Genomic DNA, 57342 nt, shown 5'->3' with positions numbered 1-57342 from the left:
CACCGCCGCACCATGTCGATCCGCTTCTGCAACTGCGTAGCAGTAGCCTGCGCCACCGCCGGGCCGCCGCACGTTCGCCGCAGCTCGCCGTGGATCGTGCCGTGTGGCTTGCCGGTCTTGTGGTGCCAGGCGCCGACCAGCCCCTGCAGCTCCTTGCGAAGCTCCAGCAGCTGCTTGCGCGTCATCACCGGACGTTCCTCGGCCCCGACGATCGCTTCGGCCTGCGAGCGCAGCAGCGCCTTCTTGCGTGCGCTGCTGAGGTGCATCTGCTGCCGCTTGGCCAGCAGAACCTTGATGTGCTCGGGATCCAGCAGGCCCGGCAGCCCCAGGTACTCCGCCTCTTCGCGCGAGCCGGGGTCGGCTGGGAGCCCGAACTCCGCGCCGTCGTACAGGACCCGGTCAAACTCGGCTTCGGAGTTCAGCGCTTGGAAGGTGAAGAGCTCCTCTTCGTAGCCCTGCTCCTTCTCGGTGCGGTTGGCCTCCGCGAGCAGCGCCTCCTCCTCGCCCCACACGTCCTCGGTCGTGGTGGCCTGGGTCGGCTTGTCCAGTGCGTGGTCCCGCTGCTTCTCCATCTCGTTCGCGAACTCAAGCAGCATCGGGATCGAGGGCACGAACACCGATGCCGTCTCGCCGTGCCGGCGGGCCCGCACGAAGCGGCCGACGGCCTGTGCGAAGAACAGCGGCGTGGAGATGCCGGTGGCGTACACGCCGACCGCCAGGCGCGGGACGTCCACGCCCTCGGACACCATGCGGACCGCGACCATCCAGCGGTCGTCGTTCTCTGAGAACTCGGTGATGTTCTTCGACGAGTCGGGGTCGTCCGAGACCACGACGGTCGGCCGCTGCCCGGTGATGTCCTTGAGGATGTCCGCGTAGGCCCGCGCCGCGCCCTGGTCGGTGGCGATGACCAGGCCGCCGGCGTCCGGGATCGCGCGGCGCACCTCGCGCAGCCGGCGGTCGGCCGCGCGCAGCACCTGCGGCATCCAGTCGCCGGCCGGGTCCAGCGCGGTGCGCCAGGCCTGCTTGACGGCGTCGTTCGTCATCGGCTCGTTGAGCTGCATGGCGATCTCGTCGCCGGCCTTGGTGCGCCAGCGCATGCGACCGGCGTAGGACATGAACACCACCGGCCGCACGACGCCGTCGGTGAGCGCCTCGCCGTAGCCGTACGAGTAGTCCGCGATGCTGCGGCGGATGCCCTCGTTGTCCGGGGCGTAGGTGACGAACGGGATCGGGTTCGTGTCCGAGCGGAAGGGTGTACCCGTCAAGGCCAGGCGCCGGGTCGCGGGCTCGAAGGCCTCGTACGCCGCCTCGCCCCACGACTTCGAGTCGCCGGCGTGGTGGATCTCGTCCAGGATCACCAGGGTCCTGCGACCCTCGACGCGGTTCCGGTGCAGCATCGGGTGCGCGGCCACGCCGGCGTAGGTCACCGCGATGCCCTGGTAGTCCCGCGAGGTGCCGCCGGTCACGCCGCTGTAGTTGGGGTCGATCTTTATCCCGACCCGGTGCGCCGCCTCAGCCCACTGCGTCTTCAGGTGCTCGGTCGGCGCCACGATCGTGATGGTGTTCACCACGTGCCGGTCCAGCAGCTCCGTGGCGATGCGCAGCGCGAACGTGGTCTTGCCGGCGCCGGGGGTCGCGACCGCCAGGAAGTCCCGCGGCTCGCGCGCCATGTACTGGTCCAGCGCCGCCTGCTGCCAGGCCCGCAGCCGCCCCGCGGTGCCGCGCGCGGCCCGGTCGGGGTAGGACGGCGATAGATGGGAGGCCGCCGAGATACTCACGGTTCCTCCTCGTGTTCCACCCGCTTGTTGTGCCTTCTCACGCCTTCGAACGCGCGGTCCGTGAGGACCGACCCCCGAGATTACCTCACCCGAGAACCCACCACGCCCGATCGGGTCGCAACGGCAGTCGAAGCGGTGACCCGGCCTGCGGATCCCCGACGGCGTCCCGGATCGCGGCCAGCACCGCGGCCGGGGTCGCCATCACCGACAGGTCGCCGACCGGTTTCATGCCGCCCAGCGGCGGCGCGGCGACCGGCAGGCCGTCCGGGCCGATCTCTTCCTTCGCTTCCTCCGCGGTCTCCAGGAGGGCGGCGACCACGACCTCCGGGGCGTCCATCGTCGAGGGTTCGCCCCAGCCGAACGGGAGGTCCGAGCCCTCGGACAGCACGAAGCCGGCGCCGGCCACGGCTCCGGAGGCGACCCGGTGCACGGCCCGGTCCATGACCGCGACCCGGCCCGCGTCCTGCGCGATCGCCACCTGGATCACATTCACCAAGCCGAGTTCGGTGTCCACGTCCACCACCGCGCGCACCGCGCCGACCGCGACGCTGGCGGCGTCCGAGGTGCCTGTCAGGGCTGGCATGGTCACCATGCGGAACTCGCCGTCGCCGCGCACCACGCGGCCGGACTGGAGGCACTGCCGGTAGGCGTCGTCGAGGGGGAGGTGGAAGACGTCGTCGTGCGAGACCAGGTAGCCGTCGATGACCTTCAGCAGCCCGCCGTCGATGCCGATCTGCTCGGCCAGCGACCGGAAGAGTTTGGCACGGGCCTGCTTCGCCGCCGCCTCGACCGCGCTGCCGTGCACCCATGCCGGATGCGTGACCGCCGACGACGACGGCAGCGTACCGGGGTCCTCAGGCGCCCGGACCGCGACCCGCTCCGGCGAGATGCCCAGGGTGCGCTCGACCGTGACCCGGATCAGGTCGTGCAGACCCGAGCCGGTCTCCACGGCCGAGCAGGCCACGGTCGCGGCCGGGCCGTCCGGGGTCATCGAGACCAGCACGACGGCGGTCGCGTACTCCCCCAGCTGCGTCGGGTTCGACAGGTCGGCCATGCCGAGCGCGACGCCGACCCCGCGCCGGATCCGGGTCAGCTCCCCGGTCCGCCCGACGGTTCCCGGGTATTCGCGGATGTCCGGTCCCGGCGGGAAGTTCGGCATCGGGGTGTCGAGGATCTCGTGCAGGCAGTCCGGGATCGGCACCGGGGCCGCGGCCGGTTTACCCAGCGGGTCGCTCGCGTCCGGAACCAGGTCGCCGGGACGCAGCAGATTGCGAAGCCGGACCTCCAGGCCGCCCAGCCCGACCGCCGAACCCGCGGCGTCCATCTGCGCCTCGTACGCGGCGCACGTCAAGGCCCCGCCGCCGCCGCGCACCCGGCCGGTCGGCGGGTTGTTCGTGCGGACCACGCGGCCGGTGACCCGGACGTTCGGCACCCGGTAGGGCCCGACCGCCAGTCGGCAGGCCTCCTCCAGGATGTCGATCGTGGTGGAGGCGTAGGCGCCGCCGTCGAGCAGGATGTCGGCCTCGACCGCGACCAGGATCCCGTCGTCGCCGACCACGTGCCGGTAGCGCAACTGCGCCGCCGGGCGTCCCGGATGCGCCGGGGCGTCGCGCGGGACGACCGCCTTCACCGGCCGGCCGGTGGCCATCGCCAACAGCGCCGCCTGCACCTGCAGGCCCACATCCTCGCGGTGGGTGTCGGCGCCGCCGACCCGGGTCGGGATGACGTGCACCTTCTCCACCGGCAGGCCCAGGCACTGCGCGACCACCTCGCGGTCGCCGCGCGGGGAGACGGTCGCGACGTAGATCTCGATCCCGCGCTCGCCGTTGGGCACCGCGATCACCACGGCCGGAGCCGCGGGCCGGGAGGCGACGCCGTCGAAGACGTACTCGCCCTCGACGATCTTCCGCCCGGCGGACTCGGCGCTCGCCGGATCGGCCAGCGTCGCCGGATCGGTGCCGAAGGCCAGAGTGGTGGTGTGCAGGACGTTGCCGTCCGGGTGGATCGGCGGCGCCGTCGAGGACTGATCCGGGTCGTGCAGGGGCCGCAGCGGGTCCCAGATCACGCGCACCCGCTCGGCGGCGGCGCGCGCCAGCGCCGGATGCTCGGCGGCCACTACGGCCACCGGCTCGCCGATGTACCGGGCCACGTCGGCGGCCAGCACCGGTTGGTCGATGGAGCGCGGGCCGTGGAAGTTGTAGCCGGGCAGGTCGGCGGCGGAGAGCACGGCGTGCACGCCGGCGATGGCGCGCGCCGGCCGCATGTCCAGGCCGCGGATCGCGGCGCTGGCGTGCGGGGAGCGGGTGACGCCCATCCACAGCATGCCCTCGGCCCGCAGGTCGGCGGGGAACTTGGGCTCGGTCACGAGGCTGCGTCCTCCGGCTCGGCGGCGGCGTCCGCGATCCCGGCTTCCTTGGCCCGGGCGACCGCCTCGATCCAGCGACCGGATTCGGCGCAGCGGCAGACCAGTCCGGCCAGCGCCTCCCGGACCGCCGCGGGGCCGGGATCGGCCATGCGGCGCAACAGATCGGTGATGGCGACGGTGAGCGCGGGGGCGCAGAACCCGCAGGGGCTGGCGCCAGAGGCCGCGACCGCCTCGCGGGCGGCCTCGAAGGCGGCGTCCTGGGGTGTGCGCACGTCCCGGTCCGCCGCGGCGACCGCGGGCACCAGGCAGGCCGCCGCCAGGCGGCCGTCGAGCGTGACCAGACAGGACCCGCATTCGCCGACCCCGCAGCCGTCGCGCGGCTCGTCGAGGTCAAGGCGCTCGCGCAACACCGCCAGCAGCGAGTCGCCGATCCACACCTGCGGCACCGGATATTCGTGCCCGTCGACGCGCAGCGTCAGGCCCACGGCCGGCCATTCCACCGCCGACTCGCTCACCTGTGGCTCACTGGTCCATCCCCTTCGCCCGGCGGTGCCGGCGGACGCCGGCGGCCCAACACGTCCCACTGTCCTACTGAACTACCGGCTACCGGTCCTGGTTCCGCGCCTGCTCAGCACGCTCGACCCGCTGCTTGGCGCGTTGGAAGTCGGCCCGCTTCTGCAATTCGCGGACCTGGTCCAGCCAGCCCAGCGGCGGCAGCGCGCGCAGCAGCGCCCGGCGGGCGCAGATCTCCACGGCCTTCCGACGATACGGGTCGCCGCCCCCGCCGAGCGTGCCGCCCCCGTCGCCGTAGACGAGCGAGTCGGCGACCAGGCGCCCGAAGGTCTCGTAGACGGTCGGGTCGGCGATCGCGCCGGCCTCCCAGTCCACCTGCTCGGCCAGCCAGCGGTCGGCGTGGTCGGCGCGCAGCAGGGTCGGCAGCCCGCCGCGGCCGGTGCCGGAGGGCAGCGCGGCCAACGCCATCGCGCCGACGACGCAGGTCGCGCTGCGCCGTGCCGGATCCACGGCCAGCATGATCGACAGGATCGACCGCGAGATGCCGCCGCGGACCCCGATCTTCATGAAGCCCTGCATGCCCTCGACGACCGGCACCCGCGCGCCGACGACGAGTTCGCCGGGGGTGAGCTGCGGGACGCCGTCGCGGTCGTAGAAGTCGGACACGGAGACCGTGCGCACGCCGTCGGCGGAGGCCACCAGCACGGACGCGCCGAGCGCGGCGAGCACCACCGGCAGGTCCGCCGAGGCCGGGCCGACCACCAGGTTGCCGCCGAGGGTGGCGGCGGCGCGGACGTGCGGCGCGCCGATCGTCCGCGCGGCCTGGTTCAGCGCCGGGACCTGCTGGCGCAGATCGCGCTGCTGCATCTCGGCCAGCGTCAGACCGGCGTGCAGCAGCACCTCGCCGGGCCCGGTCGACCAGCCGCGCAGTTCGGCGCAGCGGTGCAGGGTGAGGACCGCGCCGGGGTGGCGGCGGCCCTCGGTGATCTCCGGCATGGCGACGGTGCCGCCGGCGATGATCACGGCGTCCGGGTACTCGGCCAGGACCTGCACGGCTTCGACCACGCTCTGCGGGCCGAACAGGGAGCGCGGGGCCGCTACCGGGGAGCCGGCCAGGCCGGGGCCGACAGCGGGCAGCGGCTGATCGGCTCCCGGGTCCGGCACCGGACCGTCTGCGGGCACTCCCGCAGCGGCTGAGACGCCCGCGCCAGCTGAACCTGCCCCGGCCGAAGCGACCGAAGGGCCCGAAGCAGCCGAAGCACCTGAAGTACCCGAACCGTCGAACCAGCTCGCCTCCGACGCCTTGGCCGCGCCGCCTATCTCGCCGTCATCCTCGTCAGTCTCGTACGCGCCCAGCTCGAAGCCGGGCCGCTCGCCCTCGCCGCCGAAGACCAGCGCACCCTCCGGGCTCCCGGCGGCACGCACCGGCAGCGCATGACCGCCGGCCGGCACCGCACCGCCCGCATCGCCCCCGAATCCCCCGTCGCCGGACGGCCCGAAACCGTCCGGCCTCAGCATCCCGGTCAGCTCGTCCCGCCGTCCCCGTCGCCGTCACCGCCGCCGGGCTCCAGGCCCTCGAAGATCTCCTTGCACTCCGGGCACACGGGGAACCGGCTCGGGTCCCGCGAGGGCACCCATACCTTCCCGCACAGCGCCACCAGCGGCGTCCCGAAGACGGACGCCTCCATGATCTTGTCCCGCTCGGCGTAGTGCGCGAAGCGCTCCTCATCACCGGGCTCGTAGCGGTAGTCGGACTCGACGCGTTCCTCGACGATCGTCGAGCCGCCGGTGTCCGTGTCCGGTTCGAAAGTCGGCGTGCTCATGCTCTTGAGTCTATGCCGCGCCGCCCCCCGGCGAGCAGCGTTGCGGCGCGACGCGGCACTGGATCGTTACCTGCAGGTCACGGGGGCTAGCCGTGCAGGTAAACGATCCCCAGTTCGTTGAGCTGCCAGAGCTGGTCCGCGGCGCCCGAATACGGCTGGAGCTCGACCACCGGATTCCCGGAGCCGTCGGTCGAGCCGCCGACCGTGGCGACCAGGTTCTGGTTCTGCGCCGACGACACGGCGTAGTAGCCGCCGCCCTCCGGCTTGAAGAACCAGTGCTGGTTCGCGTTGCCGTTGCAGCCCCACTGCTCCAGCTTCACCCCGGCCGCGGCCTGCCCGCCGGTGGCGTCCAGGCACATGTTCCGGTTGCCGCTGAAGTCGACCTCGTAGGAGCCGTCGGACTTGATCTCGGTGACGAAGGACTGGTTCAGCCCGCCGGTGGCCGCGTAGGTGATCAACGGCCGGCCGTTGGTCGAGTCGCCGTCGGAGCCGCCGCCGGAGAAGTCCCAGACGTTCCCGCTCACCTTGCTGGTCAGCTGGAACCACCCGCCGTCGTCGACCTGGTCCATCCAGGGCCGGCCGGGATTCAGCGGCCGGATCGTGGTGCCGTCCTGCTGGTCCAGCGTGCAGTACGACTCAGCGTTCGCCGACGCGTAGAACTCGCCGAGGCACGCGCCCTCGCCCCGGTAGCCGGCGACCCGCAGGTGGTAGGACTGCCGAATCTCGTCCATGCAGATCAGGCCGCCGAACAGGACCTTCTGGTCGCAGCCGTTGCGGGTCATCTCCGAGGTGTCGATGACGTCGCCGTTGGTGTACTCGTACGGCGAGGACGTGAACTCCGCGCAGACCTCGTGGCCGTAGCTGACGCGCCGCTGGTCCAGGTACCGCACGCCGGGCACCTGCTCGGCGGCGTGCCGCAGCGCGTCGGAGAACAGCGGCACCACCAGGTTGTGGCCCCAGGCCAGGTCCTCGGTGGCGGCCGGGCAGCCGTTGGAGACCTTGCTGACGTAATTGTCGACGCCCGAGCGCAGGTCCGGGGTGATCGGCGTGAAGTAGGACTGGAAGACGAGCTGGTAGTCCGAGTCCGCGTAGCCGGCGTTACGCATGGTCTGTCGGACGTCCTCGATCGCCGCGATCACCTTCGGCTGCACGGCCGCGGCCCGCCGCTGGATCTCGGCGGTGCCGATGGTGTCCCGGCAGCCCTGCGACTGCGGGATCGGGAAGTACTGGTTGAGGCAGGACTCCATGATCCCGGTGAAGTCGAAGTCGTCGTTCGCGCCGATGGTCAGCACGACCATCTTCACGCTGTTCGTCTTCGCGATGGCCGTCAGCTGGGTGTCCTGCTTCGGCTCGCCGTAGTCGCCGCCGCCGCTGCCGGTGACCGCGGAGTACTGCGGGAGCGAGGCGACGTCCCCGGTCTGCGCGCCGGAGCAGGCGACGTCGAAGGGGGTGAGGCCGGACAGCCCGGTGTCGAAGATCTCGGACTTGGTGCTGCGGTGGCAGTAGTCGCTGGGGCCGTCGGTGCCGGCGACGTAGTCGTCGCCGGTGTCGGTCCCGGCGCCTTCGCCGGAGATAGCGCTGTCGCCCATCGCGACGACGGCCGCAGGGCCCGCGTGGGTGGTGGCTTGCGCCGTCCCGCTCCAGGCGGACACCAGCGCGCCGGCGAGCGCGGTGGCCGCGAACAGGGCGATGAGAGGTCTGCGCCGTGTTCTGTTCACAGGTACTCCTAGCAGGTGAGGGGGTGCTACGGAGGTGGAACATGACGATTCCTCAAATATGACTTACCTGCGGGTAGCTAACAAGGGGCATCGACCGCGCGCCGCGCGCCGCCCGAGGATGGGGGCTACCAACCGGTCACAATGGTGCGAACCGTTATGAATGGACTGATGCTGTGACCGAGAACCCGAATACCCAGCCGGACCCGAACACCGGCCAGCCCCCTGGTGGTTCGGCCGACCGGCCCACGGCGCCGGCGCCGGCTGGGTCCGGGGCTGCCAAGCCCGCCGAGACCGCCGGCGCCGCGAAGCCTGCCGAGTCCGTCGAGGCCGCGATGAGCCAGGCGACGGCGCGCGCCGCCGACCAGCCCGACCAGCCCGGCCGACCTAGCCAGCCCGGCGAGGCCACCGCCCAGCCCGGCGCCGAAGCTCCGGCGACGCAGGACCCGGCGACCGGCGCCTTCGCCGAGGACACCTGGGTCTCCCCCACCGACGGAGAACCCGAGTTCGCCGAACCCGCCGACCCGAACGCGCCGAACACCGGCATCGCGGCGACCTTCCTGCCCGGCATCGACGCCGCCTCGGTCCTGGCGCTGCTCGTCGCGGCCCTGGCCGCCGGCGCCTACCTGCTGGTCAACCCGCTGGTCCAGGCCCACGACGCGGCCCGCACCTGGTCGGACTTCAAGAACAACGTCCCGCGCACCAAGCAGGACCCGTTCGGCGTGCAGCGCGACTGGGTCTCCTACCAGTCGTGGGCGCACATCATCCTGGGCCTGCTCGCGGTGCTGCTGGCGCTGCTGGTCCTGGGCCTGTGGACGCGGAAGAACAAGCTGCGGTCGCGCTCGTTCGCGCAGGCGGCGCTGGTGCTGGGGCTGGCGGTCGTGCTGTACGGCATCCTGCTCAAGACCGGCGCGGTCGGCTCGGAGATCCCGAGCATGAAGGACATCAGCTCGGGGCTGAGCTCCACGCAATAGCGCTCGCGGCGCGATTCACAGCCAGTCGTCAGCCCGGCGCCGCGTCCCGTGCGCGGCTCCGGGCCGTCCGGAGCCGTATCAGACATTTGACACCGCCGGCCGATACCGCTAGTTCAGATCAGGGTCCTCGGTCCAGTTCGCGACCATCGCGATGGTCCCGCCCTGGCGGCGCAGCACCCGGCGCCACAGGTCCTCCGGCTCGGTGGTGAACACGTCGGCCAGCTCCGGCTCGACCACGTACCAGGCCCGCTGCGCCAGCTCGCCGGCCAGCTGCCCCGGGCCCCAGCCGGCGTACCCGGCGAAGATCCGCAGCGCGGTCAGGTCCGGGGCCAGCACCTCGGGGGGCGCGTCCAGGTCCACCAGGCCCAGGCGGCCGGAGAACTGGCGCCAGCCCAGCGGCTCCTCGCCCGGCACCGCCGCCTCCGGACGCACGCAGGCGATGCCCAGCGCCGAGTCCAGCGCGACCGGGCCGCCCAGGAACACCGTCGGGGGCTCGGCCGCCAGCGGCGCCCAGGTCTCCAGCACGTCCTCGACGTCCAGGCTCCCGGGCCGGTTGAGGACGACGCCCAGGGTGCCGTCGTCGTCGTGGTCGACGACCAGCACCACCGTGCGGTCGAAGTTGGGGTCGACCAGGACCGTGGTGGCGACCAGCAGTTTGCCGGTCAGCCGTTCCAGCGGCACTCTGCCGCCGTCCTGCTCCCCCGCGTCGCGCCCTGCGTCCGTCATGGCACACATGATCCCGCACCCGGACCCCCGCTGGCGCCTTTTGCCCCAAGGCCCGCGCGTCCGCGACCGCCTCTTGACGCTCTGTTGACCTTCCGCCACCCGGCGGGACGGCGATCGGCGACCCTCAGCGTTCGAATCAGTACGTCCTGTTGCCCACACAGGGCTTCCGGGCGAGGACGGCGCTCGCACCAACTGCGATCTTCGCGAGCTTCGACCGCATGCGCCCCGTGTTCGAGTACCCTGGACCAGCCGCCGACCCGTCCCGCTCTGCGTTGCCCCACGCGAGCGGTCCGATGCACACACCTGTGGAGAACCATGGCCCCGAGCACCGCCTCCGACGTCCTGACAGTGCACGGCGGTGCCGCCCTGTCCGGTGAGGTCCAGGTCCGTGGCGCGAAAAACCTGGTCCCCAAAGCGATGGTGGCCGCGCTGCTCGGACACGGTAAATCGGTGCTGCACAACGTGCCGTCGATCTCGGACGTGCGGATCGTCACGGGCCTGCTGGAGGCGCACGGCGTCTCGGTGACCCGCGGCGCCAGCCCCGACACGCTGATCCTGGACCCGGCCTCGGTCGAGCGCGCCAGCGACGCCGCGGTCGAGGCGCACGCCGGCACCAGCCGGATCCCGGTGCTGCTGTGCGGGCCGCTGCTGCACCGCCTGGGCCGCGCCTTCATCCCGGACCTGGGCGGCTGCAAGATCGGTGACCGGCCGATCGACTTCCACCTGGACGCGCTGCGGGCCTTCGGCGCCGTGGTCGAGAAGCGCCCCGAGGGACTGCTGATCTCGGCGCCCGAGCGGCTGCGCGGCACGCACATCCGGCTGCCGTACCCCAGCGTCGGCGCCACCGAGCAGGTGCTGCTGACCGCGGTGCTGGCCGAGGGCGTGACAGAACTCTCCAACGCGGCCACCGAGCCGGAGATCGTGGACCTGATCGCGGTGCTGCAGAAGATGGGCGCCATGATCTCGGTCCACAACGATCGCGTGATCCGCATCATCGGCGTGGACCAGCTCGACGGCTTCACGCACCGCGCCATCCCGGACCGCTTGGAGACGGCGTCGTGGGCCTGCGCGGCCCTGGCCACCGGCGGCGACATCCGCGTGGTCGGCGCCACCCAGGGCGAGATGATGACGTTCCTGAACGTCTTCCGCCGCATAGGGGGAGACTTCGAGGTCGACGACACCCCCGGCGAGCCCTCGATCCGCTTCTGGCACTCCGGCGGCCAGATGCGCGCCCTGGCGCTGGAGACGGACGTCCACCCGGGCCTGTCCACCGACTGGCAGCAGCCGCTGGTGGTGGCGCTGACGCAGGCCCAGGGCCTGTCGATCATCCACGAGACGGTCTACGAGCAGCGGCTGGGCTTCACCGAGGCGCTGAACCGCATGGGCGCCCAGATCCAGCTGTACCGGGAATGCCTCGGCGGCAGCAAGTGCCGCTTCGGCCAGCGCAACTTCATGCACTCCGCGGTCATTTCCGGCCCCACGAAACTGCACGGCGCCGAGCTGACCATCCCCGACCTGCGCGCCGGCTTCAGCTACCTGATCGCCGCGCTGGCCGCCCAGGGCACGTCCACGGTGCACGGCATCAGCCTGATCCACCGCGGCTACGAGGACTTCGAGGCGAAGCTCTCGGCGCTGGGCGCGGACGTGGAGATGGGGATTCCGGCCTGATCGGGATTCCTCCGAATTCCAGGCACGGGACGGAATTCCGGGTGCACAACCACTTACCACCCCCGATACTGATGCAGCCGAAGAACGTATCGGCGCCGAACTCGGGGGTGACCGGAATGAAAGTGGCTGAAGCACTGGCGCTGCGCGCCGACGCGGCACGCCGCGCCGAGCAGCTGAAGGCCCGCATCGTGGCCAACGCGCGCTACCAGGAGGGCGAGGAGCCGTCCGAAGACGCCGCGGCCCTGCTGGCCGAGGCGGGCACCGTCCTGGACCGCCTCGAAGACCTGATCCGCCGCATCAACCGCACCAACGCGGCGGCGACGATCGGCCCCGACGGCACCCTCAGCGACGCCCTGGCCCGCCGCGACACCCTGCGCATGCGCCACTCGGTGGTCACCGCCGCAGCCGACGCCGCCGCCGGCAAGAACGCGGGCTACCAACGCCAACTGCGCTCAGAACTGAAGATGCTGTCAGCCCTCCCGGTCGCAACCCTGCGGGCCCAGAGCGACGCCCTGAGCCGCGAACTCCGCGAACTCGACGTCCGCATCCAACGCGCCAACTGGGAGGTCGACCTTCAGGACTGACCCCGCCGCAAGGCGAGGTCCACCGTGTGAAGCAGGTAACCGCCGCGGAAGCGTGCACGACCCCGACGAGCCGACGGGGAAATCTCGGCTCTCCATGGTGCACGAAGGGCAGTGCCGGGGTTCGACTCCCCACCACACAACGCAGCCCAGCACACCGCACAGGTAACAGCGCACAGCGCACACCTCACCACCACGTGCAGATCCGCGACGGCGAGGGCGGGCAAGGGGCACTTCACACGGACCGTGCGGCGGTCGCGAATTGGGTCGCGACCGCCGCGCTTCGTCGTTTGCGGGGGTGCCGAGCCAGGGCTGCGGCCGGATCGCCCACGCCGCAAGCACTTGGCTCGGCCGATTCGCAGTCCTCGGCCGGCGGGTCGGCGGCGGTGGCGCTCGGGCTTGGGCTTGGGCTTGGCAGGCTGGCTGGTTGCTTGGCGGTCTGGCGGCTCGGTTGCCGGACAGCCTGGTTGGTCGCTTCGCGGTCTGGCTGGTTGCCAGGCGGCCTTGCTGCCTGCTTGGCGGCCTTGCTGCCTGCTTGGCGGCCTTGCTGCCTGCTTGGCGGCCTTGCTGCCTGCTTGGCGGCCTTGCTGCCTGCTTGGCGGCCTTGCTGCTTGCTTGGCGGCCTTGCTGCTTGCTTGGCTGGCTGGCTGCTTGCTTGGCTGGCTGGCTACTTGGCGGGTCGGTTACCAGGCGGCCTGGCTGCTTGGTTTCTCGGCGGTGCGGTTCACCCAACCTGCGGCGTCAACAGAATCGCCCGAGCCCCCAGCCGCACAGCCTCGCGCACCGCCTCCGGATCCGGCGTGCCCTCGGCGTCGAAGCCGATGTTGTGGAACTTCGCGAAGGCGTGGTTGTCCCGGCACATCAGCGTGTACAGGTCCGCCACCCGGTCGGCGTCCTCGACCACCTCGACGTCGGCCGAGCGGAGCTTGCCCTTGTACCTGACCTGGATCGGGTCGCCGGTGCGCAGGTTGCGGCTCCAGGCGAACTGCGTGCCGACCAGTACTTTCCCGTCGTGCTCCATGTAGGCGATCGGGATGGCGTACCGCTTGCCGCTCCGGCGGCCGAAGACGTACAGCAGGATCAGCTTGCGGCCGACCCCCTTGGCCACGCCCGGGGTGCTCAAGGCCGCGCGTGTGATGGCGTTCACCAGGCCCTGCATCGGCAGCTTCTGAGCCCGTCCCGCCGCACGTCCCGCCGGTTTCGTCCCAGTACCCATGGTGCGGACGCTACTCCTGCATCCGCACCGCGACCACGCGTTACTCCGCCTGCTCGCCCTTCACCGCCGCCACGACGGCCTCGGCCACCGTCTTGGCCAGGTCCTTGTGGAACACGCTCGGCACGATGTAGCTCGGGTTCAGGTCGCTGTCCCCCACCGTCGACGCGATCGCCCGCGCCGCCGCCACCAGCACCTCCGGGGTGACGTTGTTCGACTGCGCGTCGATCAGTCCGCGGAACACGCCCGGGAACGCCAGCACGTTGTTGATCTGGTTCGGGTAGTCGCTGCGGCCGGTCGCGACCACGGCCGCGTGCGCCAGCGCGTCGTCCGGGTCCACCTCGGGCTCCGGGTTGGCCAGCGCGAAGACGATCGCGCCGGGCGCCATCGTGGCGATGTCGTCGCCGGTCAGGATGCGCGGGGCGCTGACGCCGATGAAGACGTCCGCGCCGGCCAGTGCCTCCTTCAGGGTGCCGCTGAGGTTGCCGGGGTTGGTGTGCTCGGCGACCCAGCGCAGGTCCTCGCCGCCGTCGCCGCCGTCCCCGGCGCCGCCGTTGACGTCGTCGCGGCCGACGTGCACCACGCCGTGGTAGTCGGCGACCGTGATGTCGGTGGCGCCGGCGGCGATCAGCAGCTTCAGGATCGCGGTGCCCGCGGCGCCCGCGCCGGAGCCGACGATGCGCACGTCCTGCAGCTTCTTGCCGACCACCTTCAGCGCGTTGGTCAGCGCCGCCAGCACCACGATCGCGGTCCCGTGCTGGTCGTCGTGGAAGACCGGGATGTCCAGCTCCTGCCGCAGCCGGCGCTCGATCTCGAAGCACCGCGGCGCGCTGATGTCCTCCAGGTTGATCCCGGCGAAGCCCGGCGCGATCGCCTTGACCACCATGATGATCTCCTCGGTGTCCTGCGTGTCCAGGCACAGCGGCCACGCGTCCACCCCGGCGAACTGCTTGAACAGCGCCGCCTTGCCCTCCATCACCGGCAGCGCCGCGATCGGGCCGATGTTCCCCAGCCCCAGCACCGCCGAGCCGTCGGTGACCACGGCGACCGTGTTGCGCTTGATCGTCAGGCGCCGGGCGTCCCCCGGGTTCTCGGCCAGCGCCAGCGACACCCGCGCGACGCCCGGCGTGTAGGCCATGGACAGCTCGTCGCGGTTGCGCAGCGCGACCTTGGAGCTCATCTCGATCTTGCCGCCGAGGTGCATCAGGAACGTCCGGTCGGACACCTTGCCGACCTCGACCCCCTCGATCTTGGTCAGCTCGTCGGTGATCGCCTTGGAGTGCTCCTCGCTGCTGGCCGCGATCGTGACGTCGACGCGCAGGCGGTCCCGGCTCGACCCGGAGACGTCCAGACCGGTCACCACACCGCCGGCGTCCTCCACCGCCCTGGTGATCCCGCTCACCGCGTTGCCGTAGGAGGGAGCCTCCAGACGGACGGTGATCGAATAGGACACGCTGGGTGAGGCGGACACGGGCGGTTCTCCTTTGGACTGCCGACTTTCTTCGTGTCAAGGGTAGACGCATCAGCACCGAGCCCGGGGTGTAGATCGGTCAGCACGCAGCGCGCATTATGAGCAGAACCGGCCTGCGACGTGATCGAGTCGTGGCTGCATCGTGATCTGAGCGATGATCCACACTCTCGCCGAGGCCGGAATGATCGCGTACACTCGCAGCCAAGGTCGTAGTTCGCGGTGTTAAAAGGCCCAGCGGATCGCATTCCGCCGGGCCCTTCTCGTCTAAGACCACAGACCGACAATGGTTCTTCAAGCAGGAAATGAGAGCAGGATGGCTCAGGGGACAGTCAAGTGGTTCAACTCCGAGAAGGGCTACGGCTTCATCTCGCAGGATGAGGGCGGCCCGGACGTGTTCGTGCACTTCTCCGCCATCCAGTCGAGCGGCTACCGCTCGCTGGAGGAGAACCAGCGCGTCGAGTTCGAGGTTACCCAGGGCCCGAAGGGCGCTCAGGCGGAGGACGTCCGTCCGCTCTGAGGGATCCTCTTCGGCAATAACGCGAGCCGCATTCGGAACACCGCTTCCGAATGCGGCTTTTTGTTGTCCGCAAAACACCACACTGCATATCAGCCCCGGAAATCGCCCAAGGGCCGATATGAGCGACTAACGACGATAGAAGGCCCAGGCGTCCGCGACGGTCTCGGCCAGCTCCGTCCGCTCCGGGCTCCAGCCCAGCACCGTCCGCGCCCGCTCCGCCGAGGCCACCAGCCGCGCCGGATCGCCCGCACGCCGCGGCTTCTCCGCGGCCGGAACCGCCGCCCCGGTCGCCTTGCGCACCGCCTCCAGCACCTCGTAGACCGAGAACCCGGTCCCGGTGCCCAGGTTGCAGATCAGGTGCTCGCCCTTCTTCGCCGCGCCCAGCGCCAGCAGGTGCGCCTCGGCCAGGTCCCGCACGTGGATGTAGTCGCGGATCGCGGTCCCGTCCGGCGTCGGGTAGTCGGTGCCGAACACCGAGGCCTCCGGCGCGTTCCCGGCCGCGACGTCCAGCAGCCGCGGGATCAGGTGCGTCTCCACCTCGTGCCGCTCGCCCTGCGCACCGTAGGCGCCGGCGACGTTGAAGTACCGCAGCGACACCGCGGCGATGCCGTACGCGGGAGCTGCGAACGTCAGCATCTGGTCGGCCGCCAGCTTCGAGGCCCCGTAGGGGTTGGTCGGCACCGTCGGCATGTCCTCGGTGATCGGCGTGGCCTCCGGCTCGCCGTAGCAGGCGGCGGTCGAGGAGAAGACGATCGTCCCGATCCCGTAGTCGCGCATCGCCTCCAGCAGGTTCGCCGTGGTGGTGATGTTGTGCCGGAAGTACCGCGCCGGCTCGGCCACCGACTCCCCGACCAGCGAGCGCGCCGCGAAGTGCAGGATCGCGTCGATCGGGCCCTGCTCGGTGACGGCCCGCAGCACGTCCCCGAGCTGCCGCTGGTCCAGCACGTCGGCGTGCCGGAAGGCGGCGCCGGCGGGCACGGCGTCCCGGTGCCCGGTGGACAGATCGTCGACGACGGTGACTTCGTGCCCGGCCTCGACCAGCACCGCGGAGGTGACCGAGCCGACGTACCCGGCGCCACCGATGACCAGCAAACGCATGCTTGTTCAGACCTCCGCGGAGAGCGAGTGGGACAGCCCCAGCCTAGCCGAAGTCTCAGAAATAAACAGACTCACCCAGAAATCAACACAACGGCAAGCGTCCGCGGCCCGTGCACGCCCTCGACCCGGTCCAGCTCGATGTCGGAGGTCGCCGACGGCCCCGAGATGAACGTGGTCGGCCGCTCCGGCACCAGTGTGCGGAGCGCGAGCGGCACGTCGGCGGCGACCTGCGAAGCCCGGACCACGCACAGGTGCAGGTCCGGCACGAGCGAGAGCGCGCGCCGCCCCTGCCCGGGCCCGGCGTCCAGCACGATGGTCCCGGTCAGCGCGATCCCCAGCGCGGCAAGGGTGATCACGCCGTCCGACGCGTCGAGCTCGGCGGGGGTCAGCGGCGGATCGTCCGCCAACCGAGAACCCTGATACGCAGCCAGCAACTCCTCCGGAAAGCCCGGAGGCACGACCAGGTTCTCGACACCATGCTCGGCAAGAATCCGCGCGATCTCAGCCGGCGCGTCGGACTCGCCGACCCGCGCGACCGTGGCCCGGTAGTCCTCGACGCGCTCCACGAACAGGTCGACGACGCCCCCGGTCGCATGACTGTCGACGTAAGCGCGGGTGACCTCGACGTCCTCGGGACGCTCGTCACCCGGCACATCGCGCAGCGCCGAGCGGATACGCCCCAGGATCGCCGCCTTCGCCTCGCTCATGGCCGTCCCGCCTTCCGCCACCACGTCCGGAACGGCTCCCGCGCCGGCACCGGCACGTCCCGCGCTCCCGTCCACTTCCTCGCCGGCCCCGGCAGCCACCGTCCGCCGCGGATTCCCACGAGCCGCCCCGCCATCGCCCCCAAGCGCTCGGCCATCGCCAACCGACGCGGCGACCCGAACACCACCAGCGCGCCCTTCATCGCCAACGCCTCGGGCTTCGGCACGCCGCCCCGATGCGAGTCCACGACCTTGGCCCGCAAGTGCACCAGCATCTCGGGGATGTCGATCCGCACCGGACAGGCGTCGTAGCAAGCGCCACACAGGGTCGAGGCGAACGGCAGCGAATCAGCATGCTCAGACGTCCCGACCCCGACCAACTGCGGCGTCAGCACCGCCCCGATCGGCCCCGGATACACCGATCCGTACGACCGACCGCCGGTCCGCTCGTAAACGGGGCACACGTTCAGACACGCCGAGCACCGGATGCAGTGCAGCGCCGACCGGCCTTCGGTGTCGGCCAACGTCTTCGTCCGGCCGTTGTCGAGCAGGATCAGGTGGAACTCTTGCGGTCCGTCGCCAGGCGTGACACCGGTCCACAGCGACGTATAAGGGTTCATACGTTCCGCCGTCGACGACCGCGGCAGCAGTTGCAGAAACACTTCCAGGTCATTGAAGGACGGCAGGACCTTCTCCAGCCCCATCACCGTGATCAGCGTCTCCGGCAGCGTCAGACACATCCGGCCGTTGCCCTCGGACTCCACGACCCCGACGGTCCCGGTGTCCGCGCACGCGAAGTTGGCTCCGGAGATCGCCACCTTCGCCCGCAGGAACTTCTCCCGCAGGTGCACCCGCGCCGCCTCGGCCAGCACTCGCGGCTCGTCCGTCAGATCGTCCGGCGCGGCGACGCCATGCTTGCCCATCTCCCGCTTGAAGATGTCGCGGATCTCGGTGCGGTTGCGGTGGATGGCCGGGACCAGGATGTGCGAGGGCCGGTCGTCGTTCAGCTGCACGATCAACTCGGCGAGGTCGGTCTCGGTGGCCTCGATGCCCTCGGCTTCCAGGGCCTCGTTGAGCCCGATCTCCTGGGTGGCCATGGACTTGATCTTCACGACCTCGGTCGCGCCCTTGGCCCGCACCAGCTCGCTGACGATGGCGTTGGCCGCGCGCGCGTCCTCGGCCCAGTGCACGACACCGCCGGCCGCCGTGACCGACGCCTCCAGCTGAAGCAAATACTCGTCCAGGTGCCGCATGACGCGGTCCTTGATCTGCGAGCCGGCTTCGCGCAGCGTCTCCCAGTCGTCGAGCTCTGCGACAGCCTTCAACCGCTTGTCGCGGATGGTGGTGGTCGCGTGCTTCAGATTCCGGCGCAGCTGCGTGTCCTGCAACGCGTCGTGTGCTGCCTTGGGGAACGTCGGCGACCCCAGCCACACTACGTTGACTTCATCGCGGCTCATCGCGTCGCCGCCAGGATCTCGGCCAGATGCAGGGTCCTGACACCCGACTTAACTCGCCCCAGTCCCCCGCCGATGTGCATCAGGCAGGAGTTGTCCGACGCGCACAGCGTCTGCGCACCGGTCTTACTCACGTTCCCCATCTTGTCCTGGAGCATCGCCACCGACGTCTCAGAGTTCTTCATCGCGAACGTCCCGCCGAACCCGCAGCACGACTCGGCCTCCGGCAGCTCCACCAGATCGATGCCCTCGACCGCGCGCAGCAGCTGCAACGGCTTGTCGCCGACGCGCAGCATGCGCAGGCTGTGGCAGGTCGGATGGTAGGTGACGCGGTGCGGGTAGTAGGCGCCGACATCGGTCACCTCCAGGACGTCCACCAAGAACTCCGAGAACTCGTACACGTTCGGCGCCGTCTCGGTCTTGTGGTGGTGCCGGACGTGGCCACCGCAGGAGCCGGACGGCGTGACGATCGCGTCGTAGCCGCGGAAGGCGTCGTTGAACGCCCCGACCAGCGAATCGGCCTCGCGCCGGTACCCGGTGTTGTAGTGCATCTGGCCGCAGCAGGTCTGCGCCGCCGGGAACTCGACCGTGTGGCCTAGCCGCTCCAGCACGGCGGTGACGGCTTTGCCGGTGTCGGGGAAGAGCGCGTCGTTGTAGCAGGTGATGAACAGGGCGACGCGCATCTCAGGCCTCTGCCCACAACGCGTCGGGGATCGGCACCCGCGCCATCTCCACGCAGTCGCGCACCTCCTGCGGCGACCGGGCGCCGATCAGCACCGACCGCACGGCCGGATGCCGCAGCGGGAACTGGAGCGCGGCGGCGCGCAGCGGGACGCCGTGCCGCTCGCAGATGTCCTTGAGGCGCAACGCCTCGGCCAGGATCTCGGGCGGGACCGCCGCGTAGTCGTAGGTCGAACTCGGCTTCGGATCGACCAGCAGCCCGGAGTTGAACACGCCGCCGATGACGATGTCCACGCCATGCGCGGCCGCCCGGTCGAGCAGCTCGGTGCCGGACCGGTCGAGCAGCGTGTAGCGGCCGGCGAGCAGCACCACGTCGATGTCGGTCTCCAGCACGAACCGCAGCGGCACGCGCACCTGGTTCATCCCGACGCCGACCGCCCCGATCACGCCCTCGTCGCGCAGCTTCGCCAACGCCGGGAACGCCTCCCCGATCGCCTGGTCCTCATGCCGGTCGGGATCGTGGATCAGGACGGTGTCGACGCGGTCCAGCCCGAGCCGCTCCAGGCTGGCCTCGATCGAGCGCCGCACGCCGTCCCCGGAGAAGTCCCACACCCGCCGGAACGCCGCCGGCACCGCGAACCCCTCGTCGTCGAGGCCGACCGGATCGGCCACCGGCTCCAGGATCCGCCCCACCTTGGTCGACACGGCGAACTCGCCGCGCGGCCGCTCCCGCAGCGCCGCCCCGAGCCGCCGCTCGGACAGGCCGAGACCGTAGTGCGGCGCGGTGTCGAACGCGCGGATGCCGGCGTCCCACGCGGCGTCCACGGCGGCGCGCGCCTCGTCGTCGGTCACCGCGGTGAACAGGTTGCCGAGCGCCGCGGCGCCGAACGACAGCTCGGTCAGCGCGACGCCGCGGCCGATGGTGTTTGACATGCAGTCACTGTCCCACGGGACGCAAGCGCAACCCTGCCATTCCGCCGTCGACGGCGAGCGCCGTCCCGGTGACCGAGGCGGCCGTCGGCGAGGCCAGGTACGCGATCGCCGCGGCGACCTCGTCGGCCGAGACCAGGCGGCCCATCGGCTGCCGCGCCTCCAGCGCCGCGCGCTCGGCGGCCGGGTCGTCGGCGGCGTCCAGCAGGCGGCCGACCCACGGGGTGTCGGCGGTGCCGGGGTTCACGCAGTTCACGCGGATGCCTTCGCGGACGTGGTCCGCGGCCATCGCCAGGGTCAGCGACAGCACCGCACCCTTGGTCGCCGAGTAGAGCGCGCGCTGCGGCAGGCCAGCGGTGGCGGCGATCGAGCAGGTGTTCACGATCGCGGCGTGCTGCGACTCGCGCAGGGCCGGCAGGGCCGCGCGCGTCACGCGCACCATGCCGACCACGTTCACGTCGTAGACCTTCATCCACTGCTCGTCGGGATTGTCCTCGACGGTGCCGGCCGCGCCGATGCCGGCGTTGTTGACCAGGATGTCCAGGCCGCCGAGCGCTTCCCGGGCCGAGGCGATCGCCGCGCGCACCGAGGCGTCGTCGGAGACGTCCGCCTTGAAGCCGTGCAGCCCCGCGCTGATCGCCGCGGCCGGGTCCAGGTCCAGCACCGCGACCGCCGCGCCGCGGTTGGCCAGCAGCCGCGCGGTGGCCGCGCCGATGCCCGAGCCGCCGCCGGTGACGACCGCCTTCAGCCCCTCGAAGTCCCGCATGTCCTGCATCTCAGCCCTCTCCTCGGTCCGCGCGCCAGAACGAGCCGTCAGGGAACGAATACGCTTCCAGGGTCGCCGGGAACATCTCCGCGGAGAAGCCCGGCGCGGTCGGGGCCTGGTACGCCCCGCCGGTGACCACGGTCGGCGTCACGAAGTGCTCGTGCAAGTGGTCGACGTACTCCACGACCCGGTCCTCGGTGGTGCCGGTCAGCGCCACGAAGTCGAACATCGACAGGTGCTGGACCAACTCGCACAGCCCGACGCCGCCGGCGTGCGGGCAGACCGGCACGCCGAACTTGGCCGCCAGCAACAGGATCGCCAGGTTCTCGTTGACCCCGCCGACCCGCGCCGCGTCCAGCTGGACGAAGTCGATGGCCTCGGCCTGCAGCAGCTGCTTGAACACGATCCGGTTCTGCACGTGCTCCCCGGTGGCCACCTTCACGGGCGCCACAGCGGCCCGGATCGCGGCGTGCCCGAGCACGTCGTCCGGGGAGGTCGGCTCCTCGATCCAGTACACGTCGAACTCGGCCAGCGCCTTGACCCACTCGATCGCCTCGCCGACGTTCCAGCGCTGGTTCGCGTCGATCGCCATCCGGATGTCCGGCCCCACCGCGGCGCGCGCGGCCCGGCAGCGGCGGACGTCGTCGGCCAGGTCCGCGCCGACCTTCAGCTTGATCTGGGAGAAGCCGGAGGCGACCGCCTCGTGCGCCAGCCGGGTCAGCTTCTCGTCGGAGTAGCCGAGCCAGCCCGGCGAGGTGGTGTAGGCGGGATACCCCTGGGCGCGCAGGGTGGCCTCGCGGTCGGCCGCGCCGTCCTTGCCGCGCCGCAGCAGCTCCAGCGCCTCCTCGGCGGTCAGCGCGTCGGCGATGTAGCGGAAGTCGACCTGCGAGACGAGCCATTCCGGATCGCCGTCGGCCAGCAGCTTCCACAGCGGGACGCCGGCACGCTTGGCCGCCAGGTCCCAGAGCGCGTTGACGACCGCGCCTATCGCCATGTGCATGACGCCCTTCTCCGGGCCCAGCCAGCGCAGCTGGCTGTCCCCGATCAGGGCCCGGTTCACGATGCCCGGGTCGGCGCAGACCTCCTCGACGTCGCGGCCCAGGACGTGCTCGCGCAGCGCCTCGATCGCCGCGACCTGCACGTCGTTGCCGCGGCCGATGGTGAAGGTGAAGCCGTGGCCCTCCAGGCCGTCTCCCGCGTCGGTGCGCAGGATCAGGTAGGCGGCGGAGTAGTCGGGGTCCGGGTTCATCGCGTCCGAACCGTCCAGCTCCCGCGAGGTGGGGAACCGGACGTCGAAGGTCTCGAAACCGACGATCCGGCTCATGCCTGGACCAGATTCGAGCGCTGCGATCCCAGCCCGTCGATCTCCAGCTCGACCACGTCGCCCGCGCGCAGGTAGGGGTGGTCGGCCATGCCGAGCGCCACGCCCGCGGGGGTCCCGGTGTTGATGACGTCCCCGGGCTCCAGCACCATGTGCTGCGAGAGGTAGTGGACGACCTCGGCCACCCCGAAGATCATGTTCTCGGTGTTGCCGTTCTGCCGCTGCTCGCCGTTGACCTTCAACCGCAGGCCCAGCTTCTGGAAGTCGGCGACCTCATCCGCGGTGACCAGGTGCGGCCCGAGCGGATTGAACGTCTCACACGACTTGCCCAGGTCCCACTGCCCCGAGCGCTCCAGCTGGAACTCCCGCTCGGAGACGTCGTTGCTGACCGCGAAGCCGCCGATGACGCCGAGCGCGTCCTCGTGCGACTCCAGGTAGCGGGCCCGCGCACCGATGACGACGGCGAGCTCCACCTCCCAGTCGGTCTTCACCGAGCCGCGCGGGATGAGGATGTCGTCGTTCGGCCCGACGACCGTATAAGGGTCCTTCATGAAAACGACGGGCCGCGGCGGGATCGGCGCACCGGTCTCCTCGGCGTGGTCCCGATAGTTCAGCCCGATGCACACCACCTTGCCGGGGCGCGCGACAGCGGCGCCGACGCGCAATCCAGCGACCTCGTCGGCCGGGAGCTCGGGCAGGGTGCCGGCCTCAGCCGCGGCACGGACCACATCCGTGCCCTGGTCCACCCAGAACGCACGGTCCAGGTCGCCGATGACACCGGTCAGATCGAAGTAGCGGCCGTCGGCGGCGAGCAGCACGGGGCGCTCGCGGCCGGGCTCGCCCAGGCGGAGGAGTCTCACGTTCCGGGACTCTAGGCAAACATCGGATCTATCGTCAAGGGATTCAAGATCCTTCTCACTTCCCGGACCGAGGTCGGCCTGGCGGTTTCCGGAGTGGATCTAGCAAATCCCGGTAACGATTGTGTTCCGCAGTCTTTACAGCCCCCGCTCCCAGGGCTATACATCGGATGACTGAAACGGCAAGTGACACAGAACACACACCCGCCCCCATTTCTCAGCTCACCCTCCACAAACGAGGACGGTCATGAGGCAGCACCGTACGTCGAGAACAGTTCTGGCCCTCACGGCCGTCGCGGCGCTCGGACTGAGCGCCGCCGCCTGCGGGCGCGGCGGCTCCAAGTCCGCCTCCGGCGGCGGCAAGAAGATAGGCATCGACTTCCCCAGGTCGGACTCCGACTTCTGGAACAGCTACGCGAAGTACGTCAACGGCGATGTCAGCTCCGGCAAGATCAACGCGCTCCCGGCCACGAACTCCAACAACCAGACCGACGTCCTGGTCTCCAACGTCACCACGCTCACCGGCCAGGGCGCGAAGGTCATCCTGATGGCCCCGCAGGACACCGGCGCCATCGCCAGCACCCTGGAGGACCTGGCGAGCAAGCACATCCCGGTGGTCAGCGTGGACACCCGCCCCGACAAGGGGCAGGTCTACATGGTCGTGCGCGCGGACAACAAGGCGTACGGCACCAAGGCCTGCCAGTTCCTCGGCGACAAGCTCAAGGGCACCGGGCGGATCGTGGAGTTCGAGGGCGACCTCACCTCGATCAACGGCCGCGACCGTTCGCAGGCCTTCGGCGACTGCATGAAGCAGAACTACCCGAACATCAAGATCGAGGCCGAGCCGACGAACTGGGCCGGCGACGTCGCGGCTTCCAAACTCCAGGACGCGCTGAACGCGGGCACCGTCAACGGCATCTACATGCAGGCCGGCGGCGTGTTCCTGGCGCCGACGCTGTCCCTGCTCAAGCAGAAGAACCTGCTGGTGCCGCCGACCGACCCCAAGCACATCTTCATCATCTCCAACGACGGCATCCCGGCGGAGTTCCAGGCCATCAAGGCCGGCCAGATCGACGCCACCGTCTCCCAGCCGGCCGACCTGTACGCCAAGTACGGGCTCTTCTACGCCCAGGCCGCAGCCGATGGCAAGACCTTCTCCCCCGGCCCGACGGACCACAACTCGACGATCATCTCACTGCCCAACGGGCTGGAGGACCAGCTGCCCGCGCCGCTGGTGACTTCGGCGAACGTGGACGACCCCACGCTGTGGGGCAACCAGGTCGGCAAGTGACGGCCCGATGACGACGCAAGACCAAAGGGCGGCCGGGACCACCGGCCGCCCCGTCGCCACGGCGATCGCCGTGTCCAAAAGCTTCGGCGCCACCCGCGCCCTGATCGACGTCGGCATCGACGTCGCCCCCGGCGAGGCGCACGCGCTGGTCGGGCGCAACGGCGCCGGGAAGTCCACGCTGGTGTCGCTGCTGACCGGGCTGGCCCGGCCGGAGGCGGGGCGCATCCTGTTCGACGGCGAGCCGGCGCCGTCCGTGTCCGATCGCGCGGCCTGGCAGGCGCGGGTCGCGTGTGTCTATCAGAAGTCGACGATCATCCCGACGCTGTCGGTGGCCGAGAACCTGTTCCTGAACCGGCAGGCCGACGGGCTGCGCCGGATCAGCTGGAAGGCGCTGCGCTCCCGCGCGGCGGATCTGCTGGCCGAGTACGAGATCGACGTGGACCCGGCCGCGGCCGCCGCGACCCTGGCCGTGGACCAGCGGCAGGTGCTGGAGATCGCCCGCGCGCTGTCGTTCGGGGCGAAGTTCATCATCCTGGACGAGCCCACCGCGCAGCTGGACGGCGCGAAGATCGCAGGGCTCTTCGATCGGCTGCGGCGGCTGCAGGAATCCGGCGTGGCATTCCTGTTCATCTCGCACCACCTGGCCGAGGTGTACGAGGTCTGCCAGACGGTCACCGTCTACCGCGACGCCCGGCACATCCTCACCGCGCCGGTCGCGGGGCTGGACAAGGACGCCCTGATCGAGGCCATGACCGGCGAGGACCGCTCGGAACGGGCCCAGTACGCGGTCGACACCTACTCCCCGCCGGCCGACACCGTTCCGGCGCTGGAGATCAGGGACCTGACTCTGCCCGGCGCCTACTCCGCCTTCTCGGTCTCGGTGGGCCGGGGCGAGATCGTCGGCCTGGCCGGCGCCGGCGGCTCGGGCGTGGTCGCGCTCGGCGAGACGGTCGCCGGGCTGCACCGGCCGAGCGCCGGGGCCGTCGCGGTCGCCGGGAAAAGCGTGCGGACCGGGAGCGTGCCGGACGCGCTGCACGCCGGGCTCGGCTTCGTCCCCGAAGACCGGCACGCGCAGGGCGTGGTCCCGATGCGGCCGATCGCCGAGAACATCACGCTCACCGCGATGGACCGGCTGGGCCGCCACGGCTTCTTCACCGGCGACTCGCTGCGCCGGGCCGGCAGTGCCCTGATGACCCGGCTGGACGTCAAGGCCGAGGGGCCGGACCAGCCGGTCGGCGCGCTGTCCGGCGGCAACCAGCAGAAGGTGGTGATGGGCCGCGCGCTGGCGAACTCGCCGAAGGCGCTGGTGCTGATCCGGCCGACCGCCGGGGTGGACGTGAAGTCGAAGGAGTCGCTGCTCGGCACGGTGCGCCAGGCCGCCGACGAGGGCTGCGGCGCGCTGCTGGTCTCCGACGAGCTCGACGACCTGCGGATCGCCCACCGGGTGGTGGTGATGTTCAGGGGTGAGGTCGTCGGGGAGTTCCCGAGCGGTTGGAGCGACGCCGAACTCATCGCCGCTGTGGAAGGACTCAGCGACGTGGAAGGACTCAGCGGCCCCACGCCGGCCGCGCCTGCCGAAGACCAGACCATCGCGAACGAAAGGCCCGGCCATGAGTGAGGCCACGACGATGACCGACGCGGCCGAGACCATCCCGGCCGGGCGGACCGGGCGGTTCGGCCGCCCGAGCACCCGCTGGCTCCGCGAGTTCTCGCTGCTGCCGGCGATGGCGCTGCTGATCCTGATCGGCTTCATCGAATCGCCGGACTTCCTGACCTCGGACAACTTCCTGGCGATGCTCCAGCAGTCCACCGAGCTCAGCGTGCTGGTCCTGGCCGAGGCGCTGATCCTGATCAGCGGCCGCATGGACCTGTCGCTGGAGTCGACGGTGACGCTGGCCCCGGTGATCGCGCTGTGGCTGGTGCTGCCGACGTCCGGGAACCGCTTCAACGGCCTGGGCTTCGGCGCCGAGTGGATGGCGATCCCGGTGTGCCTGCTGGTAGGGGCGGCGGTCGGGGCCGTGAACGGCTTCCTGATCCTGAAGATGAACCTGAACGGCTTCGTCGTCACCCTCGGAATGCTGACGATGCTGCACGGCCTGGTGATCGTCATCGACGGCGGCCAGACCATCTTCACGCTGCCGCCGTCGTTCGCCTACCTCGGGCACACCGTCTGGCTCGGACAGCCGGCGTCGGTCTGGATCTGCGGAATCCTGTTCGCCGTCGGCATCATCGCCCTCGGCTGGTACCGCCACGGCCGCGCGGTGTACGCGATCGGCGGCAACCCGGGCGCCGCCAAGGCCGCCGGCATCCGCGTGGAGCGCACGGTCTGGATCGTCCTGATCATCGGCTCGATGCTCGCCGCCTTCGCCGGCATGCTCTACACCGGCCGCCTGGGCTCCGCCTCGGCGAGCGCCGGCACCGGGAAGATCTTCCAGGTGTTCGCCGCGACGGTGATCGGCGGCGTGAGCATGAACGGCGGGCGCGGCTCGCTGTTCGGAGCGCTCACCGGCGTGCTGACGCTGCGGCTGATCGAGAACGTGCTGACGTTCGGGCACGTGTCGCCGAACGACATCGAGTTCTTCGACGGCCTGGTGATCCTGGTGGCGCTGGTCGTCTCGCGCTACACCTCGGGCGCCGCGCAAGAATGATGTGGAGAGCGGTAGGGCGCTGGTTCTGGCAGAACCAGCGCCCGGCCGCTCTTTGCTATCTGCTTTCTGCTTTCGGCTTTCTGGCACCCGGCCTGCTACCCCTGCGCCGACCGCTTCTCGCTCAACGTGTTCCGCAGCCACTGCTCGATGCTCACGATGTGGATCGTCGCCCACGCCCGGGCTCCCTCGGAGTCCCGCTCGGCCAGCGCGTCGAGGATCGCCGTGTGCTCCATCAGCGTCCGGGTCAGCGCCCCCTCCTGCGTCAGCCCGCGCCAGACCCGCGCGCGCGTGGTCGGCCCCGACAGGCTGTCCAGCAGCGAGCCCAGCACCACGTTCCGCGAGCAGGCCGCGATCCGGCTGTGGAACTCCAGGTCGTTGCGCACCAGGTCCTCAACCGTCGGGGCGTTGCCGATCAGCGCCAGGTGCGCGCGCAGGTCGGCCACCTCCTCGTCGGTGATGCGCTGCGCGGCCATCGCGGTGGCGGCCGGCTCCAGGATGCGGCGTACCTCAAGGAATTCGAGAACGGTGTCGTCGCGGTGGAAGTCCACCACGAAGCTCATCGCCTCCAGCAGCCGCGCCGGCTCCAGGCTGGTGACGTAAGTACCGTCGCCCTGCCGGACGTCCAGCACGTGGATCAGCGACAGGGCCCGCACCGCCTCCCGCAGCGAGCTGCGCGAAAGCCCCAGCTCCGCGGCCAGGTCCGCCTCCTTGGGCAGGCGGTCGCCGGGCCGCAGCCGGCCCTTGATGATCATCTCTTTGATCTTCTCGATCGCCTCGTCCGTGACCGCCATGCGGTCATTGTGCCAGCGCCGGGGGCCGGTGGCCTGCGGCGGGTGGATAGGCGACCCTTACCCAGAACTGACAGGACCCCCGAGAAGATCGAGCCCGTGGACGTGTCGTTGCTGGACGGCTGGCTGCCGTGGACCCTCCGGGTGCTCACCGTGGCGCTGGTCGTCGTCGCGATCGGACGCAGACGGCTGCGGGACCGGAAGTTCCTGCTCAAGCGCCTGCCGATCGTGCTCGGGGGATCTGTTCTGTTCGGCGTGCTGTGCGCGGTGCTGGTCCGGACGGTCGGCGGGATCTCCGATCCGCTGCCGCTCGGGCTCTGGTGCTGGCTCGCGGTCTTCGCCCTGGCCCTGGGCCTGGCGATCGTGTGCTGGCGCGGCTCCCGGTGGTGGCAGCGGACGGCGGCGCCGCTGGCGATGGTGCTGGCCGTGCTCACCGCCGCCGACGCGCTGGACATCAGCCTGGGCTACTACCCGACGCTGGCGGACATGTACGGCGAGCTCACCAACCAGGCGCTGCCGCAGCAGGTCACCCTGGCGCAGCTGGGCGGCATCCACGGCAACACCAGGACCGGCCGCATCGTCGAGGTCGACATCCCGGACACCGCCAGCGGCTTCCAGCACCGCAGCGAGTACGTCTACCTCCCGCCGGCCTGGTTCCGCTCCACCCACCGCCCCAAGCTCCCGGTCGTGGAGATGATCGGCGGCGAGTTCGCGGTCCCGGACAACTGGATCCGCGCCGGCAACGCCGTCAAGACCGCCGACGCCTACGCCGCCGCGCACCACGGCTTCGCCCCGGTCCTGGTCTTCGTCGACGCCTCCGGCGGCTTCAAAGTCGACACCGAGTGCGTGAACGGCCCCGCCGGCCGAGCCATGGACCACCTGGTGAAGGACATCCCGCCCTACGTCGAGAAGACCTTCGGCACCGCGACGATCCCGGCCAAGTGGGCCGTCGCCGGCTGGTCCATGGGCGGCACCTGCGCCGTCGACCTCGCGCTCACGCACCCCACGGTCTTCGGCCACTTCCTCGACATCAGCGGCGACCTGGGCCCCAACAAGGGCGACAAGAACTCCACCATCGCCGCCCTGTACGGCGGCGACGCGGCCGAGTACGCCGCCGACGACCCCCTGACCATCCTGGCCAAGCACAAGAAGTGGCCCAAGACCTTCTCCGGCATGTTCGCCGTCGGCGACCAGGAGTCCGCGCAACCCAAGCACGCCCAGCAACTCTCCGCCGCGCTCAACAAGGACCACGTCCCGAACCAGATCTGGACCGGCTCCGGGAAGCACTCGTGGACCTTCGCGCAGGCGGCGTTCGTGCAGGAGCTGCCCTGGCTGGCCAAGGCGGTTCAGGTGCCGGGGGCGAAGTAGCGCGACACAGCCCCCGCCTCACGGCGTCTGCGTCACCGCTGCCACCTCGGCGGCGGCCGTCGCAGCCTCCGTACCCTCGCCGCTGGCGCCGCGGTCCGCGCCAGTCACGATCCAGCCGTCGGTCCGGATCCGCGCGCCGAGGGCGATCAGCCGCGCCAGCATGAACACCCCGAGCGCCCACCACAGCCCGATCAGGCCCTGCCGCAGGTGGTACGAACCGAGCGCGGCGGCCAGGTAGGCGCTGGTCGTCGCGATGCCGGCCCAGGCCAGGAACCGGCCGTCGCCGGCGCCGATGAGGATGCCGTCCAGTACGAACACCGGTGCGGCGATCGGCAGGAACAGTGCCTCCAGCAGCAGCACGTCCGCCAGCAGGTTGCGGACCGCGTGGTCCTCGGTGAACAGCGGGATGAAGCCCTGCCGCGTCGCCAGCACCACCAGCGCCAGCACGACGCCGACCACCACGCCCCACTCGATCGTGCGGCGTGTCGCGCGCCGTGCGCCCGGCACGTCCGAGGCCCCGAGCAGCTGCGAGATCCACGCCTGCCCGGCGATGGCCAGCGCGTCCAGCACCAAGCTGAGGAACCCCCACAGCGACCACGCGACCTGTTGCGCCGCCAGCGCCTCGGTCCCGTAACGCGCGGCGAGGATGGTCCCGGCCAGCAGCGCGATCCGCAGCAGTATCGTGCGGATCAGCAGCGGGACGGACGCCGTCGCGGCCTGCTTAATCCCCTCGCGGTCCGGACGCAATGGCGCTCCATACTTGCGCGCCGCCTTATAGACGACCGCCGCATAGGCGACAGCCATCCCGTACTGCGTGAGAACCGTGCCGGTAGCCGAACCGGCGATCCCCATCCCCGCCGGATAGACCAGCAGCAGGTTCAGCACCACGTTCATCCCGGCGCCGGTCGCCGCCACTACAAGTGTCGTGCGAATGTCCTGCAGACCTCGCAGAACGCCTGTAGAAGCAAGCACCAGCAGCATCGCCGGCTGCCCTATAGAGGCGATCCGCAGATAGGTCACCCCATAAGGCACCGCCTCATGCGACGCCCCGAACACCCGCACCAGCGGCGCCGCGAACACGATCCCGGCGAGCCCCAGCACCACGCCGAGGATCACCCCGAGCCACATCCCGTCCACGCCCTGCCGCACCGCCCCCGGCAGATCCCCCGCGCCGATCCGCCGCCCGACGGCGGCCGTCGTCCCATAGGCGAGGAACACGCAGAGGTACGTCAGGGTCGCCAGCAAAGCGCTCGCCGCCGCCAGCCCGGCCAGTTGCGGCGTCCCCAGATGGCCCACGATCGCCGAGTCCGCCAGCAGGAACAGCGGCTCGGCGACGAGGTTCCCCAGCGCCGGCAGCGCCAGCTTCACCAGCCGCGCGTCCTCGGCCGTGGGGCGGAAGCTGTGCTCGGAAGTCATCGGCGGTCCCGGGTCGGCGAGGTAGTGGACGAGACGACAGGCGGGGCGTCACAGGCACAGCACCGCCACGTATGTTACAGCGGCGGATCGGCCCGGATAAGAAGGCGCCATGAAAGGCTGGCGGCATGACCGTCGAGTACATCCGCTATCGCATCCCCGCCGAGCGCGCAGCCGACTTCGAGGCGGCCTACGCCGACGCGGCCGCCGCACTCGCCGCCGACCCGGAGTGCGTCGGCTACGAACTGACCCGCGGCGTCGACGAACCCGACCAGTACGTCTTCCGCACCACCTGGAACTCGACGAAGAAGTCGCCGACCCCGGACGAGGACCACCTCAAGGCCTACGAAGCCGACATCACCGACCGGCGCCACTACAAGAACACCGCCGTCCGAGGCGACGGCGGCGCCGTCCCGAGCCTCTACGAATGGCTCGGCGGCGAAGAGGCCCTGCTCCGCCTGACAGAGGCCTTCTACCGCGAGGTCCTGAAGGACGACCTGCTCCACCCGCTGTTCGCGGGCATGAACCCGGAGCACCCGCGACACGTCGCGGTCTGGCTCGGCGAGGTCTTCGGCGGCCCCAGCACCTACACCGACTCCCACGGCGGCTACCGCCACATGATCCGCCAGCACCTCGGCCGCGGCATCCAGGAGAAGCAGCGCCGCCGCTGGGTCAGTCTCCTGATGGACGCCGCCGACGAGGTCGGCCTCCCCGACGACCCCGAGTTCCGCGCCGCCTTCACCGGCTACATCGAATGGGGCACCCGGTTGGCCGTCATCAACTCGCAGTCCGGCGTGAAGGAGTACGACGCCCCGATGCCCAAGTGGAACTGGGGCGGGCATCCTCCGTACCGCGGCTGAGCGACCGGAGGGACACCCGCCGCAGAGGCGGACGAGTCCTACTTCACGAACGTGATCGGGTACTGCGACGCGCCACGGCCGTCCAGCAGGTGGTTGTCGTGGCCCTTCAGGAACCGGTCGAAGAACGAGTCCACCAGCGCCCGATCGGCCGCCACCGCACGCCTCGCGTCGACCGTCCCGTTGTCGTAGGTCAGCGTCGAGTCCGGAACCTTGCCCGCCAACTGCGCCAGCAGCGGCTCGGCGTCGGTGAACGACTGGTGCTGCGAGTCGTTCAGGGTGACGTCGGCCTTCCACCCCTTCTGGTGCTGCCAGAACGACGCCCACGACGGCTCGACGTGGATGCTGCTGGGGTAGCGGCCGGTGCTGCCCATCAGCAGCAGCGGCTGCTTCAGCCCGTGCAGCGCGACCTGGCTCAGGTGGGTGCCGTCGGGGTTCTCGGTGAACTCCAAGGTGCCGTCCAGATTGACGCCGGCCAATACCCGCGGGTCGTGGTACATCGTCTCCGCCGCCTCGAACCCGCCGGCGGAGTGCCCGAACATCCCGATGTCGTTCAGGTTCATCCCGGCGGTCAGCCGGTGCGGCAGGCTCGACAGCCGGTTCAAAACGAGCTGGGTGTCAGCCAGGCGGATGTCCATCACCTTGGTGAGCAGGACCGTGGCCGCCGCCTGGTCGTCCCCGACCTGAGCGAAGGCCGCCAGCAACGGCGCGTTGCCGACCACATGGCTGTCCGGGAACTCCGTGGCCGGCGCTTCCCCGGTGTGGTCGATGGTGACCACCACATAGCCCTGCGACGCCAGGTTCTCCACCAGCGTGACATTCGAGTCCCTCGGGTCTCCGGCACCGGGCGAGTACAGGACGACCGGGAAGCGCCCCGGCGCCATAGCGGCGTCCTGCACCGAGTGCGTCTTAGTCGCGGCCCAGTTCACCAGACCGGCAGGCAGGTTGTTGCCACTGTCCAAGCTGGCGCCGATCAGAGCGGACGCCGCAGCCGGGAACTGGTTGGTGGAGGGCTTGCCGCCGGTGTGCACGGCCGGGTAGAAGACGCTGATCATCAGCTCGCGGAAGGGCTGGTTCGGCGTCCACGGATCCGACCGGCTGTTGTCGACCAGGCGGAAGGTCGATTCGCCGGTGGCGTAACGGCCAATCGGCGCGGGCAGCTTGAGCGTCTCCCCCTCGGCGGGCTTGGAGGACGCCACGGCCGACGCCGGAAGCGTGGTCGAGACGACGAGACCACAAGCGACGACCCCGGCCAGAGAAGCGGCGACGAGACGAGAAGTGCGCATGAGACGTTCCTTCGGATGCGGTGGCGCGGTGTTCTGACACCTTGATCCTCGCAACTCGCGCACCCCACGAACTACGGTGCTACCAGGCGTTTCACTCTTCGTGAGGGCCGTACCGCCATAGGGCGGATAACCGCCCTATGACAGCGTCCGTACTAACGCGCCGCGTCAGCCGGACGTGACGCAGGCGTTCGCCCTGTTGGACCACAGGCCCTGCACGTCGAACGTGCCGGTGGACAAGGTCTCGTAGGCGTCCAGGTTCACGCACTCGTCGCCGATCTCCCCGCCGCCGGAGTTGTACCACCCGGCGGTCGGCCAGAAGTCGGTGACGGTCTCGGCGTACTCGTGGGTCTCGGTCGACTCGATGCCGGAGAGCACGCGACCGTCAGTCAAGGTCGTGCAGGCGCCCGCGCCGAGGTCGGGGATGTACGGCAGGTTGGTGTAGGCCAGCGTCCCGTAGCTCGACGTGGTCTTGTCGTGCCAGGCACAGAAGCTGCTGTGCGGACCGAAGCCGTCGGGGTGCGTCCCGGTCGGCGACACGATCACGTACTGCGCGTTCAGGTTCGGGGTCTGAGTCGTGTTCCCGAAGTGGGCGGCTGCCTTGCCGGCCTCGGCGGCCAGCTGCGACTTGGACGAACGGTTCGGCTGCGCGGAAGCGTTGTCGAACCACACGCCGGCCAGCGGCGAGGACGCCGGGTGGGCCACGAACGTGGCGCCGGCGGGGCAGGTGACGGTACCGGCGGCGGCGTTCTCGCAGTACTGCGTGAGGATCGTGCCCCACGTGTCGGACGAGCCGTACAGCCCCTTGAACATGGCCTGCATGTCGGTGGCGACACCAGCTGGGTCACTGGACCACTGACTACCCCAGAACACCAGATACACCTGCGGATTCGGCGACACCACACCCTGCGTACCGTTGGTCTGGAGGGACAGCTGGCCGCCGCCACCGGCCTTGCGTGCGGTGCCCTTCTCAGAGCTCGCATGAAGCGGCTTCGCGTGCGCCGCCGATGCTGCCGGCTCTGCCGATGAAGCGGACTGTGCGGAGGACGCCGACGCCGCGGCGGTGGTGACCGGCGCGGCGGCGATCGCGGCGAGCGCTGCCGCGGCCAGGGCGGCGATGCGGAGGTTGCGCATCAGACTCCTTCTGGACGGAAGTGACGGGCCGTGGTCGGCCCGCCGTCCAAAAGGCGCCGTACTTCTGTTGTCCGTTACCGCGCTTCTCGGATCCGGTGCCCGGCTCGGGTCACCCGATCCCGATCCCGTTCAGCATCGCCTTGATCGCCGGACCGGCCTTGTCGTTGCCGAATCCGCCGTTGAGCACCACGCAGGCGACGGCGATGTCGTGCTGCGGGTCCATCGCGATCATCCAGCTGTCCAGATCCCCGTTCTGCCGCTCGGCCGTGCCGGTCTTGGCGCCGAGCGTCGGGCTGATGCCGCGCAGCGAGGTGGCCGTGCCCTCCGTGATCACCCCGCGCATCAGAGTCTTGAGATCGTTGTCGACCCCGGCGGGCAGCGGCGTCGCCGGGACCTGGCTCTGCCCCGGCAGCAGGATCGGCTGCTTGAACGTGCCGTTCGCGACCGTCGCGGCCACCGAGGCCATCGTGAGCGGGCACATCGTGATGTCGCCCTGGCCGAAGGTCTCGGCGGCGAAGCGCTCCTGGCCGTCGGCCGCGGGAACCTGCTCGCTGCCCGCGGTGCAGTACGTCGCCGAGCCGAGCCCCATGTCCCACGGCTGGTTCAGGCCGAACTGCGTCTTCGCCTCGTTCTCCAGCGCCCCGAGGCCTGACAGCCGGTCGCGCAGACCGACGTAGGAGGTGTTGCAGGACTGCTCGAAGGCGTCGGTCAGGGTGGCGTTCGGGTAGCCGTTCTTCAGGCCCTCGTCGTTGTGGTAGTGCTGCGACCCCACGGTCGAGATCGCCGGGCACGGCGCCGAATCCGACGGCTTGAGTCCGGCCTGGAGCAGCGCCGCGGTCGTGATCACTTTGAACGTGGAACCCGGTGCCCGCAGCGCGTGATAGGCCAAGCCCGCCGTGCTCTGCGAGTTGCTAGCCATCGCCAGGACGCCGCCGGTGCTCGGCTTGATGACCACCATGCCGGACTCCGGGTACGCGGCCAGCGCGTGCTCGGCGGAGGTCTGGACGCGGTCGTCGAGTGTCGACTTGATCTGCAGCGCGGCGCCGCCGCTCGGCGCGCCGATGGTGACCGGCTCGGTCCCGCCGAGCGTCGCGCCGGTGTTGGCGTCGACGAAGTTGATCTGGAGCGCGGTCGGAGCCGGAGCGCCGGACGGCTTGGCGGTCGCCAGCCGCGAGAGCACGGTCCCCAGGCTGGGATGCGCCGACGCCTGCAACGGCAGACCGGTGTCGTCGACGACCGTCGCCGCCGGCGGGGTCGCGGTGAGATTCGCCGCGCCGCCGAGCTGCGGATGGATGACGGCCGAGGACCAGTGGACCAGCGGAGTACTCGCGCTCCCACTCGCCGGGACCACCGCGAGGATCGAGGTGTAGGTCCACTGCAAGCCGCCGTCGAAGGTGTCCACAACGCTGAAGTTGTAGTGGGTCGCCGGATCCGGAGTGCCACCGGTCGCAGGGATCTGTGATCCGAGGGTGAGCTGAGTGGACTTGGGGTTCAGCGACTTCATGACCGCTTGCAGACGCGGACCGGCGGCGGTCGCGTTGTCGGTGAGGGAACCGGCCTTCGGGTAGTCGCCCGACGCCCACGCCGCCAGGAAGCCCTTCGCCACCGCGTCCGGTGTCGAGGGCGCGTCGCCGGACCCAGCCGCCCCTGCCGCCCCAGCCGCCCCCGAGGACGCTGTGCCGCTACCCGGCCCGGTCTGCGCCGTCGGCGAAGTTCCTGTGCCGCTGTGGTCGGACCGCAGCCAGAGCGCCACGGACGCGGTCGCCACCACCGCGGCCGTGACGACCGCCGCGGTGACGGTCCTTGAAGTGCGGCGTCCCCGCCGTTGCATGCCTGCCATAGCTCGCAAGGAAAGCGCGCGCCTCGTGATCCTGTCCAAGAGTCGTATGGGAAACGCATCCATAGCGAAGTGGCTATGATCCAATGTCATGGACCTCTTGGCGCACCTCCGGTACTTCCGCGTGGTCGCTGAGGAACAGCACTTCGGCCGGGCCGCCACTCGGCTGCGGCTGGCCCAGCCGTCGCTGTCGCAACGGATCCAGCGGCTGGAGCGGGAGTTCGGGGTGCGGCTGTTCGACCGGGGACGCGGCGGCGCCGTGCTGACCCCGGCCGGGCAGCTGGTGCTGGCGCAGAGCGAGGCCGTCCTCGACGCCGCCGACCGCCTGCGTTCGGTGGTGGAACGGTTACAGGACGGCGAGGTCGGGACGCTGCGCGCAGCAGTGCCGGCGCACCTCGGCGGCGCGGCGGTAGCGGCGCTGCTGACGGCGTTCCAGGAGCGCAGTCCCGGCAGCGAGCTCGATCTGCGCGAGCTCACCACGGCCGAGCAGACCGCGGAGTTGGCGGCGGGCACGCTGGACGCGGGGATCGTGCGGCATCCGTGTCTGGCCGCGGGACTGTCGTTCGGGCCGATGTTGCATCAACCGTTGGGCGTGTTGCTGCGCGGGGACGATCCGCTGGCGACCCAGCCGGAGGTAGATCTCAGAGCCCTGACCGGACGCGGTCTTGCCATGCCGCCGCGCGCGAACAGCCCGGCGTTGCACGACGAGACGCTGACCGCGTGCGCGCGCCACGGTTTCACGCCGACAGCGATCCGCACGGTCGAAGGGCTCGAATTCACCCGCGCGCTCATCCTGTCGGGAGCCGACCTGGTCGCGCTGATCCCCGAGCCGCCGCCGGAACCCGGCACCACCTGGCGTCCGCCGACCGGCCGGCCGCTGTCCTGGCGCACGTCCACGGTCTGGCGCGCCGGGCACGACGGTCCGGCCGTGCGCGTCTTCGCCGAGGCCGCCGACCTCGCGCTGCGCGTCCACGCCGGCATGTACGCGGCACCCGCCGAGCGTCCACGCGCCACCCGACCGGAAACGGAGTTCGCGTTGTGAGTGAAGCCGTCTCGCCCTCCAGCGCCACTACTCGCCGCGCCGTGACGCGCATCAACGCCGCCTTCGCCGACGCCGGCGTCGCCGGCCAATTACACGCGCTGGACATCGACTCCGGCGCCTCGGTCTCCGTGGCCGCCACGCAGCTGACGCCGACCAGCAGTCTCCACAAGGTGTGCCTGCTCGTGACCCTGTACCGAGAAGCCGCCGCCGGCCGCCTCGACCGTACGCGCCAGATCGACATCCCGGCCGGCGAGCGCACGCCGGGCTTGGCGGGCCTCGCCGTGATGCGCGACGCCGTGCGCATGTCCCTGCGCGACCTCGCGACCCTCGTGGTCGCCGTCAGCGACAACGCCGCCGCCGACATTCTGTGGCGTGCGGTCGGCTTCGACGCCGTCAACCGCACGATGGCCGAGCTCGGCCTGACCGACACGGTCGCGGTGCACGACATGGCGGCCATCAGGGACGCGCTGCGGGCCCAACCGAACCTGACCGATCCCGCCGCCTTCGCCGATATCAGTGTCCTGAATCCGGCGCTGACCAACCGCTCGACGGCCCGCCAGATGGCCGAACTGTTCGCTGCCGTGTGGCGTGACGAGGTCTGCTCCGGCGAGACGGCCGAGGAGCTGCGCGCGCTGCTCGGCCTCCAGGCCTGGACGCACCGTATGGCCTCCGGCTTCCCGTTCGACGACGTCCGGGTCAGCGGCAAAACCGCCACGCTGCCGACACTGCGCCATGAAGCCGGCGTCATCGAATACCCCGACGGCGGCCGTTACGCCGTCGCGGTCTTCACCCGCGCCGCTTCCACCGCCTCGGTCCTGCCCGCCGCCGATGCCGTGATCGGCACCGCCGCCCGCATCGCGGTGGACGCGCTGCGCTCGCCGTGAGGTTCGTGGCGAACAACCACATACCCGACTCAGGGTTCTGATTGTTGCTTTCCGCGCATTTCACGCACCTGCGAGGCCCTGGAAAACGCCGCGTCGCAGGTTGTGGCAAGTCGAATTGTTAGGAACCTTGACAGACCTCTGGTCTAGTCCAATGATGTCCTCCAGGGCGGCCGCCTCTTTCGAGCTTTTGGTTCGGTACAGATCCAGTCCTGCTCAACGCCCTGCCATCTGGGAGCAACATGAAACGGACAGGCCGTCATATCCGCGTGCTCGCGACCGCCGCGGCGACGCTGGCCGCGAGCGCCGGCGCCCTCCTGGCGTCGAGCGCCGCGGGCCATGCCGCCACGGCGGTACCGGCCGCGTCGACCGGCACCCCCATCCCGGCGCACGTCTTCGCGCCCTACTTCGAGGCCTACAACGGCGACGATCCGGCGACACTGAGCCAGCAGTCCGGCGCCAAGTACCTGACGATGGCGTTCGTCCAGACCGCCAGCGCGGGTTCGTGCACGGTCGACTGGGACGGCGACACCTCGACCCCGATCTCGTCGTCGACCTACGGGTCCTCCATCGCCACGATCCGGTCCACCGGCGGCGACGTCATCCCGTCGTTCGGCGGGTACGCCGCCGACCACGGCGGCACCGAGATCGCGGACAGCTGCACCAATGTGAGCTCGATCGCCGCGGCGTACGAGAACGTCATCACGACGTACAACGTCACCCGGCTCGACCTGGACACCGAGGACAACTCGCTGACCAACACCGCGGGCATCGACCGCCGCAACAAGGCCATCAAGATGGTCGAGGACTGGGCCGCGGGAGTAGGTCGCACCGTCCAGTTCAGCTACACGCTGCCGACGACCACGAGCGGTCTGGCCAGCTCGGGGCTGGCGGTACTGCAGAACGCGGTCTCCAACAACGCCCGCGTCGACGTCGTCAACATCATGACGTTCGACTACTACGACGGCGCGACGCACGAGATGGCGAACGACACCAAGACCGCCGCCGCCGGCCTTGAAGGTCAGCTCGCCTCGCTCTACCCCGGCAAGTCCGCCTCGCAACTGTGGGGCATGGTCGGCGTCACCGAGATGCCCGGCATCGACGACTACGGCGCGGCCGAGACGTTCCAGACCTCGGACGCGGCGCCGGTGCTGAGCTGGGCCAACTCCAAGGGCATCGCCGAGATCTCGTTCTGGGCGCTGCAGCGTGACAACGGCGGCTGCGTCGGGACCGGCGGCTCGGACAGCTGCTCGGGCATCGCGCAGAGCACGTGGTACTTCAGCAACACCTTCGAGCCGTTCACCAGCGGCAGCACTCCGCCGCCGACGAACGACTTCTCCGTGGGCGTCTCGCCGACGTCGGCCTCGCTGGCTCAGGGCGGGACCGCCAAGGCGACGGTGTCCACGGCGGTCACCAACGGCACCGCGCAGAGCATCGCGCTGACGGCGAGCGGGGCGCCCTCGGGGGCCACCGCGAGCCTGAGCCCGACCTCGGTGACGGCCGGCGGCACGTCTGCGCTGACCGTGGCCACGGCCTCGACCACCCCGGCCGGCACGTACCAGATCACCGTCACCGGCACTGCGGCCTCAGGAAGCCACAGCGCCACGTTCACGCTGACGGTGACCGGTCCGGGCGGCGGGGGCGGCGCGGTGGTCAACGGCGGCTTCGAATCCGGCTCGTTCAGCCCCTGGACGTGTCAGAGCACTGACGCGGTCGTCGGCAGCCCGGTACACTCCGGGTCGCACGCCGCGAAGGTCTCGCCGACCGCGAGTGCGACCGGCGAGTGCGACCAGGCGGTGAGCGGGTTGACGCCGAACCACGCATACAAGCTCACCGCGTGGGTGCAGGGCAACTACGCCTTCGTCGGCGTCAGCGGCGGGGCCAGCGGCAGCGCGTGGACCTCGGCGTCGGGGTGGACACAGCTGTCGGTGCCGTTCACGACCGACTCCACCGGGAAGGTGACGGTGTTCGTCCACGGCTGGTACAGCCAGGGCGACGTCTACGCGGACGACTTCGCCATTTCCTAGCAGGTTCCCCCTGCGCCCGCGTGGCGTCCCGGCGGATCAGGGCTCTCATAAGGCCCGTGACCCACTGGGGCGCCGCGTCAATGCCGGCAGGTGCTTATCACTCGATGTAACGAAGTAACAAAGCGCATATTGCCCGGGCGAGACGGACATTGGTTACGTGGAGGCATGCCGACCACGGATTCCACGCCCCAGGACCACGTCCTGCAGGACATCGTCCCGGACAGCCAGCACAGCCTCAGCACGGCCGCCGCCCGGAACCTGGCGACGACCACCAAGACCGTTCCGCAGATGCAGGGCATCACCTCGCGGTGGCTGCTCCGCAAGCTGCCCTGGGTGCAGGTCTCCGGCGGCACCTACCGAGTGAACCGCCGGCTGTCGCACGCGGTGGGGCGCGGCCGGGTCGCCTTCGACCAGACCGGCGAGGACATCAGGGTCCTGCCCCCGACGCTGACCGAGCTGCCGATCCTGCGCGGCCTGGACGACGACGCGCTGCTGGCCGAACTGGCCGGCCGGTTCGCGCAGCGCCGGTTCGCCGCCGGCGAGCAGCTGGCCGAGGCCGGGCAGCCGGTGACCGAGATCCTGGTGGTCGGGCACGGCAAGGTGGCCAAGGTCGGCACCGGCAAGTACGGCGAGACCACGGTCGTCGGGTCGTTCGCGGGCGGCGACCACCTGGGCGACGAGGCCGTGGCCGGCGGCGTCGTGGATTCGGTGCCGTGGGGCTACGGGGCCCGCGCCACCACCTCCGGCGTGCTGCTCGCGCTGCCGCTGAGCGCGTTCCAGGAGCTGCTGGACCGCTCGGAGGCGCTGCGCACGCAGCTCGCCTCGCACGTGGCGCGCCGGGCCAAGCCGACGAACAAGAAGGGCGAGGCGGAGATCTCGCTGGCCGCCGGCCACGAGGGCGAGGCCGATCTGCCGGGCACGTTCGTGGACTACGAACTGCAGCCGCGCGAGTACCAGCTCTCGGTGGCGCAGACGGTGCTGCGCATCCACTCCCGTGTCGCAGATCTCTACAACGACCCGATGAACCAGACCGAGCAGCAGCTGCGGCTGACCGTCGAGGCGCTGAAGGAGCGGCAGGAGAGCGAGCTGCTGAACAACCCGGAGTTCGGCCTGCTGCACAACGCCGCGCACGAGCAACGGATCCACACCCACAGCGGCCCGCCGACCCCGGACGACATGGACGAGCTGCTGTCGATGCGGCGCTCCACGAAGTTCTTCCTGGCGCACCCCAAGGCCATCGCCGCCTTCGGCCGCGAGTGCACCAAGCGCGGCGTGTACCCGACCTCCGGCAACGTCGACGGCAACCGCGTGTTCGCCTGGCGCGACGTCCCGATCTACCCGTGCTCCAAGATCCCGATCACCGACGGCCACACCACCTCGATCCTGGCCATGCGCACCGGCCAGGACGAGCAGGGCGTGGTCGGCCTGCACCAGACCGGCCTGCCGGACGAGTTCGAGCCGAGCCTGAACGTCCGCTTCATGGGCATCGACGACAAGGCGATCATCTCCTACCTCGTCAGCGCCTACTACTCGGCCGCGATCCTGGTCCCGGACGCGCTCGGCGTGCTTGAGAACGTCGAGCTCGACCGCCCGCGCGGGTAGCGCCGCGGCGACGGCGGGGTCCTCGGTGGCTCGTGCGGCGAGCCGCCGGGGACGTGTGGGAGTGGTGCGGGGGTGGTGCGGGGATCGCGGCGACACTCAACTCTCGAACAGCAACGAGTCGAGACCGCGCCGCACACCGACCGCGTCACCGACGTGGCGCACGGCGAGCAGCGTGCCGGCGACGTAGGGCGCGGGATCGGGACCCGCGTCGTGCTGCATGACCAGCCGCTCGCCGGCCCCACCAAAGATGATCTCCGTGCTGACGACGTAGCTCGGCAGCCGCACCGAGTGGATGCGGGTGCCGTCGACGTCCGCACCACGCGCCTCGACCGGACCCCGCAGCTCGTCGAGCGGAACCGCGGGCACCGGACGCCGGATCGCACCCAACGTCTCGGCCAGCTCGCGGGCCGTCCCACTCGGCACGTCGGGCTTGCCGGCACTGGCGTAGTCGATGATCTCCCACCGGTCCAAGTGCTCCGCGGCGAGCGCCGCAGCCTTGCGCAACACCGCGGCCATCACCGAGAAATTGCCCGCGGCGATCACCCCGACCTCACGATCCCGCGCCGCCTCATCGAGCTCGGCATAGTCCTCGGCGGTGAGACCCGAGGACCCGATCACCACATGCGCACCCGCCCGCACAGCCTCGAACGCGTTCTGCTTCACGGCCGCCGCACTCGTGTAGTCGATCACGACATCGACCGGCCCCGCAGCCAAGGCCTCAGCCACGGACGCGTACACCCGCCCCTCCGCCGCACACCCGACCGCCTCCGCCAGCGACTTCCCCGCCGCCGACCGCGACACCCCCGAGACGAGCACGAGATCGGCCGAGCCCTCGATCGCCGCGACGACGGCCGACGCGGTCCAGCCCGTGACGCCGGAGAAGCAGATCCTGATCATGTGCTCAGGCTACGGCGAGACCCCCGCTTCCGCCCGCCGCGCTGCACCGCGCCAAGCCAAGCCATGCCAAGCCTGCCCTGCGGCTTGCACCACGCTGCCGCTTTCCCGTTGCGCCGCGCCATGCATGCCATACCCTGCGGCCTGCACCCCGCTTCCGCCCGCCACGCCGCACCGCGCCAGGCCAAGCCACGCCATGCCTGCCCTGCGGCCTGCATCGCACTGTCGCTCTCCCGTTGCGCCGCGCCATGCATGCCCTGCCCTGCGGCCTGCACCACGCTGCCGCTCTCCTGGTGCACCGCGCCGAAGAGCAGGGCCACTGCCCGGACCGCCGCGCCCCACGATCTCGCACCTTGGTGCGTCCACGCGGTTGCATGCACGCGCCACTCTGCCGAGCCGCGCCGCCGAGCATCGGGCCGCATGACCCGCCGCCATCGGCTGCATCGCGCCGTGCCGCGCGCCGCAGTGGCTTCGTGCAGTGCCGCCGTGCGCCGCGCCGCGCCCGGCCAGCCGATCAGCTCCCTGAAACCCGCAGCTCCCCCGACTCCAGCGGCAGCCCGGCAGTGGCCCAGTCCTCGATCCCCTCCCGGTACTTCCGCACATTCGTGTACCCGAGCCGCTCCAACTTCCCAGCCACCGCCTGGCTGTTCGGGCAGGCCGCGTTCGAGCAGTACGTCACGATCAGCGCGTCCCGGTCCGGCAGCAGCTCCGCGTACACCTCCTCCACGTGGTCGGCGTGCAGCGGGATGGCGCCGGGCAGGTGCTGCTTCTCCCAGTAGGCGCCGGCGAGGGCGTCCAGGACGGTGACCGAGCCGCTGTCTATCGCGGCCTTCAGCTCGTCGCGGGTGATGAGGGTGGTCATGGCTGGGCCTCCTGTTTCGTGGGCTAAGTGGACCCGGGTCCGCTTGTCTGACTCCAGAGTATGCGGACCGGGGTCCGCTTGTCTACAATGAGTCCATGTCCGAACCGTCCAGGCCCGGACTCCCCCTCGCCGGCGAGCCGCCCCGGGAGCGCGCCGACGCCGCCCGCAACAGGGCCCTGGTCCTGCAGGCCGCCTGGCGGCTCTACACGCACGGCGGCGTCGAGGCGCTGACCACCGACGCGGTGGCGCAGGAGGCCGGTGTCGGCAAGGGGACCGTCTACCGGCGCTTCCGGGACAAGAGCGGGCTGGTCGCCGCCCTGCTCGACGACCGGGAGAAGGAACTCCAGCTCGCGATGATCAGCGGCCCCGCGCCGCTCGGGCCGGACGCCGCCACGCAGACCGAGCGCCGCGTGGCCTTCGTGCTGGCGTACCTGGACTACCTGCAGGCCCACCTGGATCTCCTGCTCGCCTCCGAGACCGCCGCCCCCGGCGCCCGCTACCGCCTGGGCGTGTACCAGTTCTGGAAGACCCACCTGACCATGCTCTTCACCGAAGACCGCGACCCGGAGTTCCGCGCCTACACGATCCTGGCGCTCCTCGACGCGGGCCTGGTCAGCCACCTCCTCGCGGACGGCTGGTCCTGGGACCGCGTCCGCGCCGGCGTCGAACAGGAGGCCCGCCGATGATGCGCGAGCTCGTCATCCTCGGCACCGCCTCACAGGTGCCGACGCGCTACCGCGCGCACAACGCCTACTTCCTCCGCTTCGACGAGCAGGGCTTCCTCTTCGACCCCGGCGAAGGCACGCAGCGCCAGATGCAGTTCGCCGGCCTGTCGGTCAGCGACGTCACCCGGCTGTGCGTCACCCATTTCCACGGCGACCACGCCCTGGGCCTGCCCGGCGTCCTGCAGCGCATGTCCCTGGACGACGTCCCGCACGAAGTGGTCTGCCACTTCCCCGGCGAACACGAGGAGTACTTCGAGCGCCTCCGCTTCGCCACCCCGCACCACGCCCGCGCGAAGATCGCGACGCAGCCGGCCACCGGCGTGCGCACGTACCCCCTCGACGGCGGCCTGACCCTCACCGTCGCCCCGCTGGACCACGGCATCCCCTGCCAGGGCTACCGGATCGACGAGGCCGACGGCATCAGGATGCTGCCGCAGAAGCTGAACGCGGCCGGGATCAAAGGCCCGGACATCGCGCGCCTGCGCGCCGAGGGCCGCCTCGGCGACGTCCGGCTGGAGGACGTCAGCGTCCGCAAGCCCGGCCAGAGCTTCGCCTTCCTGATGGACACCCGCCGCTGCCCCGGCGCCGAACAGCTGGCCGCCGACGTCGACCTGCTGGTGATCGAGGCGACGTTCCTCGATTCCGAAGAAGCCCTGGCCGGCCAGTTCGGCCACCTCACGGCGCGCCAGGCCGCGCGCCTGGCCGCCGACGCCGGCGTCCGCGAGCTCGTGCTCACGCACTTCTCGCAGCGCTACCCGATCGACACCGCCCCGGCGCGTTACCTGGTAGAGGCCGCCGAGGAGTTCGACGGCCCGATCCACATCGCCGAGGACCTGATGCGGATCCCGTTCCCGAAGCGTGTGGAGGCCAAAGGTTCCTGACAATCTCCGGCCGCCTGTCGGATCCGGAGCGAGCCGTTCGTCGGGTAGATGAGAGGCGGCCGAACGAAGCCGCCGGGACAAGGAGGAGCCATGACCGAGTACCTCATCGCCTTCAACGAGGAGTGGGTACCGGACCACACGGTCGAGGAGCTGCAGGAGAAGGCCAAGGCCGTCCGGGCGCTGGTGGCGGAGATGAAGGCGGCCGGCGTCTTCGTCTTCACCGGCGGCCTGGACGACGCCGCCCCGGTGTTCAGCGTCGACGCGTCGAGCGGCACACCGCTGTTCACCGACGGCCCGTACATCGAGTCCAAGGAGTACCTCGGCGGCTTCGCCGTCGTGGACGTGGCCGACGAGGAGGCGGCGCGGCTGTGGGCCGGAAAGATCGCGGTGGCCTGTGGCTGGCCGCAGGAGGTGCGACAGTTCCGAGTCCGCAAGAACTGATGCGGTGCCCGCTGCCGGCCTGCCCCGGGCCACCGGGGACAGGCCGGCGTCACACGCTCGCGAAAGGCTTCCCCTCCAACGGAAGCCCCGCCATCGCCTCGCCGAGCCCGATCGCCTCGTACACATGCGCCGCGACGTCCACATGCCGCAGCGTCCCCATCTCGGCGCCCGCCACGATCCCCGGCCCGCTGGCGGCGATCCACGCCGTGCGCTCCAGATCGCTGTCGCCGCCGTGCCCGCCCGCGTCGACGTGCCCGTGGTCCGTCACCACGATCACCGTCCACCGCTCCTCAGCGTACGAAGACCGGGCCCGCACCGTCGCCAGCAGACGCCCGACCCGCGCGTCGGCACGCTCCACCGCCGCGCGGTACTCCGCTCCGACGCCGAGCTCGTGCCCGGTCTCGTCCACATCCCCCAGGTACACGAACGCCACGTCGTAGTCCGCGGCCACCAGTTCGCGTTCGGCATCGACCGTCGCCGCCTCGTCCCCGCGCTCGCAGTCCAGGCCGTACGACGTGAACGTCACCCGGTCCGGCGCCGCGAACAACGGCCCCCCGCAGGCCGCCGTCGCCAACGGCTCCCAGCTCCCGACCGACAGATACGTCCGCTTGCCGGCCAGCGAAGCCAGCGTCAGGAAATCCGGATGCTCCGCGAGCCGGTGCCCGGTGAAGACGTTGTGCGTGATCCCGTGCCTGGCCGCCGAGACGCCGGTCGCGACGGTCGCCCAGCACGGCCCGGACCACGTCGGCGTGGCGTCGTCGATGCGCACCGGCGCGAGGAAGCCCTCGGCCGCGACCGCGTCGAGGTGCGGGGTGCGGACCTCGCGGAGCACGTCGAGACGAACCCCGTCGATACCGATGACGAGGACGCGTGATGGTGAAGTCATTGGTACCGATCTACCCGTTTCTTTTAGCGGACGCCGCGAATCCTGTTGATGCACACGGCACCGGCCGCCGAAGCGATCGCCGAGGCCCAGAACAGCGCAGCATACCCACCCGCGAACTTGATGAGCAGCGCGGCGATCGGCGGCACCAGCGCGAACGGGATGATCGTCATCAAGTTCGCGAAACCCATGTCGCGTCCCCGGTCGGCACCGGAGGGCAGGGTCTGCGTGACCAACGCGCCGTCCACACTCAGGTAGACGCCGTAGCCGAGACCGAGCACCGCACCCGCGGCGAGCATCATGCCCCAGGTCTGATGCACCGCGATCATCGCCGCCGCGACGGCCATCACCGCGGATCCCGCGGCCACCAAAGGCTTGCGGCGCCCCCAGCGGTCCGACAGCCAGCCCGCGATCACGACCAGCGCGACCGTCGAGACGCTGTTCACCGCGACCACGATCAGCAGGTGGCTGTCGTTGCTCTTGTCGGACGGGGTGTTCTTGAATCCGAGCACATCGCTCAGGAAGTACGGCGTGTACAGCGTCCCGAGACCGTAGCCGAGCACCATCAGGAACCGCGTCGCGAGCGCCCACCCGAAGTCAGGGAACTGCCGCACCTGAATCCGGTAGTTGGCCAGATAGGCCTGGAAACTGAACGGCTCGCGCCGCTCCCGCGGCAGCTGCGGGTCCCCGACCCGCCACGCGAAGAGCAGCACGAACACCATCAGCGAAGCCAGCGCCGCGTACTGCCCGACGTACCCCTTCGACAGCGAGACCAGCACCCCGCCGACGATCAGCGCGGCGGCCTGCGGCACCCCGCCCCAGCCCAGGACAATGCCGCGCTGCCCGGACGGCACCTGGTCCGGGACGATCGTCACCATCCCGGCGGCGAGTGCGGCCACGAACACCGTCTGCAGTAGGTAGCCGAGGCCGACGCCCCACACCGAGTTCTGCGTTCCGCTGAAGACCAGCGCACCGGCGCCAGCGACGCCGCCGAAGGCGATCCACGGCCGCCGCCGCCCGAAGCGGGAGACCGTCCGGTCCGACAGCATCCCGAACAGCGGCCCCAGGAACAGGATCGACAGCGTCCCGATCGTGTTCACCCACGCGAAGTCCGCGACGTGCCCGGCCGGGTCGATGTCCTTGATCTGCTGCGGCACCGTGAAGGTGCTGGGCACCTGGCTCGCGACCTGCCAGCCGAGGCCGGCGAACACGAAGCCGGTGATCCACGGTGCCCGCACGTTCGCCGTGGGCTCCGCGTCGAACGGCGATGACGTGGTGCCGGGGCCGTGCGAGGTCTCGGTAGACAAGGCGCGCTCCAGATACGTGAAGCATCTTCATGTTCTCGGGAGGCTCATCGTAGGCGTGTGCGAGTCATCCAACAAGAGTGATGCCCCGGTGGGAAGTACCGCCGGGGCATCGCCTCCTTCTTCTACGAGCTTCATCTACAAGGGAAAGGCCTACGGCTTCGCCGCCAGTGCCTGGTCCACTCCGGGCGCCGGCGCCCCGAGACCGGTCACCGTGTCGTAGCCGGCGTGCGCCGAGCACTCCGCGGGCGGGCAGGCACCGTTGCTGCCGGAGGTGACATCGACGAGCGCGGAGCCGAGGCCGTAGACGTCGCGGAACACCGAGCCGTCGGCCGAGGCCAGGTGCGTTTTGCCGAGGGTGGCACGAGCCTGATCGGCGGTCGCCAGGATCGCCGACCAGATCGGCGCCGACAAACTGGTGCCGCCGACTTCGGCCCAGCCGGAACGGCCTTGCGTCGCGTCCGTGTAGTAGACGGCGACGCCGGTCTGCGGATCGGCGACCGCCGAGACGTCGGGCGTCCCGCGATGCGCGGCGGGGTTCACACCGTCCTGGTACGCCGGACGCTTCTCGAAGAACGACAGACCGCCGCCGGTGCCACGCCACGCGGTCTGGCTCACCGTGGTGCCCGCGGCGTCCAGCTTCAAGGTGGTGCCGCCGATGGAGAGCACGTTCGGCGAGGTGGCGCTGTAGCCGTCGGGATTGCCGCTGTCGCCGGCCGATTCCACGCAGACGGTGTCAGTGAACAGGCACCGGTTGTCGTAGAAGGACTCGCCGGAGAACTCGCGATTCATGCCGTAGCTCATCGAGACCGCCGCCGGGTGCGACGCCGCCGCGGCGTCCACGGCCTCGTTCAGGTGCTGCATGGTCGGGTCCTGCGCCTCGACGAGGACGATCTTCGCGTGCGGGGCCACGGCGTGCACCCACTCGACGTCCAGCGCGGCCTCACCGTCCCAGCCGCCGCCGTCGACGGTCGTGCCCGGCATGGTGTGGACGGAGAAGTCGAAGCAGTCGGCACCGGCTGCCGCGCTGTCACATGTCGGCGGGAGGCCGAACTGCTTGCTGAAGACGTTCAGGTCGCTCGGGAGCGCCGCGTGGTGGTAGGCGTCCACGATCGCGACGGTCTGGCCACTGCCGTCGCCCTTGAGCGCGAGGTTGTGCTGGATCTGCGCCGGGGTGTAGCCGCGGAGCGGCGGTGCGGTCGCCAGGGCCGCCGGGATCACCGAGTCCGGAGCGAGGCTGCCGCCGGTCGGGTCCATCACCGGCGTCGTCGGCGCGGCACTCGGGGTGGTGGCCTTCAATCGCTGCTTGGGCGCGGACTTCTTGGCAGCGCCGGGCGTCAGCGTGCCGGTCAGGGTCGAGACCGTCACGCCGTGCATGTTCGAGTCCTGATCGAAGTAGAACGACCCCATCCACTCGTCGTTGACGCCCCACTCGCGGATGTCCTGTTCGAGCCCCAGCACCTGCGAGCCGTCGACGACGAGTTGGTGCGCGTCATCGAGCGGTCCGGTCTGCGCCAGTTCGCCCGGGTAGTCGTTGTTCCCGTCGAACAGTGCGGGGTCGTACGCCTGCGCCCCGAACGGCGAGTCCAGCAGCACGGTCGAGCCGCCGGTCGAGGTAGCGAACGCGCCGGAGAAGGTGTCGGAGAACATGCCGGTGTCGGTCCAGGTCTTGCCGTCCGGCAGCAACCGGCTGATGACGGCGAAGTGGTACCAGGCCAGGCCGTCCTTCGGATCGGCGCTGAAGTCGATGTTCGTGGTCGATCCGCCGCCGGTGTGCGAGGTGAGCACGACGCCGGTGCGGCTGTCGCGGACCTCGACCAGGGTGGTGCCCGAGCGACTGTTGTCCTTGGCGGCCCAGGCCAGAGCGACACCGTGGCCGTCCGCACCGGGGATGTCAGGGCTCGCATAGGCGGCCTGCAACTGGCCGGTGCTGAGCACCGACGGATCGGCCGGGAGGTCCCAGACCGTCCTGCCGGTCCGGGCGTCGACCGACACGACTCCGTCCTTCGGCGCCGTGTCACCCGCCGCGGTGGCGTACTCGGCGATCACGTGGCCGTCGGCGTCCACCGTCGCGTTGCTGAACCGCACCGCGCTGCCGGCCGGCTTGAACGTCCACAGCTGCCGGCCGTTCAGGCCGTAAGCGGTGAGCGCGTGGGTCGGGTCGATGATCTCAGCATTCTTACCCGAACCGGTGGCGGCCACCGACCACGTGTAGGCACCGGGGACGTCCTTGGCCACCGTGACCTTGCCGGTCGCGACGTCGATCAGGTCCCAGCCGCCGGTCGCGGCGACCAGCACCTGCCGGCCGTCGTCGACGAGTTCGGCGTGGTGCACGGCGCCCTGCACGGTCGCGGTCCACAGGACCTTCGGCACGCCGTTCGGCTGCGGATGGCCGTCGAGCAGGAACACGCCGCGGCTCTGCCCGGCCGCGACGATGTTCTTGACGCCGTCCTTCACCGTGGTCGGGCCGGGGACGAGGACGCCGGCGTAAAGGTCGCCGAGCTGAGGCTGGGTCGCCACCGGGGCGCCGTTGGAGATCTTGTACGCGTAGGCGGTCTGGTCGGCGGCCACCGACAGGATGCGGTCGCCCCACTGCGCGGGCTCCAAGCCGGTGCCGACCGCGCCGGACTGGCGCCAGCGAAGCTTGCCGGTGCGGGCGTCGAACGACAGGACCTGCGTGCCCTCGGGGCCGTTGGGGACGGCTTCGGTGGGGTTCTGCGGGTCCTGGGTGGTGACGACGACGCTCGCCTTGTCGGCGTCCGGCAGGAACATGCCGCCGACGACCGGCGCATCGCCGGTGAAGGCGGCCGGGATCGGCGTGCTCCACAGGCTCTTGCCACGCGCGGTGAAGGAGAGGACTGACGAGCTCACCGGGAGCGGCTGGGAGCCGGACATGTCCATGGTCAGCTCGGTCGCGACATACGCAGGGTTCTTATGGCCTCCGTTGTCCGAGTCCGCGACCCGCAGCGAGGTGACGAAGGTGCCGGTGCGGTCGGCGAGCACCTGACGGCCGCCGGTCCTCGGGTCGATCGCGGTGAGCTGCCAGCTGATCGCGTCCTCGGGGTCGTTCTCCTCGGCGACGACGAGCCGGTGCCGCTCGGGATCGTCGCGGACGATGCGCGGGTAGCCGGGGGTCGGGACGTCGAGCTTCAGTTTGCCGGTGGCCGCGTCCAGCAGGATCACGTGGCCGTCGGCGGGACGCGGCGTGCCCAGGCCCATGGGGGTGTCGGTCCAGCCGGTCGCGATGCCGTCGGCGGTCGGGGTGATGGTGGCGAGCGCGGCCCACGGGACCTGGGTGTCGTACGTCCAGGCGGTGGCGCCGGCCACCGCGGCGCCGGACTTGTGGAACTTCACGAGCGAGACGCTGGTCCGGCTCTCACCGGACGACGACGCCGGTTCGATGCCCCACATCGGGCCGGTGACGTCGCCGACAACCAGCCCCCCGGCCCCGGCCGCGAGGCGGTTGACGTAACCGGGATAGACCTGATGCCACAACGTCTTGCCGGTGCGGCCGTCGATGACGGTGACGAAGGACGCGAAGTGGGTCAGCGGGGAGTCCGGAACGGTGAAGGGGAAGGCCGCGCTGGCGCCGAGGGTGTAGGCGACAGCGATGTCGTGCCCTGATCCACCCCCGAAGTCGCCGACCGCGAAGGTCTGGTCGGAACCGACGCCGGTGCCGGAAATCGGGTCGTAGCCGGCGAACATGTCGAGCGGTGGCGGCTCGGGGAGATAGGGAACGGTGCCCTTGAGACCCCAGTCCGCGGCCAGGCCCTGCTCGGTCTTGGTCCACACCGGCTTGCCGTCCCGCCCGACGCGCTGGACCTGGCCGGAGGTGTCGACATGGAACCAGTCGTCGCTGCCGGGGACGGCCGCGGTCAGACCGAGGCCGCGCGCGGTCTCGATCTGCTGGTCCGCGGTGAAGGACAGGCCGGAGTTCGAGGCCTGACCAGCCACCGAACCAGTCGCCGGCGCACTCGGCGCGCTCGGCGCGGCCGACGTGGCCGGGTCGGCACTCACGCCGGCCACCGCGGCCTGCGCCCTCCCGACGCGCTGGGCTACAGTGCCGGTGCTGTCGACACCGACGGTGTACTTCGCGGACAGGCTCCGAACCTGATCCGCGGTCAGCCGGAAGGTGGCCGCGGATGACGGGGACGGGGCGGCGGACCCGGCGGCGGACGCACCGGCCGCACTCGCCACACCGGCCGTCGAGCCGAAGACTGTCACGGCCACGGCCGCCGCCATCCATGGACGGCGTAGAGGTATCGCAGGCAAGGGTGATCTCCCTACATCCCAGAGTGCTGATGACTACGCTTCCGACCCGGCCGAATGCGGGAGCCGGCGCCGGAAGCGGTGACAGGGATGCTGGCAGCGGCGTACCGCGAGGTGGAAGCGTTTTCCCTGACCGTTACCGGACACCTGCCGGTTCCGGCCGGACGGCGCTATAGTGTGGCCGCTTCTTGATCGCAGGAGGGGAATCAGGAGGGGGATCACCGTGGCACAGGAGACTGAGCTGGTCAGGACCGGCGGCGACGGCGGGCTGCGCCCGTGTTGATCCCCGCCGGCCTGTCAGCCTTCGACGAATCCGTCCTGCGCCGCCTGCTCACCGCGGGCGACCCGCACACCCCGGCGACCCTCGCCGAGGACCTCGGTGCCCCGCCGGAACAGGTCCGCCGCAGCGTCCGCCGGCTCACCGAACTCGGGCTCGCGCTGCGCGACGGGGCGGCAGTGGTGCCGGTCGACCCGCGGGTGGCGCTCACCGGGCTGTTGCGGGAGCGGCGGACCGAGTTGGACCGGCTGACCCAGACCATCGACGAGCTGTCGGCCAGCTTCCACGACCGCGCGGTGCGCACCGGGGCGGCGCGGCCGGTCGAGGCGATCGTCGGGCGCTCGGCCATCGCCGCACGGTTCCACGATCTGATGGCGCGCGCCGACACCGAGATCCTCGCCTTCGACACGCCGCCATACGTCGCGTCCAACTATGGCGACTCGGAGGCAGAGACCGGCGCGTTGGCGCGGGGTGTCGCCGTGCGCGCCGTCTACGCCGCCGAGGTGCTGGACCACCCTGACCGCACCAACCGGGTACGAGCGCTCGTCCAGCTCGGCGAGCAGGCACGCGCCGCTCCGGCGCTGCCGACCAAGCTCGTCGTCGCCGACCGGCGGGAGGCGATCCTGCCGTTGTCCGAACCGGGCGCCGGCGACGCCGACTCGCGCTGCGCCGTCGTGCACGCCTCAGGGCTCTGCGAGGCACTGATCGCGCTGTTCGAGGCGGTGTGGACGCAGGCGGTGCCGTTGTTCGCGCCGCGGGCGGGAGCGAATCCGGAGCTGCTCGCCGAGGACCACGCGATCCTGCAGTGCCTGAACGCGGGGATGAAGGACGACGTCATCGCGCGCCAGCTCGGCATCAGCGAGCGCACCGTGCGCCGCCGCGTCGCCGATCTGGCCGCGCGGCTCGGTGCCGCCTCGCGCTTCCAGATCGGCGCCCAGGCGGCGCGCCGCGGTTGGGTATGAGTTACTGACCGCATGGACATCGCGCAGCTCACCGCCAAAGTCGACGCCCTGATGCCCGGTGTCGCCGCCGATCTCAAGCGCCTGGCCGCCATCCCCTCGATCGCCTTCCCCGGCTATCCGCAGGAGAAGGTCGTCGAGTGCCACGACCTGCTGGTCGAACTGCTGCGCGAGGCTGGCGTCCAGGACTTGGCGGACCTGCGGCTGCCCGACACCTCCCCGATCATCACCGGCCACATCCCGCCCCCGACGCCGGGCGCCCCGACCGTCCTGCTCTACGGGCACTACGACGTCCAGCCGCCCGGGGACGAGGCGGCGTGGGCCTCCCCGCCCTTCACCCCGACGGAGTACACCGACCCCGAGCACGGCCCGGCCATCCGGGGCCGCGGCATCGCCGACGACAAGTCGAACCTGGCCGTGCACCTCGGCGCGCTGCGCGCCTTCGACGGCCGCCCGCCGGTCGGCATCCGCCTGGTGCTGGAAGGCCAGGAGGAGTACGGCAGCATCCTGGACGACTACCCGCCGCAGAACCCGGCCGCCTTCGCCTGCGACGCGATGGTCATCGCCGACATGGGCAACATCCGCCCCGGCACCCCGACGCTGACCACCGCCCTGCGCGGGGACGCCGAGGTGCTGGTGGAGGTCCACACACTGAAGGAGGCGCGGCACAGCGGCCTGTACGGCGGCGCCGCCCCGGACGCACTGCTCACCCTGATCGCCGCGCTGGCCACGCTGCACGACGACAAGGGCGACGTCGCCGTCCCGGGCCTGCGCCGCGAGCCGTGGTCCGGCACCGCGTACACCGACGAGGAGTTCCGCGCGCTGGCCACCGTCGAGCCCGGTACGCCGCTGCTGGGCACCGGCGGCCTCGGCGAGCGGCTGTGGAGCGGTCCGGCGGTCACGGTGGTCGGCCTGGACGCGCCGGCCGTCGACACCGCGGCGCTGGCCGTCGTGCCGTATGCCAGGGCTCTGGTGAACCTGCGGATCCATCCGCAGCAGGACCCGAAGGAAGCGCAGCAGGCGTTGGTGCGCCATCTGGAGGCGGCCAAGCCGTTCGGCGTCGAGCTGACCGTGACGCCCCAGGACGCGGGCCCCGGCTTCGCCGCGCGGACCGGCGGACCGGCCTATCAGGCTGCCGCGACCGCGCTGAAGGCCGCGTGGGGTTCGGCCGCGACGCAGGCCGCGAGCGGCGGCGCCATCCCGTTGGTGAACGGGCTCGCGAAAGCCGTTCCGAGTGCTGAGATCCTGTTGTTCGGGGCCGAAGACGCGGCGTGCCAGCTGCACGGTCCCAACGAGCGCGTACTGCTGTCTGAACTGCGCAATTCAGTGCTGGCGGAGGCAGCTTTCTTCGAGGCTTACGCGAGCGATTATGCGAAGCTCTCCTCATGACCTTCACTGCGTTGGATCACGTAGCGACGCCCGTTCTCGACATCGCCTATGAACACGCAGGGGACCCCTCGGGGATTCCCGTCGTCCTCCTCCACGGCTTCCCGTATGACGTCCGCGCCTACGACAAGGTCGCCAAGGCGCTGGTGGCGCGGGGTGGTTATTCGGTATACGCACCGTATCTGCGGGGCTTCGGCAGGACGCGCTTCCTGTCCGAGGCCGATCTGCGGTCCGGGCAGCAGGGCGCCATCGGCCAGGACCTGATCGACTTCATCGACGCGCTGCGGCTGGACCGCCCGATCGTCGGCGGCTACGACTGGGGCGGGCGCGCGGCGTGCATCGTCTCGGCGCTGTGGCCGGAGCGGGTGCGCGGGCTGGTCACGGTCGACGGCTTCAACGTGCAGGACATCGCGCACTCCGGCGAGCCGTCGAAGCCGGAGTGGGAGGCGACGTACTGGTACCAGTACTACTTCCACAGCGAGCGCGGACGGCGCGGGTTGGAGCGGAACCGCGAGGAGCTGTGCGAGTTGCTGTGGCGAACGTGGTCGCCGACGTGGCAGGCCGCCTCAGCCGAGTTCCCGGCGAGCGCGCCGAGTCTGCACAACCCTGATTTCGTGGAAGTGGTCATCCATTCCTATCGGCATCGGTACGGCCTGGCCGAGGGCGATCCGCGGTATCAGGCGATCGAGGAGCGGCTGGCCTTCGGGACCGAGATCGTGGTGCCGACCGTGGTCCTGGAAGCCGGAGCGGACGGGGTCGGCGGGCCGCCGTTCGCCGATTCCGGGGACCGGGAGCTGTTCACCGGCCGGTTCGAGTACCGGAAGGTGGAGGGGGTCGGGCACAACGTGCCGCAGGAGGCGCCGGAGGCGTTCGCCGAGGCGGTGCACCTGCTGGCGTGACCTGCTGATCACGACTCGGCCTCGCCTGGTGATCGTCAAGGACAAAGCCGGTCGGCGCCTATTACTCTCGGGGATGTGAGCAGCCCCGTTTCCGTCAACCGCACCACAGCCGGCGTCCTGTTCGGCGTGGTCTCCTCGGTGGCCTTCGGGGCCGGCGGCCCGTTCGCCAAGGCCCTGATCGCCACCGGGTTCAGCCCGCTGCAGGCGGTGTGGGTGCGGTTGATCGGCACGGTCGTGGTGCTGGTCGCGCTGTGCCTGGCGCTGCGGCGGCCCGGGCAGCTGACGACGATGGTGCGGAACAAGTGGCCGATCGCGGTCTACGGACTGGTGGCGGTCGCGGCATGCCAGGTGCTGTATTTCGTGGCGGCCTCCCGGCTACCGGTCGGGATCGCGATCCTGCTGGAGTTCACCGGGCCGGTGCTGGTGGTCGGCTGGGAGAAGCTGGTGCGGCACACCCACGTGGCGCGCGAGTCGGCGATCGGCGTCGGAGTGGCGATGCTGGGGCTGGCGATCGTGGTACAGATCTGGTCCGGGGTGCACCTGGACGCGGTGGGCCTGGCAGCCGGACTCGGCGCCGGCGCCGGAAACGCGACGTACTTCCTACTGATCGACCGGCTGTCCGGCACGGTCGACCCCCTGACCCTCACCACCGGCGGCATGACCGTCGGCATGGTGGTACTCACCCCGCTGGCCGCGCCGTGGTCCGCACCCTGGCACGTGCTGGGGCACTCGGTCCCACTGGGCTCGCACCACCTGCCGGGCTGGACGCTGGCCGCGTTCATCGTGCTGATCAGCACAATCCTGTCCTACCTCACCGGCGCGGCAGCGGTGCAGCGGCTGTCGGCGACGGTGGCGGCCGGACTGGCGTACGTCGAGCCAGCCTCCGCAACCGTCGTGGCCTGGGTCACACTCGGCGAGCGCCTGTCGGCGACACAGATCGCCGGCGGCGTGATCGTGCTGGCGGGGGCATACCTCGCGCAGCGCGGAATCGGGCGCACCACCGGTGCCGAAGGAGATTCCACCCGGTCTATCCTGGGAACCACGGTCACCACGGAAGCGTTGATCCCATGAAACGTCCCTACTCTGCCGTACCCCGGCCCCGGCTCCCGCGGAGCCTCAGGCCGTGTCATGCGTAGGGGCCCAGGTATCGAAGGGGGCGGGGAGCGTCTATGAGCGGCGTCATGAAGCGGATGAAGCTGGTCGTCGAGGCCAAAGCCAACGCGGCCCTTGAACGCCGCGAAAATCCGGTCGAACAGCTCGACCTGTCCTACGAGAAGCAGCTGGAGCTGCTACAGAAGGTGCGCCGCGGCGTCGCAGAGGTAGCGACAAGCCGCAAGCGCCTGGAAATCCAGCTCAAGCAACTACAAGCGGACTACGACAAGCGCGGCGAACAAGCCAAGCGCGCCCTCGAAGTCGGCCGCGAAGACCTGGCCCGCGAGGCCCTGGTCCGCCGCGGCCCGCTCCAGCAGCAAATCGAAGACATGACGCAGCAGTACAACGCCCTGCAGGCAGAAGAGGAAAAGCTCGTCCGAGCCTCCCAATCCCTGCAGGCCAAGGTCGACGCCTTCCGCACCAAGAAGGAAACGATCAAGGCCACCTACGCCGCAGCCCAGGCGACCACCCAAATCGGCGAAGCCTTCAGCGGCATCTCCGAGGAAATGGGCGACGTCAACATGGCCATCGAGCGCGCCGAGAACAAGACGGCCCAACTCCAAGCCCGAGGCGCAGCCCTCGACGAACTCACCGCCTCCGGCGTCCTCAACGACCCCACCGGCTACGGCAAGGACGACATCACCCGCGAACTGGAAGCCCTCTCAGCCGGCCCAGGCGTGGAGAACGAGATGGCACGACTGCGAAACGAAATCGCAGCCAGCGACGGCAAGAAGCAGCTCGGCCCGGGAGCCGGAGCTTAGACCTCACCGAACGGACTGACGACTGGCGCGGCGGGCTTCGACCTGCCGCGCTTTCGCGTTCGAGCGGCGCAGTTCGGCAGTGGGAGGCGAGCTGCGCCGGCGACCGCGGCGGTTGGCAGCTGCGGCGTGGCAAGCGGACAGGCGCGGCCAGGCTGCCGATCCCGGCGAGAACCGGCGCCTTGATGACTGCGATTGGCGACAGGCCAGCCCCGGCCGGCCACCTGGTTCGGGGGTCCGAAGGACCATGCGGGGTGTTGGTTCTGGGTCCCTCGCCGCGTCGGCGGGCTCTGCCAACCTGCCCGGTTTGGCGGTGTCAAGCCGGA

The 57342-nt window shown here is 70.7% G+C and carries 48 protein-coding genes (1 of these 48 only partly in view); 21 read left to right on the top strand and 27 right to left on the bottom strand.

The window, feature by feature from the left end:
• From ABH935_RS39235 to ABH935_RS39210, 6 genes are all read right to left on the bottom strand, one after another.
• Positions 1–1778, bottom strand: the 5' portion of a protein-coding gene (locus ABH935_RS39235; RefSeq protein WP_370383051.1) for a DEAD/DEAH box helicase. Its footprint begins 22 nt before the window's first position; only the first 1778 of its 1800 coding nucleotides appear in the window; its start codon is at positions 1776–1778; its stop codon lies off the left edge, out of view.
• 85 nt (positions 1779–1863) lie between these two features.
• Positions 1864–4143, bottom strand: a complete 2280-nt coding sequence (locus tag ABH935_RS39230; RefSeq protein WP_370383050.1) for a xanthine dehydrogenase family protein molybdopterin-binding subunit — start codon at positions 4141–4143, stop codon at positions 1864–1866.
• Entirely contained in the window at positions 4140–4658 is a 519-nt protein-coding gene (locus ABH935_RS39225) for a (2Fe-2S)-binding protein (RefSeq protein ID WP_370383049.1), read from the bottom strand. The genes ABH935_RS39230 and ABH935_RS39225 overlap by 4 nt, the downstream gene beginning before the upstream one ends.
• An 88-nt stretch (positions 4659–4746) precedes the next feature.
• Positions 4747–6174 (bottom strand): xanthine dehydrogenase family protein subunit M, encoded by a 1428-nt coding sequence (locus ABH935_RS39220; RefSeq protein ID WP_370383048.1) that lies wholly within the window; start codon positions 6172–6174, stop codon positions 4747–4749.
• Between the two features lie 5 nt (positions 6175–6179).
• Entirely contained in the window at positions 6180–6479 is a 300-nt protein-coding gene (locus ABH935_RS39215) for a DUF3039 domain-containing protein (RefSeq protein ID WP_370348999.1), read from the bottom strand.
• An 86-nt stretch (positions 6480–6565) separates the two neighbouring features.
• Complete coding sequence (locus ABH935_RS39210; RefSeq protein WP_370383047.1) at positions 6566–8197, bottom strand: RICIN domain-containing protein; 1632 nt, start codon at positions 8195–8197, stop codon at positions 6566–6568.
• A 173-nt stretch (positions 8198–8370) separates the two neighbouring features.
• Here ABH935_RS39210 and ABH935_RS39205 point away from each other — a divergent pair, with 173 nt between their 5' ends.
• Positions 8371–9168, top strand: a complete 798-nt coding sequence (locus ABH935_RS39205) for a hypothetical protein (protein WP_370383046.1) — start codon at positions 8371–8373, stop codon at positions 9166–9168.
• A 108-nt stretch (positions 9169–9276) separates the two neighbouring features.
• On the opposite strand, the gene ABH935_RS39200 is transcribed toward ABH935_RS39205, so the two are convergent.
• A complete protein-coding gene (locus ABH935_RS39200) occupies positions 9277–9894 on the bottom strand; it encodes a YqgE/AlgH family protein (RefSeq protein ID WP_194905001.1) in 618 nt (205 codons plus the stop codon).
• A 315-nt stretch (positions 9895–10209) separates the two neighbouring features.
• Between ABH935_RS39200 and murA the strand changes: the two genes are divergently transcribed.
• Complete coding sequence (gene murA, locus ABH935_RS39195; protein WP_370383045.1) at positions 10210–11562, top strand: UDP-N-acetylglucosamine 1-carboxyvinyltransferase; 1353 nt, start codon at positions 10210–10212, stop codon at positions 11560–11562.
• Between the two features lie 116 nt (positions 11563–11678).
• Complete coding sequence (locus ABH935_RS39190; protein WP_370383044.1) at positions 11679–12146, top strand: DIP1984 family protein; 468 nt, start codon at positions 11679–11681, stop codon at positions 12144–12146.
• Between the two features lie 721 nt (positions 12147–12867).
• On the opposite strand, the gene ABH935_RS39185 is transcribed toward ABH935_RS39190, so the two are convergent.
• Together ABH935_RS39185 and ABH935_RS39180 are read right to left on the bottom strand one after the other, a co-directional pair.
• Complete coding sequence (locus ABH935_RS39185; protein WP_370383043.1) at positions 12868–13359, bottom strand: nitroreductase/quinone reductase family protein; 492 nt, start codon at positions 13357–13359, stop codon at positions 12868–12870.
• A gap of 40 nt (positions 13360–13399) precedes the next feature.
• The gene (locus tag ABH935_RS39180; protein WP_370383042.1) at positions 13400–14827 is read right to left on the bottom strand and encodes an NAD-dependent malic enzyme; all 1428 of its coding nucleotides are present in this window, start codon (positions 14825–14827) and stop codon (positions 13400–13402) included.
• Positions 14828–15140: 313 nt separating this feature from the next.
• Here ABH935_RS39180 and ABH935_RS39175 point away from each other — a divergent pair, with 313 nt between their 5' ends.
• Positions 15141–15344, top strand: coding sequence for a cold-shock protein (locus ABH935_RS39175; protein ID WP_370383041.1), 204 nt, complete (start codon positions 15141–15143; stop codon positions 15342–15344).
• A 126-nt stretch (positions 15345–15470) separates the two neighbouring features.
• On the opposite strand, the gene galE is transcribed toward ABH935_RS39175, so the two are convergent.
• The 8 genes from galE to ABH935_RS39135 all read right to left on the bottom strand — a co-directional run bounded on the left by galE (position 15471) and on the right by ABH935_RS39135 (position 23158).
• Entirely contained in the window at positions 15471–16442 is a 972-nt protein-coding gene (galE, locus tag ABH935_RS39170) for a UDP-glucose 4-epimerase GalE (RefSeq protein WP_370383040.1), read from the bottom strand.
• A gap of 71 nt (positions 16443–16513) precedes the next feature.
• Positions 16514–17149: a lactate utilization protein C gene (locus tag ABH935_RS39165; protein WP_370383039.1), complete on the bottom strand. Its 636-nt coding sequence runs from the start codon at positions 17147–17149 to the stop codon at positions 16514–16516.
• Positions 17146–18603: a LutB/LldF family L-lactate oxidation iron-sulfur protein gene (locus tag ABH935_RS39160; protein WP_370383038.1), complete on the bottom strand. Its 1458-nt coding sequence runs from the start codon at positions 18601–18603 to the stop codon at positions 17146–17148. Before ABH935_RS39160 ends, ABH935_RS39165 begins: the two co-directional genes overlap by 4 nt.
• Positions 18600–19283, bottom strand: coding sequence for a (Fe-S)-binding protein (locus tag ABH935_RS39155; RefSeq protein WP_370383037.1), 684 nt, complete (start codon positions 19281–19283; stop codon positions 18600–18602). Before ABH935_RS39155 ends, ABH935_RS39160 begins: the two co-directional genes overlap by 4 nt.
• Position 19284: 1 nt before the next feature.
• The gene (locus ABH935_RS39150; RefSeq protein WP_370383036.1) at positions 19285–20214 is read right to left on the bottom strand and encodes an aldo/keto reductase; all 930 of its coding nucleotides are present in this window, start codon (positions 20212–20214) and stop codon (positions 19285–19287) included.
• Between the two features lie 4 nt (positions 20215–20218).
• Positions 20219–20977 carry an SDR family NAD(P)-dependent oxidoreductase gene (locus tag ABH935_RS39145; protein ID WP_370383105.1) on the bottom strand — a complete coding sequence of 253 codons (759 nt, stop codon included), beginning with the start codon at positions 20975–20977 and terminating at the stop codon, positions 20219–20221.
• A 10-nt stretch (positions 20978–20987) separates the two neighbouring features.
• Positions 20988–22301, bottom strand: a complete 1314-nt coding sequence (locus ABH935_RS39140) for an L-fuconate dehydratase (protein WP_370383035.1) — start codon at positions 22299–22301, stop codon at positions 20988–20990.
• On the bottom strand, positions 22298–23158 hold the full coding sequence (locus tag ABH935_RS39135) for a fumarylacetoacetate hydrolase family protein (RefSeq protein WP_370383034.1): 861 nt from the start codon (positions 23156–23158) through the stop codon (positions 22298–22300). Before ABH935_RS39135 ends, ABH935_RS39140 begins: the two co-directional genes overlap by 4 nt.
• Positions 23159–23402: 244 nt before the next feature.
• On the opposite strand from ABH935_RS39135, the gene ABH935_RS39130 reads away from it, so the two are divergent.
• The 3 genes from ABH935_RS39130 to ABH935_RS39120 are packed head-to-tail and all read left to right on the top strand — an operon-like array spanning position 23403 to position 27094.
• The gene (locus ABH935_RS39130) at positions 23403–24446 is read left to right on the top strand and encodes a sugar ABC transporter substrate-binding protein (protein ID WP_370383033.1); all 1044 of its coding nucleotides are present in this window, start codon (positions 23403–23405) and stop codon (positions 24444–24446) included.
• 7 nt (positions 24447–24453) lie between these two features.
• Positions 24454–26064: a sugar ABC transporter ATP-binding protein gene (locus ABH935_RS39125; RefSeq protein ID WP_370383032.1), complete on the top strand. Its 1611-nt coding sequence runs from the start codon at positions 24454–24456 to the stop codon at positions 26062–26064.
• Positions 26057–27094 carry an ABC transporter permease gene (locus tag ABH935_RS39120; protein ID WP_370383031.1) on the top strand — a complete coding sequence of 346 codons (1038 nt, stop codon included), beginning with the start codon at positions 26057–26059 and terminating at the stop codon, positions 27092–27094. The genes ABH935_RS39125 and ABH935_RS39120 overlap by 8 nt, the downstream gene beginning before the upstream one ends.
• A 95-nt stretch (positions 27095–27189) precedes the next feature.
• Here ABH935_RS39120 and ABH935_RS39115 read toward each other — a convergent pair whose 3' ends face one another.
• Complete coding sequence (locus ABH935_RS39115) at positions 27190–27885, bottom strand: FadR/GntR family transcriptional regulator (RefSeq protein ID WP_370355550.1); 696 nt, start codon at positions 27883–27885, stop codon at positions 27190–27192.
• Between the two features lie 96 nt (positions 27886–27981).
• Here ABH935_RS39115 and ABH935_RS39110 point away from each other — a divergent pair, with 96 nt between their 5' ends.
• A complete protein-coding gene (locus ABH935_RS39110) occupies positions 27982–29250 on the top strand; it encodes an alpha/beta hydrolase (protein WP_370383030.1) in 1269 nt (422 codons plus the stop codon).
• An 18-nt stretch (positions 29251–29268) separates the two neighbouring features.
• On the opposite strand, the gene ABH935_RS39105 is transcribed toward ABH935_RS39110, so the two are convergent.
• The gene (locus ABH935_RS39105; RefSeq protein ID WP_370383029.1) at positions 29269–30666 is read right to left on the bottom strand and encodes an MATE family efflux transporter; all 1398 of its coding nucleotides are present in this window, start codon (positions 30664–30666) and stop codon (positions 29269–29271) included.
• A 125-nt stretch (positions 30667–30791) separates the two neighbouring features.
• Between ABH935_RS39105 and ABH935_RS39100 the strand changes: the two genes are divergently transcribed.
• A complete protein-coding gene (locus ABH935_RS39100; RefSeq protein ID WP_370383028.1) occupies positions 30792–31523 on the top strand; it encodes a group II truncated hemoglobin in 732 nt (243 codons plus the stop codon).
• A gap of 38 nt (positions 31524–31561) precedes the next feature.
• On the opposite strand, the gene ABH935_RS39095 is transcribed toward ABH935_RS39100, so the two are convergent.
• The 3 genes from ABH935_RS39095 to ABH935_RS39085 form a co-directional block, all read right to left on the bottom strand.
• Positions 31562–32806: an alpha/beta hydrolase family protein gene (locus ABH935_RS39095; protein ID WP_370383027.1), complete on the bottom strand. Its 1245-nt coding sequence runs from the start codon at positions 32804–32806 to the stop codon at positions 31562–31564.
• A 165-nt stretch (positions 32807–32971) separates the two neighbouring features.
• On the bottom strand, positions 32972–33937 hold the full coding sequence (locus tag ABH935_RS39090) for a hypothetical protein (protein WP_370383026.1): 966 nt from the start codon (positions 33935–33937) through the stop codon (positions 32972–32974).
• A 109-nt stretch (positions 33938–34046) separates the two neighbouring features.
• A complete protein-coding gene (locus tag ABH935_RS39085) occupies positions 34047–35777 on the bottom strand; it encodes a penicillin-binding transpeptidase domain-containing protein (protein ID WP_370383025.1) in 1731 nt (576 codons plus the stop codon).
• Between the two features lie 88 nt (positions 35778–35865).
• Between ABH935_RS39085 and ABH935_RS39080 the strand changes: the two genes are divergently transcribed.
• The 4 genes from ABH935_RS39080 to ABH935_RS39065 all read left to right on the top strand — a co-directional run bounded on the left by ABH935_RS39080 (position 35866) and on the right by ABH935_RS39065 (position 41326).
• Positions 35866–36816: a LysR substrate-binding domain-containing protein gene (locus tag ABH935_RS39080; RefSeq protein ID WP_370383024.1), complete on the top strand. Its 951-nt coding sequence runs from the start codon at positions 35866–35868 to the stop codon at positions 36814–36816.
• A complete protein-coding gene (locus tag ABH935_RS39075) occupies positions 36813–37700 on the top strand; it encodes a serine hydrolase (RefSeq protein WP_370383023.1) in 888 nt (295 codons plus the stop codon). Before ABH935_RS39080 ends, ABH935_RS39075 begins: the two co-directional genes overlap by 4 nt.
• Before the next feature lie 239 nt (positions 37701–37939).
• Entirely contained in the window at positions 37940–39724 is a 1785-nt protein-coding gene (locus ABH935_RS39070; RefSeq protein WP_370383022.1) for a glycosyl hydrolase family 18 protein, read from the top strand.
• Between the two features lie 165 nt (positions 39725–39889).
• Positions 39890–41326, top strand: a complete 1437-nt coding sequence (locus ABH935_RS39065) for a family 2B encapsulin nanocompartment shell protein (protein ID WP_370383021.1) — start codon at positions 39890–39892, stop codon at positions 41324–41326.
• Between the two features lie 96 nt (positions 41327–41422).
• Here ABH935_RS39065 and dapB read toward each other — a convergent pair whose 3' ends face one another.
• Entirely contained in the window at positions 41423–42223 is an 801-nt protein-coding gene (gene dapB, locus ABH935_RS39060; protein ID WP_370383020.1) for a 4-hydroxy-tetrahydrodipicolinate reductase, read from the bottom strand.
• Between the two features lie 511 nt (positions 42224–42734).
• Positions 42735–43082: a rhodanese-like domain-containing protein gene (locus ABH935_RS39055; protein WP_370383019.1), complete on the bottom strand. Its 348-nt coding sequence runs from the start codon at positions 43080–43082 to the stop codon at positions 42735–42737.
• Between the two features lie 95 nt (positions 43083–43177).
• On the opposite strand from ABH935_RS39055, the gene ABH935_RS39050 reads away from it, so the two are divergent.
• The 3 genes from ABH935_RS39050 to ABH935_RS39040 all read left to right on the top strand — a co-directional run bounded on the left by ABH935_RS39050 (position 43178) and on the right by ABH935_RS39040 (position 45129).
• On the top strand, positions 43178–43768 hold the full coding sequence (locus ABH935_RS39050; RefSeq protein ID WP_370383018.1) for a TetR/AcrR family transcriptional regulator: 591 nt from the start codon (positions 43178–43180) through the stop codon (positions 43766–43768).
• Complete coding sequence (locus ABH935_RS39045; protein WP_370383017.1) at positions 43765–44688, top strand: ribonuclease Z; 924 nt, start codon at positions 43765–43767, stop codon at positions 44686–44688. The genes ABH935_RS39050 and ABH935_RS39045 overlap by 4 nt, the downstream gene beginning before the upstream one ends.
• 90 nt (positions 44689–44778) lie before the next feature.
• Positions 44779–45129 carry a YciI family protein gene (locus tag ABH935_RS39040; RefSeq protein WP_370383016.1) on the top strand — a complete coding sequence of 117 codons (351 nt, stop codon included), beginning with the start codon at positions 44779–44781 and terminating at the stop codon, positions 45127–45129.
• A 49-nt stretch (positions 45130–45178) separates the two neighbouring features.
• Here ABH935_RS39040 and ABH935_RS39035 read toward each other — a convergent pair whose 3' ends face one another.
• The 3 genes from ABH935_RS39035 to ABH935_RS39025 all read right to left on the bottom strand — a co-directional run bounded on the left by ABH935_RS39035 (position 45179) and on the right by ABH935_RS39025 (position 51546).
• A complete protein-coding gene (locus ABH935_RS39035) occupies positions 45179–46015 on the bottom strand; it encodes an alkaline phosphatase family protein (RefSeq protein WP_370383015.1) in 837 nt (278 codons plus the stop codon).
• Positions 46016–46038: 23 nt separating this feature from the next.
• On the bottom strand, positions 46039–47319 hold the full coding sequence (locus tag ABH935_RS39030) for an MFS transporter (protein WP_370383014.1): 1281 nt from the start codon (positions 47317–47319) through the stop codon (positions 46039–46041).
• Positions 47320–47469: 150 nt separating this feature from the next.
• On the bottom strand, positions 47470–51546 hold the full coding sequence (locus tag ABH935_RS39025; RefSeq protein ID WP_370383013.1) for a PQQ-binding-like beta-propeller repeat protein: 4077 nt from the start codon (positions 51544–51546) through the stop codon (positions 47470–47472).
• 315 nt (positions 51547–51861) lie between these two features.
• Between ABH935_RS39025 and ABH935_RS39020 the strand changes: the two genes are divergently transcribed.
• The 5 genes from ABH935_RS39020 to ABH935_RS39000 all read left to right on the top strand — a co-directional run bounded on the left by ABH935_RS39020 (position 51862) and on the right by ABH935_RS39000 (position 57019).
• A complete protein-coding gene (locus ABH935_RS39020; protein ID WP_370383012.1) occupies positions 51862–52824 on the top strand; it encodes a helix-turn-helix domain-containing protein in 963 nt (320 codons plus the stop codon).
• Between the two features lie 12 nt (positions 52825–52836).
• Positions 52837–54210, top strand: a complete 1374-nt coding sequence (locus ABH935_RS39015) for a M20/M25/M40 family metallo-hydrolase (RefSeq protein WP_370383011.1) — start codon at positions 52837–52839, stop codon at positions 54208–54210.
• Positions 54207–55106 (top strand): alpha/beta fold hydrolase, encoded by a 900-nt coding sequence (locus ABH935_RS39010; RefSeq protein ID WP_370383010.1) that lies wholly within the window; start codon positions 54207–54209, stop codon positions 55104–55106. Before ABH935_RS39015 ends, ABH935_RS39010 begins: the two co-directional genes overlap by 4 nt.
• Before the next feature lie 75 nt (positions 55107–55181).
• Entirely contained in the window at positions 55182–56177 is a 996-nt protein-coding gene (locus ABH935_RS39005) for a DMT family transporter (protein WP_370383009.1), read from the top strand.
• Between the two features lie 98 nt (positions 56178–56275).
• On the top strand, positions 56276–57019 hold the full coding sequence (locus tag ABH935_RS39000) for a PspA/IM30 family protein (protein WP_370383008.1): 744 nt from the start codon (positions 56276–56278) through the stop codon (positions 57017–57019).
• Positions 57020–57342: the final 323 nt, after the last annotated feature.

It is taken from the genome of Catenulispora sp. GAS73 (assembly GCF_041262085.1).
Lineage (GTDB): Bacteria > Actinomycetota > Actinomycetes > Streptomycetales > Catenulisporaceae > Catenulispora.
This window is presented reverse-complemented; position numbering and strand designations above follow the sequence as displayed.

Excerpts from the sequence above, each read along its gene's own strand:
- ABH935_RS39000 (WP_370383008.1), top strand. The coding sequence starts at position 56,276 with ATGAGCGGCGTCATGAAGCGGATGAAGCTGGTCGTCGAGGCCAAAGCC.
- ABH935_RS39050 (WP_370383018.1), top strand. The coding sequence starts at position 43,178 with ATGTCCGAACCGTCCAGGCCCGGACTCCCCCTCGCCGGCGAGCCGCCC.
- ABH935_RS39155 (WP_370383037.1), bottom strand. The coding sequence starts at position 19,283 with ATGCGCGTCGCCCTGTTCATCACCTGCTACAACGACGCGCTCTTCCCC.
- ABH935_RS39185 (WP_370383043.1), bottom strand. The coding sequence starts at position 13,359 with ATGGGTACTGGGACGAAACCGGCGGGACGTGCGGCGGGACGGGCTCAG.
- ABH935_RS39015 (WP_370383011.1), top strand. The coding sequence starts at position 52,837 with ATGGACATCGCGCAGCTCACCGCCAAAGTCGACGCCCTGATGCCCGGT.
- ABH935_RS39070 (WP_370383022.1), top strand. The coding sequence starts at position 37,940 with ATGAAACGGACAGGCCGTCATATCCGCGTGCTCGCGACCGCCGCGGCG.
- ABH935_RS39220 (WP_370383048.1), bottom strand. The coding sequence starts at position 6,174 with ATGCTGAGGCCGGACGGTTTCGGGCCGTCCGGCGACGGGGGATTCGGG.
- ABH935_RS39215 (WP_370348999.1), bottom strand. The coding sequence starts at position 6,479 with ATGAGCACGCCGACTTTCGAACCGGACACGGACACCGGCGGCTCGACG.
- ABH935_RS39190 (WP_370383044.1), top strand. The coding sequence starts at position 11,679 with ATGAAAGTGGCTGAAGCACTGGCGCTGCGCGCCGACGCGGCACGCCGC.
- ABH935_RS39100 (WP_370383028.1), top strand. The coding sequence starts at position 30,792 with ATGACCGTCGAGTACATCCGCTATCGCATCCCCGCCGAGCGCGCAGCC.
- ABH935_RS39055 (WP_370383019.1), bottom strand. The coding sequence starts at position 43,082 with ATGACCACCCTCATCACCCGCGACGAGCTGAAGGCCGCGATAGACAGC.
- ABH935_RS39120 (WP_370383031.1), top strand. The coding sequence starts at position 26,057 with ATGAGTGAGGCCACGACGATGACCGACGCGGCCGAGACCATCCCGGCC.
- ABH935_RS39010 (WP_370383010.1), top strand. The coding sequence starts at position 54,207 with ATGACCTTCACTGCGTTGGATCACGTAGCGACGCCCGTTCTCGACATC.
- dapB (WP_370383020.1), bottom strand. The coding sequence starts at position 42,223 with ATGATCAGGATCTGCTTCTCCGGCGTCACGGGCTGGACCGCGTCGGCC.
- ABH935_RS39115 (WP_370355550.1), bottom strand. The coding sequence starts at position 27,885 with ATGGCGGTCACGGACGAGGCGATCGAGAAGATCAAAGAGATGATCATC.
- ABH935_RS39045 (WP_370383017.1), top strand. The coding sequence starts at position 43,765 with ATGATGCGCGAGCTCGTCATCCTCGGCACCGCCTCACAGGTGCCGACG.
- ABH935_RS39090 (WP_370383026.1), bottom strand. The coding sequence starts at position 33,937 with ATGCGCAACCTCCGCATCGCCGCCCTGGCCGCGGCAGCGCTCGCCGCG.
- ABH935_RS39040 (WP_370383016.1), top strand. The coding sequence starts at position 44,779 with ATGACCGAGTACCTCATCGCCTTCAACGAGGAGTGGGTACCGGACCAC.
- ABH935_RS39165 (WP_370383039.1), bottom strand. The coding sequence starts at position 17,149 with ATGAGCGAGGCGAAGGCGGCGATCCTGGGGCGTATCCGCTCGGCGCTG.
- ABH935_RS39105 (WP_370383029.1), bottom strand. The coding sequence starts at position 30,666 with ATGACTTCCGAGCACAGCTTCCGCCCCACGGCCGAGGACGCGCGGCTG.
- ABH935_RS39085 (WP_370383025.1), bottom strand. The coding sequence starts at position 35,777 with ATGGCAGGCATGCAACGGCGGGGACGCCGCACTTCAAGGACCGTCACC.
- ABH935_RS39065 (WP_370383021.1), top strand. The coding sequence starts at position 39,890 with ATGCCGACCACGGATTCCACGCCCCAGGACCACGTCCTGCAGGACATC.
- ABH935_RS39130 (WP_370383033.1), top strand. The coding sequence starts at position 23,403 with ATGAGGCAGCACCGTACGTCGAGAACAGTTCTGGCCCTCACGGCCGTC.
- ABH935_RS39095 (WP_370383027.1), bottom strand. The coding sequence starts at position 32,806 with ATGCGCACTTCTCGTCTCGTCGCCGCTTCTCTGGCCGGGGTCGTCGCT.
- ABH935_RS39080 (WP_370383024.1), top strand. The coding sequence starts at position 35,866 with ATGGACCTCTTGGCGCACCTCCGGTACTTCCGCGTGGTCGCTGAGGAA.
- ABH935_RS39145 (WP_370383105.1), bottom strand. The coding sequence starts at position 20,977 with ATGCGGGACTTCGAGGGGCTGAAGGCGGTCGTCACCGGCGGCGGCTCG.
- murA (WP_370383045.1), top strand. The coding sequence starts at position 10,210 with ATGGCCCCGAGCACCGCCTCCGACGTCCTGACAGTGCACGGCGGTGCC.
- ABH935_RS39125 (WP_370383032.1), top strand. The coding sequence starts at position 24,454 with ATGACGACGCAAGACCAAAGGGCGGCCGGGACCACCGGCCGCCCCGTC.
- galE (WP_370383040.1), bottom strand. The coding sequence starts at position 16,442 with ATGCGTTTGCTGGTCATCGGTGGCGCCGGGTACGTCGGCTCGGTCACC.
- ABH935_RS39175 (WP_370383041.1), top strand. The coding sequence starts at position 15,141 with ATGGCTCAGGGGACAGTCAAGTGGTTCAACTCCGAGAAGGGCTACGGC.
- ABH935_RS39140 (WP_370383035.1), bottom strand. The coding sequence starts at position 22,301 with ATGAGCCGGATCGTCGGTTTCGAGACCTTCGACGTCCGGTTCCCCACC.
- ABH935_RS39160 (WP_370383038.1), bottom strand. The coding sequence starts at position 18,603 with ATGAGCCGCGATGAAGTCAACGTAGTGTGGCTGGGGTCGCCGACGTTC.
- ABH935_RS39150 (WP_370383036.1), bottom strand. The coding sequence starts at position 20,214 with ATGTCAAACACCATCGGCCGCGGCGTCGCGCTGACCGAGCTGTCGTTC.
- ABH935_RS39200 (WP_194905001.1), bottom strand. The coding sequence starts at position 9,894 with ATGACGGACGCAGGGCGCGACGCGGGGGAGCAGGACGGCGGCAGAGTG.
- ABH935_RS39035 (WP_370383015.1), bottom strand. The coding sequence starts at position 46,015 with ATGACTTCACCATCACGCGTCCTCGTCATCGGTATCGACGGGGTTCGT.